The sequence below is a fragment of the Roseateles sp. P5_E8 genome (assembly GCF_054177665.1).
In genome coordinates this window covers 1-52,006 of record NZ_JBGCUM010000040.1, presented here as the reverse complement: position 1 = coordinate 52,006, position 52,006 = coordinate 1, and the positions used below count along the sequence as shown (strand labels likewise).

52 protein-coding genes are annotated in these 52,006 nt (G+C 65.9%); 23 read left to right on the top strand and 29 right to left on the bottom strand.

The features are described 5' to 3' along the window. Window positions 1–298 precede the first annotated feature (298 nt). Window positions 299–631: a hypothetical protein gene (locus tag ACXRVZ_RS20105; RefSeq protein ID WP_457423696.1), complete on the top strand. Its 333-nt coding sequence runs from the start codon at window positions 299–301 to the stop codon at window positions 629–631. Between the two features lie 82 nt (window positions 632–713). Here ACXRVZ_RS20105 and ACXRVZ_RS20100 read toward each other — a convergent pair whose 3' ends face one another. From ACXRVZ_RS20100 to ACXRVZ_RS20080, 5 genes are read right to left on the bottom strand one after another with little or no spacing between them, the layout of a single operon-like run. Further along, window positions 714–1,706: a S49 family peptidase gene (locus ACXRVZ_RS20100; RefSeq protein ID WP_457423694.1), complete on the bottom strand. Its 993-nt coding sequence runs from the start codon at window positions 1,704–1,706 to the stop codon at window positions 714–716. 1 nt (window position 1,707) lies between these two features. Further along, on the bottom strand, window positions 1,708–2,094 hold the full coding sequence (locus ACXRVZ_RS20095; protein ID WP_457423692.1) for a Rieske (2Fe-2S) protein: 387 nt from the start codon (window positions 2,092–2,094) through the stop codon (window positions 1,708–1,710). Beyond that, complete coding sequence (locus ACXRVZ_RS20090) at window positions 2,087–2,752, bottom strand: HAD family hydrolase (protein WP_457423690.1); 666 nt, start codon at window positions 2,750–2,752, stop codon at window positions 2,087–2,089. The genes ACXRVZ_RS20095 and ACXRVZ_RS20090 overlap by 8 nt, the downstream gene beginning before the upstream one ends. Before the next feature lie 37 nt (window positions 2,753–2,789). Then, window positions 2,790–4,046 (bottom strand): hypothetical protein, encoded by a 1,257-nt coding sequence (locus ACXRVZ_RS20085; RefSeq protein ID WP_457423688.1) that lies wholly within the window; start codon window positions 4,044–4,046, stop codon window positions 2,790–2,792. Between the two features lie 35 nt (window positions 4,047–4,081). Then, window positions 4,082–5,074 (bottom strand): RluA family pseudouridine synthase, encoded by a 993-nt coding sequence (locus tag ACXRVZ_RS20080; RefSeq protein WP_457423686.1) that lies wholly within the window; start codon window positions 5,072–5,074, stop codon window positions 4,082–4,084. 602 nt (window positions 5,075–5,676) lie between these two features. Here ACXRVZ_RS20080 and ACXRVZ_RS20075 point away from each other — a divergent pair. The 3 genes from ACXRVZ_RS20075 (at window position 5,677) to ACXRVZ_RS20065 (ending at window position 10,592) form a co-directional block, all read left to right on the top strand. Further along, window positions 5,677–8,634 (top strand): Rne/Rng family ribonuclease, encoded by a 2,958-nt coding sequence (locus ACXRVZ_RS20075; RefSeq protein WP_458232757.1) that lies wholly within the window; start codon window positions 5,677–5,679, stop codon window positions 8,632–8,634. A 92-nt stretch (window positions 8,635–8,726) separates the two neighbouring features. Further along, window positions 8,727–10,280: a POT-type proton-dependent oligopeptide transporter gene (locus ACXRVZ_RS20070; RefSeq protein ID WP_457423682.1), complete on the top strand. Its 1,554-nt coding sequence runs from the start codon at window positions 8,727–8,729 to the stop codon at window positions 10,278–10,280. An 84-nt stretch (window positions 10,281–10,364) separates the two neighbouring features. After that, the gene (locus tag ACXRVZ_RS20065; protein ID WP_457423680.1) at window positions 10,365–10,592 is read left to right on the top strand and encodes a hypothetical protein; all 228 of its coding nucleotides are present in this window, start codon (window positions 10,365–10,367) and stop codon (window positions 10,590–10,592) included. A 103-nt stretch (window positions 10,593–10,695) separates the two neighbouring features. Here ACXRVZ_RS20065 and ACXRVZ_RS20060 read toward each other — a convergent pair whose 3' ends face one another. Beyond that, window positions 10,696–11,421 (bottom strand): PEP-CTERM sorting domain-containing protein, encoded by a 726-nt coding sequence (locus tag ACXRVZ_RS20060; protein ID WP_457423678.1) that lies wholly within the window; start codon window positions 11,419–11,421, stop codon window positions 10,696–10,698. Between the two features lie 141 nt (window positions 11,422–11,562). Between ACXRVZ_RS20060 and ACXRVZ_RS20055 the strand changes: the two genes are divergently transcribed. Next, complete coding sequence (locus tag ACXRVZ_RS20055) at window positions 11,563–13,248, top strand: hypothetical protein (RefSeq protein ID WP_457423676.1); 1,686 nt, start codon at window positions 11,563–11,565, stop codon at window positions 13,246–13,248. Here ACXRVZ_RS20055 and ACXRVZ_RS20050 read toward each other — a convergent pair. From ACXRVZ_RS20050 to ACXRVZ_RS19950, 21 genes are all read right to left on the bottom strand, one after another. Beyond that, window positions 13,245–14,039: a hypothetical protein gene (locus ACXRVZ_RS20050; RefSeq protein ID WP_458232756.1), complete on the bottom strand. Its 795-nt coding sequence runs from the start codon at window positions 14,037–14,039 to the stop codon at window positions 13,245–13,247. The genes ACXRVZ_RS20055 and ACXRVZ_RS20050 overlap by 4 nt on opposite strands. A 119-nt stretch (window positions 14,040–14,158) precedes the next feature. After that, window positions 14,159–14,557 (bottom strand): holo-ACP synthase, encoded by a 399-nt coding sequence (gene acpS / locus ACXRVZ_RS20045; protein ID WP_457423672.1) that lies wholly within the window; start codon window positions 14,555–14,557, stop codon window positions 14,159–14,161. After that, on the bottom strand, window positions 14,554–15,315 hold the full coding sequence (locus tag ACXRVZ_RS20040; RefSeq protein ID WP_458232755.1) for a pyridoxine 5'-phosphate synthase: 762 nt from the start codon (window positions 15,313–15,315) through the stop codon (window positions 14,554–14,556). The genes acpS and ACXRVZ_RS20040 overlap by 4 nt, the downstream gene beginning before the upstream one ends. Then, a complete protein-coding gene (recO, locus tag ACXRVZ_RS20035; protein WP_457423668.1) occupies window positions 15,312–16,073 on the bottom strand; it encodes a DNA repair protein RecO in 762 nt (253 codons plus the stop codon). Before recO ends, ACXRVZ_RS20040 begins: the two co-directional genes overlap by 4 nt. A gap of 4 nt (window positions 16,074–16,077) precedes the next feature. Then, the gene (gene era, locus ACXRVZ_RS20030; RefSeq protein WP_457423666.1) at window positions 16,078–17,004 is read right to left on the bottom strand and encodes a GTPase Era; all 927 of its coding nucleotides are present in this window, start codon (window positions 17,002–17,004) and stop codon (window positions 16,078–16,080) included. Window positions 17,005–17,016: 12 nt separating this feature from the next. Continuing rightward, window positions 17,017–17,709: a ribonuclease III gene (gene rnc / locus ACXRVZ_RS20025; RefSeq protein ID WP_457423664.1), complete on the bottom strand. Its 693-nt coding sequence runs from the start codon at window positions 17,707–17,709 to the stop codon at window positions 17,017–17,019. Window positions 17,710–17,734: 25 nt separating this feature from the next. Beyond that, window positions 17,735–18,118, bottom strand: coding sequence for a DUF4845 domain-containing protein (locus tag ACXRVZ_RS20020; RefSeq protein WP_457423662.1), 384 nt, complete (start codon window positions 18,116–18,118; stop codon window positions 17,735–17,737). 7 nt (window positions 18,119–18,125) lie between these two features. After that, a complete protein-coding gene (gene lepB / locus ACXRVZ_RS20015) occupies window positions 18,126–19,103 on the bottom strand; it encodes a signal peptidase I (protein WP_457423660.1) in 978 nt (325 codons plus the stop codon). Window positions 19,104–19,149: 46 nt separating this feature from the next. Continuing rightward, entirely contained in the window at window positions 19,150–20,958 is a 1,809-nt protein-coding gene (gene lepA / locus ACXRVZ_RS20010) for a translation elongation factor 4 (RefSeq protein WP_457423658.1), read from the bottom strand. 518 nt (window positions 20,959–21,476) lie between these two features. Continuing rightward, window positions 21,477–22,946 carry a Do family serine endopeptidase gene (locus ACXRVZ_RS20005; protein WP_457423656.1) on the bottom strand — a complete coding sequence of 490 codons (1,470 nt, stop codon included), beginning with the start codon at window positions 22,944–22,946 and terminating at the stop codon, window positions 21,477–21,479. A 41-nt stretch (window positions 22,947–22,987) separates the two neighbouring features. Continuing rightward, window positions 22,988–23,527, bottom strand: coding sequence for a sigma-E factor negative regulatory protein (locus tag ACXRVZ_RS20000; RefSeq protein WP_457423654.1), 540 nt, complete (start codon window positions 23,525–23,527; stop codon window positions 22,988–22,990). Continuing rightward, window positions 23,524–24,108, bottom strand: coding sequence for a sigma-70 family RNA polymerase sigma factor (locus ACXRVZ_RS19995; RefSeq protein ID WP_457423652.1), 585 nt, complete (start codon window positions 24,106–24,108; stop codon window positions 23,524–23,526). Before ACXRVZ_RS19995 ends, ACXRVZ_RS20000 begins: the two co-directional genes overlap by 4 nt. Continuing rightward, window positions 24,105–24,518: a hypothetical protein gene (locus ACXRVZ_RS19990; RefSeq protein WP_457423650.1), complete on the bottom strand. Its 414-nt coding sequence runs from the start codon at window positions 24,516–24,518 to the stop codon at window positions 24,105–24,107. The genes ACXRVZ_RS19995 and ACXRVZ_RS19990 overlap by 4 nt, the downstream gene beginning before the upstream one ends. Before the next feature lie 12 nt (window positions 24,519–24,530). Then, complete coding sequence (gene fabF, locus ACXRVZ_RS19985) at window positions 24,531–25,775, bottom strand: beta-ketoacyl-ACP synthase II (RefSeq protein ID WP_457423648.1); 1,245 nt, start codon at window positions 25,773–25,775, stop codon at window positions 24,531–24,533. Window positions 25,776–25,826: 51 nt separating this feature from the next. Then, window positions 25,827–26,066 carry an acyl carrier protein gene (gene acpP / locus ACXRVZ_RS19980; protein WP_056204266.1) on the bottom strand — a complete coding sequence of 80 codons (240 nt, stop codon included), beginning with the start codon at window positions 26,064–26,066 and terminating at the stop codon, window positions 25,827–25,829. Window positions 26,067–26,177: 111 nt separating this feature from the next. Further along, window positions 26,178–26,921: a 3-oxoacyl-ACP reductase FabG gene (fabG, locus tag ACXRVZ_RS19975; protein ID WP_457423646.1), complete on the bottom strand. Its 744-nt coding sequence runs from the start codon at window positions 26,919–26,921 to the stop codon at window positions 26,178–26,180. Between the two features lies 1 nt (window position 26,922). Beyond that, on the bottom strand, window positions 26,923–27,870 hold the full coding sequence (fabD, locus tag ACXRVZ_RS19970; RefSeq protein ID WP_457423644.1) for an ACP S-malonyltransferase: 948 nt from the start codon (window positions 27,868–27,870) through the stop codon (window positions 26,923–26,925). 11 nt (window positions 27,871–27,881) lie between these two features. After that, window positions 27,882–28,880: a beta-ketoacyl-ACP synthase III gene (locus tag ACXRVZ_RS19965; protein ID WP_457423642.1), complete on the bottom strand. Its 999-nt coding sequence runs from the start codon at window positions 28,878–28,880 to the stop codon at window positions 27,882–27,884. Continuing rightward, the gene (gene plsX / locus ACXRVZ_RS19960) at window positions 28,877–29,971 is read right to left on the bottom strand and encodes a phosphate acyltransferase PlsX (RefSeq protein ID WP_457423640.1); all 1,095 of its coding nucleotides are present in this window, start codon (window positions 29,969–29,971) and stop codon (window positions 28,877–28,879) included. The genes ACXRVZ_RS19965 and plsX overlap by 4 nt, the downstream gene beginning before the upstream one ends. Before the next feature lie 131 nt (window positions 29,972–30,102). Beyond that, window positions 30,103–30,288, bottom strand: a complete 186-nt coding sequence (rpmF, locus tag ACXRVZ_RS19955; RefSeq protein WP_056204281.1) for a 50S ribosomal protein L32 — start codon at window positions 30,286–30,288, stop codon at window positions 30,103–30,105. A gap of 170 nt (window positions 30,289–30,458) precedes the next feature. Next, the gene (locus ACXRVZ_RS19950; RefSeq protein ID WP_457423638.1) at window positions 30,459–31,025 is read right to left on the bottom strand and encodes a YceD family protein; all 567 of its coding nucleotides are present in this window, start codon (window positions 31,023–31,025) and stop codon (window positions 30,459–30,461) included. Between the two features lie 31 nt (window positions 31,026–31,056). Between ACXRVZ_RS19950 and ACXRVZ_RS19945 the strand changes: the two genes are divergently transcribed. Beyond that, complete coding sequence (locus ACXRVZ_RS19945) at window positions 31,057–31,632, top strand: Maf family nucleotide pyrophosphatase (protein ID WP_457423636.1); 576 nt, start codon at window positions 31,057–31,059, stop codon at window positions 31,630–31,632. Continuing rightward, on the top strand, window positions 31,629–32,390 hold the full coding sequence (locus ACXRVZ_RS19940) for an SAM-dependent methyltransferase (RefSeq protein WP_457423634.1): 762 nt from the start codon (window positions 31,629–31,631) through the stop codon (window positions 32,388–32,390). Before ACXRVZ_RS19945 ends, ACXRVZ_RS19940 begins: the two co-directional genes overlap by 4 nt. A 9-nt stretch (window positions 32,391–32,399) precedes the next feature. On the opposite strand, the gene ACXRVZ_RS19935 is transcribed toward ACXRVZ_RS19940, so the two are convergent. Further along, window positions 32,400–33,908 carry a DEAD/DEAH box helicase gene (locus ACXRVZ_RS19935; RefSeq protein ID WP_457423632.1) on the bottom strand — a complete coding sequence of 503 codons (1,509 nt, stop codon included), beginning with the start codon at window positions 33,906–33,908 and terminating at the stop codon, window positions 32,400–32,402. Window positions 33,909–33,946: 38 nt separating this feature from the next. Next, a complete protein-coding gene (locus tag ACXRVZ_RS19930) occupies window positions 33,947–35,038 on the bottom strand; it encodes an MraY family glycosyltransferase (RefSeq protein WP_457423630.1) in 1,092 nt (363 codons plus the stop codon). Window positions 35,039–35,141: 103 nt separating this feature from the next. Between ACXRVZ_RS19930 and ACXRVZ_RS19925 the strand changes: the two genes are divergently transcribed. The 16 genes from ACXRVZ_RS19925 to ACXRVZ_RS19850 all read left to right on the top strand — a co-directional run. Continuing rightward, window positions 35,142–37,007 carry an SLBB domain-containing protein gene (locus ACXRVZ_RS19925; RefSeq protein WP_458232754.1) on the top strand — a complete coding sequence of 622 codons (1,866 nt, stop codon included), beginning with the start codon at window positions 35,142–35,144 and terminating at the stop codon, window positions 37,005–37,007. Window positions 37,008–37,010: 3 nt separating this feature from the next. Next, entirely contained in the window at window positions 37,011–38,126 is a 1,116-nt protein-coding gene (locus ACXRVZ_RS19920) for a lipopolysaccharide biosynthesis protein (RefSeq protein WP_457423626.1), read from the top strand. Between the two features lie 11 nt (window positions 38,127–38,137). Beyond that, window positions 38,138–39,148: a UDP-N-acetylglucosamine 4,6-dehydratase (inverting) gene (pseB, locus tag ACXRVZ_RS19915; protein WP_457423624.1), complete on the top strand. Its 1,011-nt coding sequence runs from the start codon at window positions 38,138–38,140 to the stop codon at window positions 39,146–39,148. A gap of 18 nt (window positions 39,149–39,166) precedes the next feature. Next, window positions 39,167–40,339 carry a UDP-4-amino-4,6-dideoxy-N-acetyl-beta-L-altrosamine transaminase gene (gene pseC, locus ACXRVZ_RS19910; RefSeq protein WP_458232753.1) on the top strand — a complete coding sequence of 391 codons (1,173 nt, stop codon included), beginning with the start codon at window positions 39,167–39,169 and terminating at the stop codon, window positions 40,337–40,339. After that, window positions 40,336–41,247, top strand: coding sequence for an aldo/keto reductase (locus ACXRVZ_RS19905; protein WP_457423620.1), 912 nt, complete (start codon window positions 40,336–40,338; stop codon window positions 41,245–41,247). Before pseC ends, ACXRVZ_RS19905 begins: the two co-directional genes overlap by 4 nt. Beyond that, entirely contained in the window at window positions 41,244–42,008 is a 765-nt protein-coding gene (locus tag ACXRVZ_RS19900; RefSeq protein WP_458232752.1) for a cytidylyltransferase domain-containing protein, read from the top strand. Before ACXRVZ_RS19905 ends, ACXRVZ_RS19900 begins: the two co-directional genes overlap by 4 nt. Window positions 42,009–42,039: 31 nt before the next feature. After that, on the top strand, window positions 42,040–43,332 hold the full coding sequence (locus ACXRVZ_RS19895; protein WP_457423616.1) for an aminotransferase class III-fold pyridoxal phosphate-dependent enzyme: 1,293 nt from the start codon (window positions 42,040–42,042) through the stop codon (window positions 43,330–43,332). A 14-nt stretch (window positions 43,333–43,346) separates the two neighbouring features. Beyond that, window positions 43,347–44,819: a UDP-2,4-diacetamido-2,4,6-trideoxy-beta-L-altropyranose hydrolase gene (gene pseG, locus ACXRVZ_RS19890; protein WP_457423614.1), complete on the top strand. Its 1,473-nt coding sequence runs from the start codon at window positions 43,347–43,349 to the stop codon at window positions 44,817–44,819. Window positions 44,820–44,877: 58 nt separating this feature from the next. Further along, window positions 44,878–45,924: a pseudaminic acid synthase gene (gene pseI, locus ACXRVZ_RS19885; protein WP_458232751.1), complete on the top strand. Its 1,047-nt coding sequence runs from the start codon at window positions 44,878–44,880 to the stop codon at window positions 45,922–45,924. Window positions 45,925–45,968: 44 nt separating this feature from the next. Continuing rightward, on the top strand, window positions 45,969–47,180 hold the full coding sequence (locus ACXRVZ_RS19880; protein WP_458232750.1) for a hypothetical protein: 1,212 nt from the start codon (window positions 45,969–45,971) through the stop codon (window positions 47,178–47,180). 59 nt (window positions 47,181–47,239) lie between these two features. Next, window positions 47,240–48,136 carry a phytanoyl-CoA dioxygenase family protein gene (locus tag ACXRVZ_RS19875; RefSeq protein ID WP_458232749.1) on the top strand — a complete coding sequence of 299 codons (897 nt, stop codon included), beginning with the start codon at window positions 47,240–47,242 and terminating at the stop codon, window positions 48,134–48,136. A gap of 6 nt (window positions 48,137–48,142) precedes the next feature. Beyond that, complete coding sequence (locus ACXRVZ_RS19870) at window positions 48,143–48,658, top strand: acyltransferase (protein ID WP_458232748.1); 516 nt, start codon at window positions 48,143–48,145, stop codon at window positions 48,656–48,658. Further along, window positions 48,658–49,401 (top strand): acyltransferase, encoded by a 744-nt coding sequence (locus tag ACXRVZ_RS19865; protein WP_458232747.1) that lies wholly within the window; start codon window positions 48,658–48,660, stop codon window positions 49,399–49,401. The genes ACXRVZ_RS19870 and ACXRVZ_RS19865 overlap by 1 nt, the downstream gene beginning before the upstream one ends. Before the next feature lie 52 nt (window positions 49,402–49,453). Further along, window positions 49,454–50,824 (top strand): hypothetical protein, encoded by a 1,371-nt coding sequence (locus tag ACXRVZ_RS19860; protein WP_458232746.1) that lies wholly within the window; start codon window positions 49,454–49,456, stop codon window positions 50,822–50,824. A gap of 28 nt (window positions 50,825–50,852) precedes the next feature. Further along, a complete protein-coding gene (locus ACXRVZ_RS19855; protein WP_458232745.1) occupies window positions 50,853–51,830 on the top strand; it encodes an acyltransferase family protein in 978 nt (325 codons plus the stop codon). Continuing rightward, on the top strand, window positions 51,827–52,006 hold a 180-nt coding region (locus ACXRVZ_RS19850), incomplete at its 3' end, for a hypothetical protein (protein WP_458232744.1). The genes ACXRVZ_RS19855 and ACXRVZ_RS19850, both read left to right, overlap by 4 nt.

Sequence of the window (52,006 nt, the reverse complement as noted above, 5' to 3'; positions counted from 1 at the left end):
CAATCGCCGCGTCGACGGCATTGCCGCCCTGCCGCAGCATCTGCAGGCCCGCCTGGGCCGCGAGCGGGTGCGAGGTCGAGACGATGTTGCGGGCAAACAGCGGGCTGCGCCGGCTGGGATAGCCGGCGCTCCAGTTGAAGTGGGAGGCGGTATTCATGAGGGCTGATTCTGCGCGGTGTAAGCCTTTGCAACGCCGTCAACGTGCTGCAAAGAGGTGTCGTTGTGGACACAAGCTTTAGCGAAGTCCTTCGAACTTTCGCGAAGCCCAAGCAACCCCAAACACCCTGGAGCACTCAAGATGAACACGCTGAAGACCACCATCGCCACCGCCCTCATCACGCTCGTCTCGGGCGTCGCCATGGCCCAGACCCCCGCTGCCACGCCGGCAGCCACCGCGAAGCCCGTTGTCGCCGCCACCGCTGCCGCGACGACCGCACCTGTGACGGCGGCTGCCACGGTCACAGCTGCAACGCCTGCTGTCAAGCCCGCTCCGGCTGCGACGCCCGCCGTTGCCGCCGCCCCGGCCGAAGCCACCAGCGCCGCCAAGCATGCGCACAAGCACATGAAGAAGCACGCCGAGGCCAAGCCCGCCGCTACCGTGGCCGCCAAGACCGAAACCAAGACGCAGTAAGCGCGCAAGCGCTCCGCGCAGGCCGCAGCCCTCACCGGCTGCGGCTTTTTTTTGAGTGGCGCGCCGCTTCGGGCGGCCGCAATCAGCGCAGCGGCGCCATCTCTTTCATCGCCTTCACGGCGCCCGCGCCGACGGCCGCGCCAAAGCGCTTGGCCAGCCGCTCGGCGACGTTGTCCTTGGGCGTGTAGTCGATGACGTCCTCGGCCTTCACAACCTCGCGGGCCACGTAGTCGAGATTGCCGTAGTGGTCCGCCAAGCCCATGGCCACGGCCTGCTCGCCATTCCAGAACAGGCCAGAGAAGGTCTCCGGCGTTTCCTTCAGCCGCTTGCCGCGGCCCTCGCGCACGACGGCGATGAATTGCTGGTGGATCTGGTCCAGCATGGCCTGGGCATAGGCGCGTTGCTTCGGTTGCAACGGGCTGAACGGGTCCAGCATGCCCTTGTTCTCGCCAGCGGTCAGCAGGCGGCGCTCGATGCCGACCTTGTCCATCAGCCCGGTGAAACCGAAGCCGTCCATCAGCACGCCGATGGAGCCGACGATGGAAGCCTTGTCGACATAGATCTCGTCCGCCGCAGCAGCGATGTAGTAGGCGCCCGAGGCACACATCTCCTCGACGACCGCATAGACCGGCTTGTCGTAGCGCTTTTTCAGCCGCTTGATCTCGTCGTAGACGATGCCCGCCTGCACCGGGCTGCCGCCCGGCGAGTTGATGCGCAGCACGACGGCCTGGGCCGCCTCGTCCTTGAAGGCGTCCCTCAGCGCGGCCAGCAGCAGTTCAGCGCTGGCCTCGGAGTCGGCCGCAATCTCGCCGCGCACCTCGACGAGGGCGGTGTGCGGCGCGGTCGACGGCGTGACATGCCGGCCCTGCTGCCACAGGCTATAGATCAGCAGCGCCGCGAGCAGCAGCCAGAACAGGCGGAACACCGTGCGCCAGCGCCGCTCCAGGCGCCGCTCGCGCAGGAAGTCGCGGGCCAGCTGGGCGAGCAACGTTTCGTTGTGCGGCGTCAGCGCGGGTGGCACGCCCACGGGCTCTTGCATGGGCGGCGGCAGGGTGTCGTCGGAGGTGCTGCTCATATCAATCTTCAAAAGCGGGTTTTGTGTCGCGCGTCGGTTGCCAGTAGACCTCGCCGTCGCGCTCGGTGACTTCGATCTTGGTCAAGCGACCGCGGTTGCAGGGGCCCATCAGGCATTGGCCGGTCAGCGGGTCGTAGACGGCGCCGTGGATGCTGCACATGATGAAACGCTTGTCGCCGTCCAGGAACTCGCCTTCCTGCCAGTCCATCTCGGTGGGCACATGCGCGCAACGGTTGAGGTAGGCGACGGCCCGGCCGTCGAAGCGCAGCGCGAAGGCGCGCACCGGCTCGCGCCACTGGATGACGTCGAAGCTGACCGCCTTGCCGCGCTCTTCCAGCTCGGCGGAGGCACACAGGCGCTGCGGCGGCGCGGCGTCGTGCTCAGGCATTCGCGATCAGCCAGTCATGCAGTTCGCGCGTCGAATGCGCGACGAACAGCGGCTTGAACTCGGCAAAGGTCTCGTGGTCATGCGCGCCAAAGCTGACCGCCACGCAGGGCGCGCCGGCGTTGGCCGCCAGCTGCAGGTCATGCGTCGTGTCGCCGATCATCAGCGTGCGCTCCGGCTCCACGCCGAACTCCTTCATCAGCTCCAGCAACATCTGCGGATGGGGCTTGGAGCGTGTCTGGTCCGCCGTGCGCGTGGCATCGAACAGATGGCCCAGATCGCTGGACGCCAGCACCCGGTCCAGGCCCACGCGGTTCTTGCCGGTGGCGATGGCCAGCCAATGGTGGCGGGCCTTCAGTTCCTCCAGCATGGCCAGCGAGCCTTCGAACAAGGACAGCTCGTGCTCGGAGGCGAGGTAGTGATGGCGGTAGCGCAGGCCCAGCTCGGGGTAGCGCTCCTCGGCCAGGCCGGGCACCGCATGCTCCAGCGCATCGCGCAGGCCCAGGCCAATGACGTAGCGGCAGTTCTCGAACTCCGGCTCGGGCAGACCGATGTCCACGGCCGCGCGCTGGATGCAGCGCGCGATCAGCGCGGTGGAATCGAACAGGGTGCCGTCCCAGTCGAAGGCAATCAGGTCGAAGCGTTGAGGGCGAGTGGTCATGGGTGGATTGTCGGCGCTGCACAACGCAGCCCTGGCTTCAGGGTGACGTGATACGACGAAAGCGCTGGGGTTCGCCAGGCAGGGCCTCAAGCCGGCAATCGCCGTCGGAAGAACGCATCGCGCTGGTCGTCATGTACCTGACCATCTCCGGGTCCAGCTGGAAACCACGCTCCAGCAAGAACTCCAGGATGTCGGCATAGCGTTGCGGGCGCCCAGGGAAGAAATTGGGGCAGTAAGCGCCGAGCAACAACATCTCCGTCATGGATCCGGCCTCGTCCACGAAAACGGGACCGCCCGACGGCAGCAAACGGATCAAGCGCTGGGCATCGGCATCGTTCTCCACCTCGCCGGCCACAAGGATCAGCTCCCAGTGGAAGGCACGCGCCTGCGTTCCCGCCGCCTCGATCAACGTCGGGAGCACGCCGATCTGCTGCCGCTTGGCTGCCGCCTCGACAAGCGCTGCCGCACCCGGATAGCGCCGGTAGCTTCTCCACGCGCCGACGGCGTGCATGACGCCCGGCTCAAGCAAGCGCCGCTCCACGTCCGGCCACGCGAGATCGCTGGAAACCAGTGATGGCAGCTTCCAGGCCCTGGCTTCCGGAGACAACTCCGGGATGCGCAGCCTTTTCTGCCACCTTGCGAACGTCGCATCATCGGCAGCACCCCAGAGCGCCAGCAGCCAGCTCTCACGCGCTTCTCGCGCCTGGTGCCGCCCCACGCGGTCAGCCAGCCAGGCAAAAACCTCGGGATGCATCACACAGGGCGACAGCCAAGGCCCTTCCGGTCGCTGGCAGTAGGCCGCCTCAGCAAGTGTCAGCGCCAGGTCATCTCGTCGCACTGCCGGCGCCATCCGCGACCAGAAGGCAGGCTCACGGGAATGCGTGCGGCTCGCATGCCGAGACACCTCATCCACCCAATGCCGCAGCAACGCCGAATCCGTGCCCCAGCAATACACGTCGCCGTTCGACGCCACAGAAGCCTGGACCATGTCGGGCGCCGCCTTGCCGGCCTTCGATGCCAGGTTGACGTAGATCGCCTCGAACCCCAGCCCAGCAAGGCGCTGGCGAATACGCTTGAAGCGGGCTGCGACCTGCTCGGGCGCCACACCCGGCGCATGGCGCAACTCCACTCGCAGGCGGCCATCGCTGCACTGCGCGCCGCGAACAGCCAGGCGATCCACGGCAGCTTCGCCGGCAGCTGTCAGTTGCTCACGGCCTGCTTCGAACCGGATCGGTAGAGGCTCAGGCGGTGGAATGTAGGAAGCCGATGCCTGATGGGCCGCGAGCAAGGACATGCTCGCCCACACAGAGCCTGCCAGGCCCCGCCAACTCATGCAGCAGGCCTCAAGAGATCTTCACAGGCCCTGGGCAGCGCCGCCTCGCAGACCAGCGCCTCCCCCGTCGCCGGATGCTGCACCTGGAGCCGCCGCGCATGCAGAAACATCCGGTCGAACTTCGCCGGCCCGCGCGCCAGCTCGCGGTTGCGCTCGAAGTCGCCGTACTTGGGGTCACCGACGATTGAATGGCCGGCCTGCTGCAGGTGAACTCGGATCTGGTGGGTGCGGCCGGTCTTGATGGTCACATCGAGCAGGCTGAACTGCGGCGTTCGCTGCACCACTTTCACCAAGCTGATCGACCGCTTGGCCTCCGCCTCCTCCAGTTTGCCCGGCCTCACCCAGCGCTCGCCGTCGCCGCCAACAAACTTCACCAGGGGCACGTCGATGACCTTGAGCTTGGCCGGCCAGTCGCCCCAGACCAGGGCGGCGTAGGTCTTGCCCGTCTCGCGCTCGCGCAGCTGATCCTGCAGCGCCACCAGCGCGCTGCGCTTCTTGGCGATCATGAGCAAGCCGGAGGTTTCCTTGTCCAGCCGGTGAACCAGTTCCAGGAACTTGGCGGTCGGCCTGGCGCGGCGCAGTTGCTCGATGACGCCGAAGCTGACCCCAGAGCCGCCGTGTACGGCCACGCCGGCCGGCTTGTCGATGACCAGCAGGTGCTCATCCTCGAACACGACCGGGAACTCGCGCGCCGGCGCCTCGGGCTGGGCCGCCCGCTCGGGCAGGCGCACGGGCGGGATGCGCACCTCGTCGCCGATCTCCAGGCGCGTGTCGGCGTGGGCGCGCCCCTTGTTGACGCGCACTTCGCCCGCGCGGATGACGCGGTAGACATGGGTCTTGGGCACGCCTTTCAGCTCGCGCAGCAGGAAGTTGTCCAGCCGCTGCCCGGCCGAGCCTTCATCCACCGTGACCCTGCGCACGGCAGGTGCCGTGGCAGGGGTTTGCGTGGTGTCGGGCGGCACTTGGCCTGCCCCTATAATCCTTTTCACCACGTTGCTGCCGTAAGTATTTGATTTGCTTGATTTTAGCGGCGGTAACGTGTGGCTGACGGGCGCAGGCCCGGCGGCCACAGGCGATGCAACGCGAACGGTGGTCGGCAGGTTTCCTCCCTGAGTGAGTGAACGGCCCACTGCCCGACGCGGCAGAGCGATGACACAAGAACCCGCGAGCCCCGCAGCTGACAAGCCCACGGCGCTCGCAGACAACAAGGTTTCCATGGCGACAGAACGCTTAGGCCCTCCGGCCGACGTGAGCTGTCACCAGCGTCCAGCAGCCCACGCGGATGAGCATGCCCCTCCCCCCACACGCACCTCTGCGGCCCCGGCTTGATGCCGGTGTGGCCGCCCTGCCCCAGCCATTGGCTGGGCGGGTGCGCGCGGGAGCCGGCGGCTCGGCTCGCTTGAGTGCTGCTGCGGCGCACGCGCCAACGCCGACTGCACGCTGACCCCCCGGTCAGTCGCGCTTTCGGTCCAGGGCGATTCCTTCCTCGGTTCTTCTCGTCGCCCGTGCATCTTGAGCTGCTCTCGGGCAGCGTGATGAACGTGCGCGTTTTGCGGCGGCCAATGAGCCGCCCGGCGCGCGAGGAGATGACATGAAACGCATGCTGATCAATGCGACGCAGCCGGAAGAGCGGCGCCTCGCAATCGTTGATGGCCAAAAGCTGCTGGACTTCGAGACCGAAATCGAAGGCCGCGAGCAGCGCAAGGGCAACATCTACAAGGCCGTCGTGACGCGGGTCGAGCCTTCGCTCGAAGCCTGCTTCGTCGACTACGGCGAGGACCGCCACGGCTTCCTGCCGTTCAAGGAAATCTCGCGCCAGTTCTTCCGCGAAGGCACCGACGTCAAGAACGCGACCATCAAGGACGCGATCAAGGAAGGCCAGGAACTTCTGGTCCAGGTCGAGAAGGAAGAGCGCGGCAACAAGGGCGCGGCGCTGACCACGTTCGTGAGCCTCGCCGGCCGCTACCTGGTGCTGATGCCCAACAACCCGCGTGGCGGTGGCGTTTCGCGCCGCATCGARGGCGARGACCGYGAGGARCTGAAGGAAAACCTCGACCAGCTCGASTACCCCAAGGGCATGTCCCTGATCGCGCGCACCGCCGGCATCGGCCGCACSGCGCCCGARCTGCAGTGGGACYTGAACTACATGCTCAAGCTSTGGASCGCSATYGAYGRCGCSKCCAAGGSYGGCAAGGGCGCSTWCCTGATCTATCAGGARTCGTCGCTSGTGATCCGCGCGATCCGCGACTACTTCACSKCSGACATCGGCGARATCCTGATCGACACSGACGACCTGTTCGAGCAGGCCCACCAGTTCATGAACCACGTGATGCCCGACCAGGGCCATCGCGTGAAGCGCTACCGTGACGACGCGCCGCTGTTCAGCCGTTTCCAGATCGAGCACCAGATCGAGACGGCCCACAGCCGCACGGTGAACCTGCCCTCGGGCGGCGCCATCGTCATCGACCACACCGAGGCGCTGGTGTCGGTCGACGTCAACTCGGCCCGCTCGACCCGCGGTACCGACATCGAGGAAACCGCGACCCGCACCAACCTCGAAGCGGCCGACGAAATCGCCCGCCAGATGCGCCTGCGCGACCTGGGCGGCCTGATCGTTGTCGACTTCATCGACATGGAGGAGAGCAAGAACCGCCGCGACGTGGAACAGCGCCTGCGCGACGCGCTGCGAAGCGATCGTGCCCGCGTGCAGTTCGCCTCCATCAGCAAGTTCGGCCTGCTTGAAATGAGCCGCCAGCGCCTGCGCCCGGCGCTGAGCGAAGGCAACCACATCACCTGCCCGCGCTGCAACGGCACCGGCCACATCCGCGACACCGAGTCCTCGGCACTGCAGATCCTGCGCATGGTCCAGGAAGAGGCCCTGAAGGACAACACGGCCGCCGTGCATGTCCAGGTGCCGGTGGAAGTGACCTCCTTCCTGCTGAACGAGAAGCGCACCGAGATCACCAAGATCGAGCTGAAGCAGCGCGTCACCGTGCTGATGGTGCCCAACCGGCACCTCGAAACGCCGAACTACAAGCTGGAACGCCTGCGCCACGACGACCCGCGTCTGGAGAACCTGCAGGCCAGCTACACGATGATCGAAGAGCCGACCGACGAGGTCGGCATCACGCGCCGCGGCGACATCGAGAAGAAGAACAGGCAGGAGCCGGTCATCAAGGGCATCCTGCCGGAACCCGCGCCGATGCCCGTCGCAACCCCGGTTGCTGCACCCGTCGTTGCGCCGCCCGCCCAGGTGATCGCACCCCCGCCGCCGGCCCCGGCTGCCGAATCCAAGGGCTTCTTCAGCCGCCTGTTCAGCTTCTTCGGCGGTGGCGACACGCCCGCGCCGGCCAAGGTGGTCGCTCCCCCGCCGCCGGCGCCGGCTGCTCCGACGGACAAGCCTAAGCGCGAAGGCGGCCGTGACGGCCGTGGCCGCGACGGTGGCCGCCGTGGTGAGCGCGGTGACCGTGGCGAGCGTGGTGAAGCACGCGGCAGCCAGGGTGGCCGTCGTGACGGCAAGCCGCAGGAAGCCCGCGCAGACCGTGGCGAGCGCGGCGACCGCAAGCCGCGCGGCGAAGGTGGCGACAAGCCCGAACAGCAGCAAGCGCGCCCCGAGCGCGCGGAACGTGCCGAGCGCGGCGAACGCCCGGATCGCCAGGAACGCGGTGACCGTGGTGAGCGTGGCGAACGCCGCCCGCGTGGCGAGCGTCAGGACAAGGCCCCCGTCGAGGCCGCCCTGCCGCTGGCCGCACCGCTGACCGAGGAACAAGCCGCCATCCACGACGCGCCGCCCGCCTTCGTCGACAGCCAGGCCGAAGCCGGCCTGCCCACGACCGGTGACACGCCGGCCGGCGAAGAGCGCCAGGGCCGTGGCCGCCGCCGCCGCCGTGGTGGCCGCGACCGTGGTGACGAGCAAGGCACGACGGCTGACGGCGAAGCCGCGCCGGAAGGCGCCGCAGAAGCCCCGGCCGAAGCTGCCGCTGATGCCGTGGCCACCGACGCAGCCCCCGCTGCCGAGGGCGACGACGCTGGCGAGGGCCAAGGCCGCGAGCGCAGCCGCCGTGGTGGCCGCAATCGCAACCGCAGCCGCCGCGAGGAAGGCGCCGTCGACGGCCAGGAAGCCGCCGCCGGTGACGAGGCCGCAGTGGCCGCCGAGGCCGCCCCGACCCAGGGCTCGCTGATCGAGAACGCGATGGCCAGCGCTCCGGCGCCAGTCCAGGCGCCCGTGCAGGCCCCCGCACCCGTGGCGTCCGTGACGGTGGTGGCTCCGCCGCCGCCCGCGCCGGCACCGGCACCGGAACAACCGGTCGTCGAAGCCTTCAAGCTGCCGCTGGGCGAACTGCAATCCATCGCCGAAGGCGTGGGCCTGAGTTGGGTCAACTCCGACGCCGACAAGATCGCCGCCGCGCAGGCCGCCATCGCTGCCGAGCCCGCACCGGCCCCGCTGGGCCGCGAGCCGGCAGCCGTCGTGGTCGCCGACGAGGGCCCGCTGGTGCTCGTGGAAACCCGCAAGGACCTGAGCCAGGTGAAGCTGCCTTTCGAGGCATGATCTAGACCGGCTGATCCAACCTCATGGAACGCCGCTCGGCCACAAGCCGGGCGGCGTTCTCACTTTCAGAGCCCAACCACCAGGCCCCCATGATGACCACTGTCACCGCCGTCGCCGCCACCGCGGCCCGCCCTGCGGCCAAGATGCCGCCGCAAGTCCCCTACATCATCGGCAACGAGGGATGCGAGCGCTTCAGCTTCTACGGCATGCGCAACATCCTGACGGTGTTCATGATGACCAGCCTGCTGCTGGCCGTGCCGGAGAGCATGCGCAAGGCCGAGGCCAAGGAGGTGTTCCACACCTTCGTCATCGGCGTCTACTTTTTCCCGCTGCTGGGCGGCTGGCTGGCCGACCGCTTCTTCGGCAAGTACCCCACCATCTTCTGGCTCAGCCTCGTCTACTGCGCGGGCCACGCTTGCCTGGCCATCTTCGAGAACAACATCCGCGGCTTCTATTTCGGCCTGTTCCTGATCTCGCTGGGCTCGGGCGGCATCAAGCCGCTGGTGAGTTCCTTCGTCGGCGACCAGTTCGACAAGAGCAACCGCTCGATGGCGCAGAAGGTCTATGACGCCTTCTACTGGATCATCAACTTCGGCAGCTTCTTCGCGTCGCTGCTGATGCCCATCGTGCTGAAGAGCTACGGCGCCAGCGTCGCCTTCGGCCTGCCGGGCGTGCTGATGGCGCTGGCCACCCTCATCCTGTGGAGCGGCCGCAAGAAGTACATCCACCAGCCGGCACGCGGCGCCAACCCGCACAACTTCCTGAAGGTGGTGTGGACGGCGCTGAAGGGTGGCGAGCTGGGCATGGCGGTTGCGGCGCTGGGCGTCCTCGGCGCGGCCTACAGCCTGAGCCAGATGGCCAGCCTCGGCATCATCGCTGCCGTCTGTCTGGCCCTGGTGCTGGTGATGGGTTTCGGCGGCGTCGGCGCGTGGCTGCAACTGGACCGCGCGCGCGGCATCCATCCCGATGAAGCCGTGGACGGCGTGCGCGCCGTGCTGCGCGTGCTGGTGCTGTTTGCGCTGGTCACGCCGTTCTGGTCGCTGTTCGACCAGAAGGCCTCGACCTGGGTGCTGCAGGCCGACCAGATGGCCAAGCCCGAATGGTTCCAGTCGTCCATGATGCAGGCGCTGAACCCGGCGCTGGTGATGATCCTCATCCCCTTCAACAACCTGGTGCTCTACCCCATGCTCGGTCGCATGGGCCTGAAGGTGACGGCGCTGCGCCGCATGGGCGTGGGCATCGCGCTGGCCGGCGCGGCGTGGATCGTCGCGGGCGTGCTGCAGCTGTGGCTGGACGAGGGTTCGACCGTCAGCATCGTCTGGCAGATCCTCCCCTATGCGCTGCTGACGCTGGGCGAGGTGCTGGTCTCGGCCACGGGGCTGGAGTTCGCCTACAGCCAGGCGCCGCTGGACATGAAGGGCACCATCATGAGCTTCTGGAGCCTGTCGGTGACGGTGGGCAACCTGTGGGTGCTGCTGTCCAACGTCAGCGTCAAGAGCCCGGGCGCGCTGGCCGCCATCAAGTCCAGCGGCTACAGCGAGACGGCCTGCCTGATGTTCTTCTTCGCCGGCTTCGCGCTGGTGGCGGCGGCGCTGTTCGCGCTGGTGGCGCGGCGCTACCCGATGCAGGACAACTACCGGGGCTGAGCTGCCCGCTGATGCTGTCGCGGTGCCCGGTGGCGGAAAAATTCCGTCAGGCGGGCAAATTAGGGGCTCTTTGTGCATTGATTCGTGACGCGTCGGGAAGGCCTCGATGGCATTTGCGGGGACCGGCCTAATTTCATCCATCTGCTGCGCCAGCAAAGCATGTCGGCCATCGAGCGCTTCAATGGCCTCTCCCCACAGCTTCAAGAGCTCCTGAGCAAGGGCTCGTTCGAACGCGTGCGTCGGCACATCGACGAGCTGGAGTTCAGCGATGCCGCCAATGTGCTGGAGACGGGTCTGTGCATTCCGGCCTAGGACGCATGCCGCTCAGCGACCGGGTTGCAGGGCGGTAGGCGCCTCTGGCCCGATCCGGAAGGCGAGCAGGGCGCACCCTGCCGCTGCAGGATGTCGGGCGAACCTAGCTTTGGCGACGCCCGGCAAAGCCCAGCGCCGCCAGCCCCAGCGCCACCAGCAGGACCGTGCCGGGCTCAGGCACCACGCCACCCACGGCGCGGATGAAATCCAGCTGCCCCGAGCCCGCAGTGGTGACCCCGCCGAACAGACCGCCCGGCTCGGGCGTGGGGTCGGCAAGCGTGTAGCGGAAGATCGTCAGATTCGTGGCAATCGCAGCACCGTCGATGAAGTCGCTGAAGGGGATGGTCAGGATCTCCCAACTGCTAGACGCCGCCACGGTCCTCGACAGCGAGGCCGTCCCGGCCAGACCATCGATGGAGATCGACAAGAGCAGTTCGGTGGTCGGCAGGATGGCGATCTCGAAGGCGTTGTTCACGCCCCCCTGGGTGATATCCACCGGCGGGCCCACCGGGCCGGGAATGAGGGCGGTCGGGTCGGCGCCACTGCGCACGGACAGGCCGACATCCGCCTGCAGGCTGCCGAAGTTGAAGGTCATGGTGCCGGCGGCGACGCTGGCATTGACACCCCCGGTCAACTTGTTGGGGCAGGCCCCCGACAGCAGCCGGTTGCCAAAGACCATGTCGCCATTCGTGCCGCTGAAGCCCGGGAAGTTGCAGGCCGAATAGGACTGCGCGGTATTGAACTCGTCGATGACGTAGCCGGCCTGGGCCGTCACAGCCACCAACGAAGCGGCCAGAAACGTCGCCAGCAGGAGGGGTCGGGATGACATGGCTTCGCTCCGTTCAGTGAAAGGCCTGGGCATCGTAGGCAGCGCGTCGGGCGGCGCCATCCCTAGCGCCGGCACGTCCCGACAGTTGCGGTGAATAGCAACCTCGGCCGGCGCCGCATTCGTCAGTAAGCTGCGTCGGCCATGACCGACGCCCGACCGCCCCGCCCCTACGCCGACCCCACGCAGGTCGACCACCACGCGATCGCGGCCGCCGTGCCGGCTGCCGAGCCCGCGGCCTGGCAGCAGGCCTCGCACCGGCCGCGCACCGCGCCGCGCCCGCGTGCACGGGTCACCGCTGCGCCCAGCACGGGTTATTTCAAGGCCCACTGGCGCGGCGAGCAGAGCCTGGTGCGCAGCTACTGGCTGAACAACTTCCTCGTCGCCACGCCGCTCGCGTTCCTGCTGACCGGACTGATGAGCTGGATCAGCGTCAAGGGCGATTCGCTGCAGATCAGCGCCATCGCCACACTCGTCGGCTTCCCGCTGCTGATGGCGCTGGACGCCTGGTGCATCGTCGGCGCCTGGCGCTCGGCCACGGCCTATCTGCGCGACCGCGGCTCGGCGCTGTGGGGCTGGCTGGCCCGCATCACGCTGGTGCTGGGCGCGCTGCAGCTGGTCATTTCAGTGCTGTTCGGCCTGCTGCCCAACCTGGGCGAGTTCTGGCAGATGGCGCGCGGCATCGACCCCATCGGCCAGGCCAAGTTCAGCTTCTCGGCGGATGGCCGCAGCCTGCGGCTGGATGGCGTCATCGGCATGGGCGACGGCGAACGCCTGCGCGCCCTGCTGGGCAGCGAAGCCGCCCGCGACCTCAAGCGCGTGGAGCTGTCATCGCCCGGTGGCCGCGTGCGCGAGGCCGAGCGCATGGCCAGCGCGATGAAGGCACACCGCCACGAGGCCCGCGCCGTGGGCACCTGCGCAAGCGCCTGCACGCTGGTGTTCCTGGCCGGCAACCCGCGCCAGCTGGCGCCGGAGGGGCAACTGGGCTTCCACCGCGCCTCCACCGGCACCTACAACCCGGTCTTCGAGGAACTGGCCAACCAGCACCTGGCCAAGACCTACCGCGAGCTGGGCCTGCCCGAGAGCATGATCGACACGACGCTGCGCACCTCGTCGCGCAGCATGTGGTTCGTGCCGCGCGAGGACTTGCAGGCGCATGCGCTGATCGCGCCGTCGCCGCGCACGCTGGCCATCCCGCTGCCGCCCGCCAACGCCAGCCTGGCCGACTTCGACGACGCGCTGCGCATGCATCCCGTCTGGGAGGCACTGGAGCGGCGCACCGAAGGCACCATCGCCACGGTCGCCCAGCGCATGTTGGCGGCGCGCTCGGCCGGCGCGGCGGACGAGGACGTGCAGGCGGCCGCCCTGGCGCCGCTGGCGCGCCAGATGCCGGCCCTGATCAACGGCACGGACGCCGTGCTGCGGCGGCGTTATGTGCAGATCGTCGGCGAGCAGCTCAAGGCCCTGCGCACGCCGCCCCAGCCCGGCGCGAGGCCCGCCTGCCGGGACCTGCTCGATGGCCGCCTGGTCGCTCGCCAGCAACTGCCGCTGGACGCCCAGGTCCGCGAGGCGCAGTGGCTGCTGGAAGTCGCCAACAGTGCGCCGCCGCGCTGGCTGCCCAAGCCGCCGAGTGCCATCGAGATGGAGGTGCTGGACCGCTCGGTCGGCAACGCTGCGCTGGGCATGCTGGGGCGGCTGTGGGCAGACGCGCCTGCCGGCTCCGGCGCGGCCTCCTGCGAGCCCGTCATCGCCATGCTGGAGCGCCTGCCCGCCCAGCCTCCGGCACGGCGACAGCTGGCGGAGCGGCTGCTGTTCCAGGGCCGGATCTAGCGCCTGCCAGCCCAGAGCCGGGGCAGGAGCTGCTGCCCGGTCAGCGCCAGCACGGTCACCAGCAGCGCCAGCGGCCAGGCCCAGGCCACGGGCAGCGCGGTCAGGCCCGCAGCCAGGCCGACAAGAAAGACGGCCTTGGCCAGCGAGCCCTGCACATAGGCCTTGAGCAGCGCGCCCGTCAGGGCCGAGCCTTCGCGCCTGTGCGTGGCCACGATGGTGCAGATGCCGACGATGGGCACGGCCGCCAGCAGGCCGCAGAGCGTCGGCCCGGCCGCGCCACTCAGAACCCCCGTCAGCAGCGTCAGCGCGCCGGCCACGATCATGACCAGCCAGCGGCTGCGGCGCTCGCGCCGAGGGTCGGGCTCGGCCCGGCGCCGCAGTGCAGTGTCAGCACGCGGCAGGCCGAGCCCGGCCCAGGCCATCGCGGCGAAGGCAAACAGCGAGGAAGCCACCAAACCGCCGGCAAGCTGGGGCTGCACGAGTGCCCCGAGGGTCACGCAGGCCAGCAGGGCCAGCGCCGTGCACGCCGCCGGGCAGCGCCGCACGCAGCCGCGGCCGTAGACGAGGGCGAACACGGCCGTCAGCCCGGTTGAGACAAGGGCAGCCGTGGCAGCCTGGGCCGCCCAGCCGCCACCATGCTCCAGGCTGAGCCAGAAAAGCGCGGGCGCCGACGTGACCGGCACGGCCGCCACCCAGCCACCGAGGCGCGGGCCGCCCCGCTTCATCAGCCATTGCAGGCCGCCCACGACGCCGGCCRTGACCAGTGCCTGCTCAACCAGGTGCGCGTCCATCGCCCTCTCCTTCGCTCGGACCTGGCAGGCCCATGCTGGGAGAAACGCGAAACGGCGGCGGGACCCGTCAGCCGTGTGACACCTAACTCGACTTGTCGCTGGCGGAGGGGGTTCGTCGTCTACGCCGCGCGGCGCTCGACGACGACAAAGGCGACGGCGTAGTCCTGCTCGTCGCTGACGGTCACGTGAGCGCTCAGGCCGCGCTCGGCAAACCAGGCGGCCAGCGCGCCGTGCAGCGCGATCTCCGGCTTGCCGCTGGGCGCCTTGACGACCTCCATGGCGCGCCAAGTCATGGGCATGCGCATCCCCATGCCGATGGCCTTGGAGAAGGCCTCCTTGGCCGCGAAGCGGGTCGCCAGATAGGCCTCACCACGCGCTTGGACCTTGGCGCGGCGCTCGCGGTAGACGGCCAACTCATGCGGGCCGAGCACCTTCTCGGCAAAGCGCTCGCCGCGCCGCGCGAGGGTCTCGCGGATGCGGCGGATGTCGCAGAGGTCGGTGCCTATGCCGTAGATCATGCGACCGCGATCGCGCGCAGATAGGCGCGCACCGCCTCGGCATAGCCCAGTTCCAGCGCATCGGCGATCAGCGCATGGCCGATGGACACCTCCTGCACGCCGGGCACTGCGCTCAAGAAGGCGGTCAGGTTGTCGCGGTTCAAGTCATGGCCAGCGTTGATGCCGAGGCCCACCTTCAGCGCCGCCTGGGCCGTTGCCGTGAAGCCGGCCAGCACCTCGGCCTGTCGCTCGCTGCCGAAGGCGCTGGCGAAGGTCTCTGTGTAGAGCTCGATGCGCTCCGCACCCAGTTCGGCAACAAGAGGCATTGCGGCTGGATTCGGGTCCATGAAGAGGCTGACGCGCACGCCGAGATCCCGGCACTCCTGGATCAGCGGCTTGAGCCGCTCGGCGTCCTGCGGCAGCGTCCAGCCGTGGTCGGAGGTGAACTGCTCTTCCGAGTCCGGCACGAAGGTGACCTGATGCGGCCGGTGGCGGCGCACGAAGTCCATCAGGTTCTGCGTCGGGTTGCCTTCGATATTGAACTCGACGTGCGGCCAGTCCTTCAGGAAGGCCGCGAGGTCGTCGACATCGCCCGGGCGGATGTGGCGCTCATCGGGCCGCGGGTGCACGGTGATGCCCTGGGCGCCGGCCAGCAGGCACTGCTCTGCCGCACGCAGCACGCTGGGGATGCCCAGGTGTCGCGTGTTGCGCAGCAGCGCGACCTTGTTGACGTTGACCGACAGGGCGCTACGCGTTCCAGCGTGGGCAAAGGGGTTCATGAATCGAGCAGTTGTTGCACGTCGACCATCAGCGCGCGGGTGCGCAGCGGCTGGTGGCCAAGATGGTAGTGGAGCAGGCCGCGCAGCGTCGTCTTCAGGCCTTGCGGCTCGGCGGCGCAGGCCTGGCGCAGCGCCGCCATGCTGCCGTGCAGCAGCGCGGCCTGCAGCTGGATCAAGAGCGCGCCGGGCAGGTTGGCGTCGCCGGTGGGCGGGATGACGCCGGACTCGGGCGAGAGCTGGTAGCGGCGCTCTGGCGCTATCGCCGTCTGCGTGGTCGCGACGACGCTGAGGTCGGGCAGCAGGCCGAGCTCCAGCAGCAGCTTCAGCTCGAAGGCGCGAAGCGCAGCGTCGCCCTCGGGCAGCGCGGCCAGCGTGTCGGCGTAGGCGTCGAAGAGCCGCGGGTGCGGGTCGTGGCGGACGAGCAGCTTCATCAGCAACTCGTTCAGGTAGTAGCCGGAGAACAGCGCCGCACCGGCCGGCAGCGTCGCGCCGCCACCCCACTCGGCGGTGCGCAGCGTCTGCACCTCGCCACCCTCGGCAGAAGCGGTTTTCGCCGGCTTGCTGAGGCTGACCGAGATGCGCTGCAGCGGCAGCAGCACGGCGCGCAACTGCGAGTAGGGGCGCTTGGCACCCTTGGCCGCCACCGCCAGGCGGCCGGACTCGCGGGTGAACAGGTCCAGGATGAGGCTGGACTCGCTCCAGTCGTGCTGGTGCAGCACGTAGGCCTGCTGGACCGCCGGTGGGCGCGTCAGCCGCATTGCGTCATTCGTAGCCGTAGGACCGCAGATGCTCTTCCGTGTCCGCCCAGCCCGAGCGCACCTTGACCCACAGCTCCAGGAAGACGCGGCCGTCCATCAGGTGCTCCAGCTCCTGGCGCGACTCGGAGCCGATGCGCTTCAGGCGCTCGCCGCCCTGGCCGATGATCATGCCCTTGTGGGCGTCGCGCTCGACGACGATGCTGGCGCTGATGCGGCGCAGCTCGCCCTCCTCTTCCCACTTGTCGATGATGACGGTGGAGGTGTAGGGCAGCTCGTCGCCAGTCAGGCGGAAGAGCTTCTCGCGGATGATTTCGCTGGCCAGGAACTTCTCGCTGCGGTCGGTCAGCGCGTCCTCGGCGTAGAACCAGCCCTGCTCCGGCAGATAGGGCTTGAGGATCTTGAAGAGGCGCGTGACGTCGGACTCCTTCTTGGCCGACAGCGGCACGAACTCGGTGAAGTTGCGGCGTTCCTGCATGCCCTTGAGCCAGGGCGCCAGCTCGGCACGGCGGTGCACGGCGTCGAGCTTGTTGGCGATCAGCACGACCGGCTTGTCTTCGGGCAGCAGGCCCAGCACCTTGGCGTCGTCCAGTCCGAAGCGGCCGGCCTCGACGACGAAGAGCACCAGGTCCACGTCGGCCAGCACGCCATGCACGGTGCGGTTCAGCGTGCGGTTGAGCGCGGCGTTGTGCTTGGTCTGGAAGCCGGGCGTGTCGACGAAGACGAACTGCGCCTCTTCGACAGTGCGCACGCCGGTGATGCGGTGGCGCGTCGTCTGCGCCTTGTCGGAGGTGATGCTGACCTTCTGGCCGACGAGTGCGTTCAGCAGCGTGGACTTGCCGACGTTGGGGCGACCGACGATGGCGATGAGGCCACAGCGCTGGGCAGGGCCGTCAGCAGGGGCTGCGGCGGGAGGAACGGCGTCGGTGGTCATGGATGGCCTTTGTTAGGCGGTGTGTCTGTCTTGCAGGCGGTCCAGCAGGCGGCGGGCGGCCTCCTGCTCGGCGGTGCGGCGTGATCGGCCTTCGCCCAATTCGGCCACGTCCAGGGCCGGCACGGCGCATTCGACCTCGAAGGTCTGAGCATGCGCCTGGCCGCGCGTGGCGACGATACGGTACCTTGGCACGGCGATGCGGCGTGCCTGCAGCCATTCCTGCAACGCGGTCTTGGCGTCCTTGCCGAAGTCGCCGGAGCCGGCGGCGGTGTCTATGGTCTCGGCGAGCAGGCGGCGGACGATGGACAGCGCCGCGTCGTAGCCGGCGTCGATGTAGGCGGCGCCCAGCACGGCCTCGACGGCGTCGGCCAGGATGGACGGCCGCTGCGCGCCGCCGCCGCGGGCTTCGCCATCGGACATCTTCAGCACGGCCGGCAGGCCCAGGGCCAGGCCGAGCCTGTGCAAGCTGTCCTCGCGCACGAGATGAGCGCGCACACGGGTCAGGTCGCCTTCGTCGGAGCCGGCGTAGCGCTCGTAGAGCAGGCTGGAGACGGCCAGGCTCAACACGGCGTCACCGAGGAATTCAAGGCGCTCGTTGTGGTCGGCGCCATAGCTGCGGTGGGTCAGCGCGCGCGCCAGCAGCTCAGTCCGCTGGAAGCGGTGGCCGAGGCGGTGTTGCAGGGCGTCGAGAGCAGCGGCGTTCATCGTTGGGGCGCCAGCGGCAACACAGTCAACCTGACTTGCCCCGGTACTTGATCAGCAGGTAGACCGGGCCGAAGACGTCGATCTCCTTGTCCCAGCCGAACTCGATGACGACCTTGTCGTTGCTGTCCTTGCTCACCACCAGGTCGCCGCTCTTGATGCTCTGGATGGAATATTCGACCGCCGTGGACCTGTCGAATTCCTGGCGCACCTGGGGCACCGTCGTGGGATTGCTGGCGGCGATGCGGTTGACGACCCGTTTCACCGTGTAGTACTCCAGCACGGTCGGGAAGACCTTCATCCCGACGACGGCCGTGACGGCAGCGATAGCGCCCCAGAACAGCAGCCCGATCAGGGACAGGCCACGCTGGCGGCGGGGGGAAGACGACATCGAACGGCGGAAGCGGCTCATCTGGGCATCAATCGAAGAAAGTACCGATGCGCTTGAGGTTACCGAAATTCATCCAGACCATGAAGGCCCTGCCGACGATGTTCTCGTCCGGCACGAACCCCCAGAACCGTGAGTCACGCGAGTTGTCGCGGTTGTCACCCAGCATGTAGTAGTGGCCAGCGGGCACCTTGCAGGTGACGCCCTCGATGGTGTAGCGGCAGTTTTCCTGGAACGGGAAGGGGCCGTTGGCACGGTCGGGGCGGAAGAAGCGCTGGGCTTCCGGCTGGACAAGGATCTGATGCTCGCGCTCGCCCAGCTTCTCCAGGAAGCGCTGGCGGTAGACGCGGGCATCGTCGTCGTAGAAGTTGCCCTGGGGCTGCACCGGCGCCGCCTGGCCGTTGATGTAGAGCTTCTGGTTGATGTAGTTCACCTCGTCGCCAGGGATGGCGGCAACGCGCTTGATGAAGTCGGTGCTCGGGTCCTCGGGGTAGCGAAACACCATCACGTCGCCACGCTTGACGTCGTTGTTGGCGATGATCTTCTTGTTCAGCACCGGCAGGCGCACGCCGTAGTGGAACTTGTTGACGAGGATGAGGTCGCCGACGAGCAGGGTCGGCACCATGGAGCCCGACGGGATCTTGAAGGGCTCGAACAGGAAGCTGCGCAGCAGGAAGACGACCAGGATCACCGGGAACAGGCCGGCGGTCCAGTCCAGCCACCAGGGCTGCTGCAGAAGCTGCTGGCGGGCGTGCTCGATGTCGCCGTCCACGCGGCTGATGCCCTGTGTGGCCAGGGCCGCGCGGCGCTTGGCGTCACCGTCGATCAGCGTCTGTGCTGCCTTGCCGCGGGCCGGCGCAAAGTAGAAGCGCTCGGCCAGCCAGTACAGCATGGTCACCGAGGTCAGCACGAACAGCAGCAGCGCGAAATTGCCAGTCCAGCGGCCAACGTACCAGCCGCCAAGATAGGCCACCAGGGCGGCGTACAAGATACCGGTCAGAGCGCTCATCGGGGAGGTTTTCAAGGCGGGGGAAGGCTTGGGGAAGGGGAGCAGGTCAGTCGTCGACCTGCAGGATGGCAAGGAAGGCTTCTTGCGGCACTTCGACAGAACCGATCTGCTTCATGCGCTTCTTGCCGGCCTTCTGTTTTTCAAGCAGCTTGCGCTTGCGGCTGATGTCGCCGCCGTAGCATTTTGCCAGCACGTTTTTACGCAGCGCCTTGATGTTCTCGCGCGCGATGATGTTGCCGCCAATCGCCGCCTGGATGGCCACGTCGTACATCTGCCGCGGGATGTGTTCGCGCATCTTGGCTGCCACACCGCGGCCACGGAACTGGCTCTGCACGCGGTGCACGATGATGGACAGCGCGTCGACACGGTCGCCGTTGATCAGGATGTCGACCTTCACCACATCGGACGCGCGGTACTCCTTGAACTCGTAGTCCATCGACGCGTAGCCGCGCGACACGCTCTTGAGCTTGTCGAAGAAGTCCAGCACGATCTCCGCCAGCGGCATCTCGTAGGTCAGCATGACCTGCTTGCCGTGATAGGACATGTTCAGCTGGTTGCCGCGCTTCTGGTTGGCCAGCGTCATGACCGGGCCGACATAGTCCTGCGGCATGTAGAGGTGCACGGTGACGATGGGCTCGCGGATCTCCTGGATCTGGCCGACCTCGGGCATCTTGCTCGGGTTCTCGACCAGGATCACCGAGCCGTCGCCCTGCACCACTTCGTAGACCACGCTGGGGGCGGTGGTGATCAGGTCCTGGTCGAACTCGCGCTCCAGGCGCTCCTGCACGATCTCCATATGCAGCAGGCCGAGGAAGCCGCAGCGAAAGCCGAAGCCCAGCGCCTGCGACACCTCGGGCTCGTAGCGCAATGAGGAGTCGTTGAGCTTGAGCTTCTCCAGCGCGTCGCGCAGCTGGTCGTACTCGCTGGCCTCGGTCGGGTACAGGCCCGCAAACACCTGCGGCTGGATTTCCTTGAAGCCCGGCAGCGCCTCTTCGGCGGGGCCCAGGTTGTTGGGCAGCTTCTTTTCCAGCGTGATGGTGTCGCCGACCTTGGCGGCCTGCAACTCCTTGATGCCCGCGATGATGAAGCCCACCTCACCGGCATTGAGTTCCAGGCGCGGTTCCGACTTGGGCGAGAAAACGCCCAGGTTGTCGGCCGGATAGACAGCGTTGGAGGCCATCATGCGGATGCGCTCTCCCTTCTTGAGCGTGCCGTCGACCACGCGCACCAGCATCACCACGCCGACATAGTTGTCGAACCAGCTGTCGATGATCATCGCCCGCAGCGGCGCCTCGACCACGCCGTTGGGCGGCGGCATGCGGGCGATCACCGCCTCGATGATCTCGTCGATGCCCATGCCGGTCTTGGCGCTGCAGGGGATGGCGTCATCGGCGTCGATGCCGATCACGTCCTCGATCTCCGCGCGCGCGTTTTCCGGGTCTGCGTTCGGCAGGTCCATCTTGTTGAGCACCGGCACCACCGTCACGCCGAGGTCCAGCGCCGTGTAGCAGTTGGCCACCGTCTGCGCTTCCACGCCTTGCGAGGCGTCGACGACGAGCAGCGCGCCTTCGCAGGCCGACAGCGAGCGGCTGACTTCATAAGAGAAGTCCACATGGCCCGGCGTGTCGATCAGGTTCAGGTTGTAGATCTGGCCGTCCTTGGCCTTGTACTGGAGTGCGGCGGTCTGCGCCTTGATCGTGATGCCGCGCTCGCGCTCGATGTCCATCGAGTCCAGCACCTGCGCTTCCATTTCCCGGTCACTCAAGCCCCCGCAGCGTTGAATGATGCGGTCGGCCAACGTGCTCTTGCCGTGGTCGATGTGGGCAATGATGGAGAAGTTGCGGATGTGGTTCATGGAGTCTTGTTCTGCGCTGCTGCAAGCAGGACACAAGGGCGGGAGCCCTTGCAGCGCAAGCTCATATCGCGAAGCGATGTGAAGGCGCAAAGCGCCGTGCTGAAGCTAAAAAAAAGGCACGTCGAAGAGGCGACGTGCCTTCCAACAAAGGTTTGGCAACTGCTTGTTGGGACTTCATTGTAGCCAAAAGGGTCGGCCGACAAGCCGCACCAGCATTGGTTTTCCGCCCGTTGCAGGCCGCCAACAAGGATTTTTAACCACAGGTTATCCACAAGTTCTTGTGGATGGCCTGTGGATCAAATCCAAGCGTTGCCAGCAGCCCACGATTGCATTGCCAGACACCGCTTTCAGGCGGCGTCAACGGCGCATTTTAGCGGCCAGCGCGAACAATCCCGCCTGCCGCGAAAAAGTTAGCCGGCGCCAACTTCCAGAAACGGTGGACAACCTTTGACCGCCAACCGTCTCGCCTTGCCGCATCGCGGAAAGCCCGAGCGGCTGGCGCTGTTATCCACGCCGAATCAGGGGACAGGCTTCAGCAGCACGAAGTTGGTGACGTCGTCACGGCGCACGACGAGGTTCATGGACTTGGCCTTGTCCGCCTTGGCCAGTTGCGCCTGCAAGGCCTTGACCGAGTTCACCTCGACGTTGTCGATCGACAGGATGAAGTCCCCCTCACGCAGGCCGGCACGGGCGGCGGCGCCGGTGGCGCCGTCCACCTTGACACCGGACTTGAGCTTGAGCTCCTTGCGCTGAGCGTCGGTCAGGTCGGACACCTTCAGTCCCAGCGCCGCGCTCGGGCCGGTGGCGGGCGCCGGCTCCTTGCTGGCCTCGGTGCTTTCGCTGCCCGGCTTCTTGCTGCGCTCGTCTTCGCCGATGGTGACGACGATCTCCTTGGTCGCGCCGCGGCGGAACACCGTCAGCGTCGTCTTGGCGCCGGGCTTGACGTTGGCCACCAAGCGACGGAGGTCGGCCGCCTTGTCCACGGTCTTGCCGTCGACCTTGGTGACGACATCGCCGCCTTCGACGCCCGCCTTCTCGGCCGGGCTACCGGCCACGACGGAACGGATCACGGCGCCCTGTGGCTTGCCCAGACCGATGGCCTCGGCGATCTCCTTGGTGATGTCGTCAGGCAGCACGCCCAGGTAGCCGCGCACGACGCGGCCACCGGCGCGCAGCTCGTCGGCCACGCGGACGGCGTCGGCGATGGGAATCGCGAACGAGATGCCCATGTAGCCGCCGTTCTGGCTGTAGATCTGCGAGTTGATGCCGATGACCTCGCCGCGCATGTTGACGAGCGGGCCGCCGGAATTGCCGGGGTTGATGGCCACATCGGTCTGGATCAGCGGCAGCAGGTCGCCGGTATCGCGCTGCTTGGCGCTGATGATGCCGGCCGTGACGGTGTTCTCCAGGCCGAAGGGCGAGCCGATGGCCATGACCCACTCGCCCACCTTGGCCTTGTTGCTGTCGCCAACCTTGACGAACGGCAGGCCGGTGGCCTCGATCTTGACGACGGCGACGTCGGAGCGTTGGTCGGCACCGATGAGCTTGGCCTTGAGTTCGCGCTTGTCGGTCAGCGTGACGATGACCTCGTCGGCACCCTGCACGACGTGGGCGTTGGTCAGCACATAGCCGTCGGCGCTGAGGATGAAGCCGGAGCCGACGCCGCGGCGCATCGGGCCGTCGTCGTCCGGCGTGCCGCCGCCGCGCGGCGCGCCACGGCGCTGGTTGGGCACGGGGATGCCGAAGCGGCGGAAGAACTCTTGCATCTGCTCGTTCATCTCCGCCTGGCCTTCGGGCACCTTGAACTTCTCGGCCGTGCGGATGTTGACGACCGCCGGGCCGACGCGCTCCACCAGTTCGCTGAAGTCCGGCAGCTCGCGGTCCTGGGCCGCGGCCGGCGCTTGGCCAAGGGCGAGCGCAAGGGCCAACGCGGTGCCAGACAGCAGCAGGCGCTTGCGCGCGATGGGGAGGCGGTTCTCAGCGTGCATAGAAAGTTCCAGGTTCAACGGGCAGCGGGTGGTTGAGCGTTTCAGGGTAGAGGACGGGACGCCGCCTGCTCGGGCAGGGCAAGGCCCCAATCGACGATCTCCGGCGGCGCATCGCCGACCGAGCCGGTGTCGCGCACACCGCCCCAGGATGGCAGCGTACGGCCTGCGGCGGTCTGGGCAAAGCTCATGCCCGTAAGCCCCTGCGCGCGCGGTGTTGTGAATGGTGCAGCGGCGACCAGGCCATCCGGCGACGAGGGCGTTCGCAGCGCCCCCAGGCCGATGGCCACGGCGACGAAACCGGCAGCAACGGCGAATGGCGCGAACCAGTCGCGACGGCGCGGGTGCGAAACGACGGGCGCGGGCATGTGCGCATGCAACGCGTCCAGCAGCACCTGGGGTTCACGGTGCAGCGCGGGCAGTTCGGCAGAGCGCAGGCCGTCGCCGGCCGCGTGCCACAGCGCCCAGCGCTCGCGCAGCGCCGGGTCTGCCGCCCAGGCGGCGTTCACGCGCGCCCACTCGGCGGGCGTCGCGCGGCCATCCATCACGGCGGACAACGCCTCGTTCAGTGAATCGACGGTCATCGCCACCCTCCCCCGCTCAGCAGCGGTCGCAGCCGCACTGCCAGCGCCTCCCGGGCTCGGAAGATGCGCGAACGCACCGTGCCCGGCGGGCAGTCCATCAGGTCGGCAATCTCGTCGTAGCTCAAGCCATCCACCTCTCGCAGCAGCAACGCCCGGCGTTGATCCTCGGCCAGGCCTTCGACCGCCTCGTTGAGCCCATGTGCCAACTGGCGGCTGGCGAGCAGGGTTTCGGGGGTCGCATCGTCGGTTGGATGCGCGTCGGTGCCGAAAGTTCCCTCGTCGTCGTCAAGAGACTCGACGGGCCGCTGGCGCGCACGGTGACGCTGTGCAGCGTTGATGGCGATGCGGTAGACCCAGGTGTAGAAGGCGCTGTCGCCGCGAAACGCCGGCAGCGCACGGTAGGCGGCCAGGAAGGTCTCCTGGCAGAGGTCGGCCACATCGGCAGGATCGCGCACGCTGCGCGACAGCAGGCGCTCGACACGACGCTGGTACTTCAGCACCAACATGTCGAAGGCGGCGCGGCTGCCGGCCTGGGCCTCGCGCACCAGCAGCGCGTCGGCGTCGGGGCCCTGGGCGTTCATGGGCGCACCTGCGGCGCCGCGAACAGCGTGGCGCGCAACGCCGTCCAGTGCGGGGCCTGCTGGCTGCGCGCCAGCGGCAGCCAGCGTGGGCCGGGGCTGGCACGCAGCAACAGCCAGGCATCGAGGTCGATCAGCACGGCGAGTTGGACGGCGGTTTCTTCATCGCGATCAGCGTCGGCCAGCCACCAGGCCTGGCCATCCCAGCGCAAGCGGCGCGGCAACACGGCAGCGGCACGCCAGGCGTAGAGAACGGCGAGAGGCACGGCCAGCAATCCCGGCCAGACCGACGAGTGATGGCTGATGGCCCAGGCAGACACGCCGCTCGAAGCCAGCCCGGCAATCAACGCCACGACGGCCTGCACGGCAGGCTGGGGCAGCAACTGCACGACGACGGGCGGCGTGCGGCGCATCTCCGGGCGGGCCTAGACCCGCTTGAAGATCAGCGTGCCGTTGGTGCCGCCGAAGCCGAAGTTGTTCTTCGCGGCGATGTCGATCTTCATGGGCCGCGCCTCGTTGGCGCAGTAGTCCAGGTCGCACTCGGGGTCCTGGTTGAAGATGTTGATCGTCGGCGGGGCGACCTGGTCGCGGATGGACAGCGCGGTAAACACCGACTCGATACCGCCCGCGCCGCCCAGCAGGTGGCCGGTCATGGACTTGGTCGAGCTGATGACCATGTTCTTGGCATGATCACCAAAGGCCAGCTTGATCGCGTTGGTCTCGTTCACGTCGCCGAGCGGCGTGGACGTGCCGTGGGCGTTCATGTACTGGATCTGGTCGGGGTTCAGCCCGGCGTTGCGCAGCGCCGCGCGCATGGAGCGCTTGGGGCCGTCAACGTTGGGTGCGGTCATGTGGTACGCGTCCGCGCCCATGCCGAAGCCGACCAGCTCGCAATAGATCTTGGCGCCGCGCTTCTTGGCGTGTTCGTACTCTTCGAGGACCAGCACGCCAGCCCCCTCGCCCAGCACGAAACCGTCACGGTCCTTGTCCCAGGGGCGGGACGCGGTCGCGGGATCGTCGTTGCGGGTCGAGAGGGCTCTTGCGGCCGCGAAGCCGCCGATGCCCAGCGGCGACACCGCACCTTCGGCACCGCCCGCAATCATCACGTCAGCATCGCCGTACTCGATGAGGCGGCCGGCTTCACCGATCGCGTGCAGGCCCGTCGTGCAGGCCGTCACGATCGCCAGGTTGGGTCCCTGGAAGCCGAAGTTGATGGAGACGTGGCCCGAGATCATGTTGATGATCGAGGCCGGGATGAAGAACGGCGAGATGCGGCGCGGGCCGCGGTTCATCAGCTCGGTCTTGGTTTCCTCGATCAGCGGCAGGCCGCCGATGCCGGAACCCACGAGCACGCCGATGCGCTCGGCCTGCTCTTCGGTGAGCTGATCTCCGGTGGGAATGCCGGAGTCGCGGACCGCCTGGAAGGCCGCCGCCAGCCCGTAGTGGATGAAGCCATCCATGTGCCGGGCTTCCTTGGCGGGGATGTACTCCTCGATGTTGAAGCCCTTGACCTCACCCGCGAAGTGACATGCCAGGTTGCTGGCATCAAAACGGGTGACGGTGGCTATACCGGAACGCCCGGCGAGGATATTGGCCCAGCCCTCGGCAACAGAGTTGCCGACAGGACTGATCAAGCCAAGACCGGTGACGACAACACGGCGACGGCTCATGCGGTACGGATCAGAGAGTTGCGAGAGAAGGGACTGAGGCCGAAAAGGCGCTCAGGCCTTCTGGTGCTTGACGGCGTAGTCGATCGCCAGCTGCACGGTGGTGATCTTCTCGGCTTCTTCGTCGGGGATTTCGATGCCGAACTCGTCTTCGAGGGCCATCACCAGTTCCACGGTGTCCAGAGAATCGGCGCCCAGGTCGGCAACGAAAGCCTTCTCGTTGGTGACGTCGGCTTCCGCCACGCCGAGTTGCTCGGCGATGATTTTCTTGACTCGTGCTTCGATATCGCTCATGACACTCCTCCAGGAGGGGTTTGCAGAAAACAGCCCAGCATTCTAAGGGCTCTAGAGTTGCACCCCTAAGTCGGGGGGCAGGCAGAAATTTGCGGCAGCTTATGCAGGCCCTCAGGCCATGTACATGCCGCCGTTGACGTGCAGCTCGGACCCGGTGATGTAAGCACCCCCAGGTGACGCCAGGAAGACGACCGCTGCGGCGATTTCCTCGGGCGCGCCGAGGCGGCCCAGCGGGATCTGGGACAGCAGCGCGGCCTTCTGGACCTCGGGCAGCACCTCGGTCATGTCGGTGGCGATGAAGCCCGGCGCGACACAGTTGACGGTGATGCCGCGGCTGCCGAGTTCGCGGGCCAGCGAGCGGGTCAGGCCCGCCACGCCGGCCTTGGCCGCCGCGTAGTTGGCTTGGCCGGCATTGCCGGAGGCGCCGACGACTGAGGTGATGTTGATGATGCGGCCGGAGCGCTGCTTCATCATCGGCTTGGTCACCGCGCGGGCGAGGCGAAAGACGGCCTTGAGATTCGTGTCCAGCACGGCGTCCCAGTCGTCATCCTTCATGCGCATGGACAGCGTGTCACGCGTGATGCCGGCGTTGTTGACGAGGACGTGCAGGCCGCCTTCCCTGGCGACGATGTCGTCGACGGCGGCCTGGCTGGCGGCGGCGTCGGTCACGTTCAACGCGATGCCACGGCCGCCGTGGGGGCCAAGAGCCTCGGTGATGCCGGCCGCGCCGGACTCGGTCGTCGCGGTGCCGATGACGCGCCAGCCTTCGTTGGCGAGCGCAAGCGCAATCGCACGGCCGATGCCGCGGCTAGCGCCGGTAACGAGGGCGACGCCCTTGGATGCGGATTCAGTCATCTCAGCCCCCTCCCAGCAGCGAACGGGCCTCGGCCAGCGAGGCGGGGTCGAAGACGCAGGCGGCCTGCAACTCGGCGTCGATGCGCTTGGCCATGCCGCTCAGCACCTTGCCGGGACCGGCTTCGATGAGGTGGTTCACACCGCGGGCCTTCAGTGCCTGCACGACCTCTACCCAGCGCACAGGCCCAAAGGCCTGGCGGTAGAGGGCGTCGCGCAGCGCGTCGACGTTGGCGGTGATGGCCACGTCGATGTTGTTGATGACGGGGAAGGCGGCCGGCAGGAACTGCACCGTTGCCAGCTTCTCCTTCAGCCGCTCGGCGGCCGGCTTCATCAGGCTGGAGTGGAAAGGCGCCGAAACCGGCAGCGGCAGCGCGCGCTTGGCGCCTGCGGCCTTCAGGATGTCGGCGGCCTTCTCGGCGCCGGCCTTGCTGCCAGCGATCACGGTCTGCTTGGGATCGTTGAAGTTGACGGCCTCGATGGCCTCGCCCGTCTCGGCGGCGGCCTGCGCGCAACCCGCGCGCACCGCCTCGCCTTCCAGGCCCAGGATGGCGTACATCGCACCGACACCCACGGGCACCGCTTCCTGCATGGCCTGGGCGCGAAAGCGCACCAGCGGCAGCGCATCGGCCAGGCTCAGTGCGCCAGCGGCGACCAGGGCCGTGTACTCGCCCAGCGAATGGCCAGCGGCGGCCACGGGCACCGCACCGGTTTCAGCGACGAAGGCGCGCCAGCAGGCGATGCCGGCCGTCAGCATGACGGGCTGGGTGTTGGTGGTCAGGTCCAGTTGGTCCTTGGGACCGGCGTGGATCAGCGCGGCGATGTCCTCGCCGAGGGCGGCGGAGGCTTCTTCGAGCGTCAGTCGGACTTCAGGATGGTCGCCCCAGGCGTCGAGCATGCCGACGGCCTGCGAACCCTGGCCGGGGAAAACAACTGCAAAAGGTGCGGTCATTGATATTGGGATCAGTATTTCAAAAGGGCGGCGCCCCAGGTGAAGCCACCGCCAACGCCTTCCAGCATCACGGTGTCGCCACGCTGGATGCGGCCGCTGCGCACCGCGACATCCAGCGCCAGCGGCACGGAGGCGGCCGACGTGTTGCCATGCTCGTCGACGGTGACGATGAGCTTGTCCATCGACATGCGAAGCTTCTTGGCCGTGCCCTGCATGATGCGGATGTTGGCTTGGTGGGGGATCAGCCAGTCGATGTCTGCATCCGTCATGCCGGCCTTGTCGAGCACCGAACGGGCCACCTTCTCCAGCAAGCCGACGGCGAGCTTGAAGACGGCCTGGCCATCCATCCTCAGCAAGGGCGAGCCCATCACCTGGCCGCCGGAGACGGTGCCAGGCGTGCAGAGGATGTCGGAATGGCGCGCGTCGGCATGCAGTTCGGTGGCGAGGATGCCCGGCTCGTCGCTGGCACCCAGCACGACGGCACCGGCGCCGTCGCCGAACAGCACGCAGGTCGTGCGGTCCTTGAAGTCGAGGATGCGCGAGAACACCTCGGCGCCGACGACGAGGGCCTTGGTTGCACCGCCGCTCTTGATCATCGAGTCGGCCACGCTGAGCGCGTAGATGAAGCCCGAGCAAACGGCTTGCACGTCGAAGGCCGCGCAGCCGAACACGCCGAGCTTCTTCTGCAGCAGGCACGCGCTGGACGGGAAGACCATGTCGGGCGTGGACGTCGCAACGATGATGAGGTCCAACTCCTCGGCTTTGATGCCGGCGGCTTCCAGCGCGCCCAGTGCAGCGGGGAAAGCCAGGTCGCTGGCGCCCTGGTCGGCTTTCGCAAAGTGGCGGGCGCGGATGCCGGTGCGCTCAACGATCCAGTCGTCCGAGGTCTCGACACCGTCCGCGGCGAGGCGCTCGGCCAGGGCCTGGTTGGTGACCCGGTCAGCAGGCAGATAACTGCCGGTGCCGAGGATGCGCGAATAGCGGGGTGAGGTGTGTCCAGATGGGCTCATGCGGCCTGGGCGGCAGGCGCCGCCTTGTCTCCAGCATCTGTCGCCTTCGCCTGCAGCGTGGCGACGATGCGGTCGTGTACCCGGTCCAGCAGCCGGTTGCGGGCGGCATCATAAGCGCGCGCCAAAGCCTGCTCGAAGGCGAAGGCATCGGCCGAGCCATGGCTTTTAAAGACCAGGCCGCGCAGGCCCAGCAGCGCTGCGCCGTTGAAGCGGCGATGGTCGACGCGGGCCTTGAAGGCCTTCAGGATGGGCAGCGCCAGCAGCGCGACCAGCTTGGTCAGCAGGTTGCGGCTGAACTCTTCCTTGATGAAGGCGCCGATCATGGTGGCCAGGCCCTCGGAGGTCTTGAGCATGACGTTGCCGACGAAGCCGTCGCAGACCACGAGGTCCGTCGTGCCCTTGTAGATGTCGTTGCCCTCGACATTGCCGAAGAAGTTCAGCTGGCCGGCCGCACCGGCTGCGCGCAGCAGTTCGCCGGCCTGCTTGATGGTCTCGCTGCCCTTGATGGCTTCCTCGCCGATGTTGAGCAGGCCGACGCTGGGCTCCTCGATGCCTTCGACAGCCGACACCAACGCGCTACCCATGACGGCGAACTGCAGCAGGTGCTCGGCCGTGCAGTCGACATTGGCGCCGAGGTCCAACACCGTCGTGAAGCGGCCGCGCTGATTGGGCACGACGGTGGCAATCGCGGGGCGGTCGATGCCGTCCAGCGTCTTCAGCAGGTAGCGGGCCACGGCCATCAGCGCGCCGGTGTTGCCCGCGGACACGCAGGCGTGGGCCTGGGCCGGGTGGCCGTCACGGTCGGCCTTGAGCTGCTGGATGGCGATGCGCATGGACGAATCGCGCTTGCGGCGCAAAGCCACCTCGACCGGATCGTCCATCGTGATGACTTCGCTGGCCGCCACGATTTGGCAGCGTGGCCAGGCGGCGGCAGCGGTCAGTTCCTCGGGTTTGCCGACGAGGATGAGCTCCGCGCCGGGATGCTTATCGAGGAAGGCGCGGCAGGCCGGCAGCGTGACCGAAGGGCCGTGGTCGCCGCCCATGCAATCGACGGCAAGGCGAACGGGATCAGGCAGGGTCGCGTGGGTCATCGAGGCAAATGCAGTTCAGAAAAGACCAAACCCGGCGCTGCGCGTGGCGCAGGCCGGGTCGGCAGATTCAGTGGTGTGCACCGCAACTGGGGCGGCGCGGGACCGCAGGCCTCTGGGAGGCCTGTTCAAGCTCAGGCCGCGTCGGCCTTGCTCTTCAGCACCTTGCGACCACGGTAGAAACCGGTGGGGCTGATGTGGTGACGCAGGTGCACTTCGCCCGTCGTCGGCTCGATGCCCGTGCCCGGCGTGACCAGGGCATTGTGCGAACGGTGCATGCCGCGCTTGGAAGGCGACTTCTTGTTTTGCTGAACAGCCATGAAATTCTCCGAAATCTGCGGGGTTTGGGTTTGCGACCCCTGGAAAAGTCTCAAGCGGGAACACAGCTCGAGCCCCAGGCCGCAGAAAAGCCCACGAGTGTAGCAGCGAATGCGTTGCTCGCCAAGCCAGGCTGGTTAAAACGTCCGGCAGGGCGAGCCGGCTCATGGCCTCAGGCGCTGCCGCCGCGCTTGAGCGCCGCGAGTGCGGCGAAGGGATTGGGGCGCTCGCCCTCCCCGTCTTCGGCGGCCGGCTCGTCGGCGTCATCCACGTGGGTCAGCGGCTCGGGGCAGACCTCGTGGCGCGGCACCAGCGGCAGGGCCAGCAACACTTCGTCCTCGATGAGCTCGCGGGCGTCCAGGTGGCGCGGCAAGGCCAGCACGTCGTCGTCGCTGTCGGCGTCCAGCGCCGCGGCTTCAGCTTCAGTGTCGACGAAGCGGATCCAGCGGTCGATATCGACATGCTCCTCAACGGGCTTCAGGCAGCGCTGGCAGGTCAGCGCGACCTTGACCTGTGCCGTCACCCGCAGCCAGCTCTGGACCTTGCCGCCCTTGGCCTGGCGGGTCTCGCCCAGCAGACGCCAGTGCAGTGCCGGCCAGCCCTGCGCGGGCGCGTCAGGCGCGGCGGAATCGGCCAGGCGCTCCAGCGAAGCGGCCGGCCAGTCGCCCTGCAGGCTCGCGCCATCGTGGATGAAGGCAGCGAGGTCGAGCTTCTCGGGAACAAAGGCGCGCGGTTTCATGGTCCGAAGTTTAGGCGGGCGAGAATGATCCATGCCTCAGCTGATCCTTGCTTCGACGTCACGCTACCGCCAGGAATTGCTTTCCCGCCTGCGCCTGCCCTTCGAGGCCGTGGCGCCGGAGGTCGACGAGACTGCCTTGCCCGGCGAAGCCCCCGCCGCGCTGGCCGAGCGACTGGCGCTGGCCAAGGCGCGCGTCGTGGCCGCGCGCTTCCCCGGCGCTATCGTCATCGGTTCTGACCAGGTGGCCGACCTGGCCGGCGACGCCATCGGCAAGCCGGGCACGCACGAGGCCGCAGTCGCCCAGCTGCGCCGCATGAGCGGCCGCGAGGTCGTCTTCCAGACCGCCGTGGCCATCGTCGCGCCGGGCCTGGCCGCCATCGAGCGCGCCGAGGTCCGCGTGCGTGTGCGCGAGCTGAGCGACGCCGCCATCGAGGCCTATCTGCGCGCCGACCAACCCTATGACTGCGCCGGCAGCGCCAAGGTCGAGAGCCTGGGCATTGCGCTGCTGGACGCTGTCGAATCCGACGACCCGACCGCACTGATCGGCCTGCCCTTGATTCGCACCTGCGCCCTGCTGCGCCGCGCCGGCCTGGAGCCTCTCGCATGACCCTTGGAAAACTGATCCTGATGCCCAACACGCTGGACTTCGGCGTGGACGATTCGCTTGACCTGCGCGAGGTGCTGCCGCAGCGCGTCATCGAGACGGCGGCGCGACTGACGCACTGGGCGGCCGAGAACGCGAAGACGACGCGCTCGCTGCTCAAGCGTGTCGACGCCGTCGCCCCGCTGGTGCAGCCGCTGCAGGCCATGCAGATCACCGAACTGCCGCGCCCACCCAAGGGTGGCCGGGGCGGCGGCGACGACGCGGCAGCCTGGCTTGCGCTGCTGGACCCAATCCAAGCCGGGCATAACCTCGGCCTGATCTCCGAGGCGGGCCTGCCGGCCGTGGCCGATCCCGGCGCGCGCCTGGTGGCCCTGGCCCACGAGGCGGGCATCGAGGTGGTGGCGCTGGCGGGGCCCAGCTCCCTGCTGCTGGCGCTCGCGGCCAGCGGCCTGAACGGCCAGAGCTTCGCCTTCGTCGGCTATCTGCCGGTGGACGCCAACGCGCGCACGGCACGCATCCGTGAACTGGAGGCGCTGTCGGCCAAGGCGCAGCAGACGCAATTGCTGATCGAGACGCCCTACCGCAACGAGACGCTGAACCAGGCCTTGCTGGCCGCGCTGAAACCCGCCACGCGGCTGTCGATCAGCGTCGGCCTGACGCTGCCCGGCGGCTGGACACAGACCGCCACGGTGGCCGACTGGCGCATCAATCGCACGAAGCTGTCCGACCGCATCCCTGCGGTCTTCTCGCTGCTGGCTTGATGCAGGGGCTTAAGACTCCGCCGGCTCCGGCTTCTTGGCGCCGAACAGCGCCGCCACCTGCTTCTTGGGCTTGATGTAGCTGGACAAGCCCTTGACCGGTGAAGCGCCCTTGGCCTTCTCCCAGGCCGGCGGCTCGTCGCGCGAACTCGACTCGTAGGGCTTGTTGAAGAAGGGGTCGGCCGACGGCGCCGGCGTGCGCAGGGCCGGGCTGGTCGTGCGAGCGGGGCGATCCGGACGCTCAGCACGCTCGGCTCGTTCAGGGCGCTCCACACGCTCCGGCAAATCCTCGCGCGGGCGACGCTCGAAGCGCGGCTTTTCACCTTCGAGCTCGAAGGGGTCGAGCTCGATCTTGCGCTTGATCAGCTTCTCGATGTCCGCCACCAGGCGGGCATCCGACTTGGTCACCAGCGTCACGGCGAGACCCGATGCCCCGGCGCGGCCCGTGCGGCCGATGCGGTGCACGTAATCCTCGGCGTTGAAAGGCACGTCGAAGTTGAAGACGGCCGGCAGGTCGGCAATGTCCAGACCACGCGCGGCCACGTCGGTCGCCACCAGCAGATCGACATCACCGCGCTTGAAGGCGTCGAGCGACTTCAGCCGCTCGTCCTGCGACTTATCGCCGTGCAAAGCCGATGTGCGCAGGCCGTCGCGCTCAAACGTGCGGGCGAGGCGGGCCGCACCCAGCTTGGAGTTCACGAAAATGATGGCCTGCGAGAGCGAGCGATCCTTCAGGATCTGCTTCACCACCGCCCGCTTGTCGTCGTCCGTGACGGCGATAAAGCGCTGCTCGACGTTGGTCGCGGTCTGGTTGGGCCGGGCCGTCTCGACGAGGATGGGGTCCTGCAGATAGCTCTGCGCCAGGCGCTTGATCTCGGGCGAGAACGTCGCCGAGAACAGCAGCGTCTGGCGCGTCTTGGGCAGGTAGCTGAGGATGCGCTGCAGGTCCGGCAGGAAGCCAATGTCCAGCATGCGGTCGGCCTCGTCGAGCACGACGTACTCGACCTGGTTCAGCACGCAGTTCTTGGCTTCGATGTGATCGAGCAGGCGGCCGGGCGTGGCGATCAGCACCTCGACACCCGCTTTCAGTGCAGCCGTCTGCGGCTTCATGTCGATGCCACCGAAGACGACGACCGAGCGCAGATTGGTGTGCTTGGCGTACTTCTTGACGTTCTCGGCGACCTGGTCCGCCAGCTCTCGCGTGGGCGCAAGCACCAGGGCACGAACCGGGTGGCGGGCCGGCGACACGCTCGGGTTCTCGTGCTTGAGCATGCGCTGCAGCAGCGGGATGGAGAAGGCAGCGGTCTTGCCGGTGCCGGTCTGCGCGGCACCCATGACGTCCTTGCCGGCCAACACGATGGGAATCGCCTTGGCCTGGATGGGCGTCATCGTCAGATAGCCGGAATCGGCGACAGCGCGAAGAAGCTTGGGGTCGAGGGGGAGGGTGTCGAAACGGGCCGGTGGGGCGGTTTCGATGTCCGGAGAAGCATGCGACTCGGGCAGAGGGACGTTTTCGCTCATAGCCGCCGATTATCGCCGGCAAGCCTCTTTTGCGTGTTTCAGCGGTTCACAACCAGCCATTTGGGGGTCTTGAAGCGGACGATGCGGCGGTAGAGAGCGACATAAGTGACGCCGAAAAGCAGCATGCAGGCGGCGATCAGCGGGGTGGAATCCCAGAACATGAGCGCGGGCACCAGGGAACTCACGCAGAGCATCCATAGGTAGGGTGCGGTCATGGAGTTTCGACGCGTCATGGCACGGGCGTCGCGGGCGCCGATGGCCCAGCGCATCAGGCGGCGGTAGATCAGCGAATGCAGATGGATGCCGTCGGGCAGCCCCGTCGGCACGGCGCGGATGACCTTGCGGCGATACATCGAGAACAGCGTCTCGAACACGGGGTAGATGCAGACCATCAGAGGGAACAGCGGCGAGACCTCGACGTTGCGTGCGGTCAGCAGGATTCCGATCTCGGCGAGATAAAAGCCCAGGAAGTAGGCGCCGCCGTCGCCGAGGAAGATCAGCCCGGAAGGGAAGTTCCAGACAAAAAAGCCCAGGGCTGCGCCCACGCCGGCCAAGGCCCACAGCGCCAATGGGATGTCGCCGACTTGGTATGCCACGTAGGCGAAAACGAGCAGCATCAGGCTGACACACATGGACGACAAGCCGTTAAAGCCGTCAATGATGTTGACGGAGTTGGCCACCCCGGCGACCGTAAGAATGGTGGTGATCCATGCGCCCAGGGCGAAGGACACCATCCAGTCAAGACCAGGGATGTCGGTCCTCGTTATGGCGGCGCTCAAGAGCCATATGCCAAGGGCTGCGGATACGGTCGTTGCCAGCAGCCGCTTGGCCGGCGAGACGCGTTTGGTCAGATCCTCGATCAGGCCAGCCAAGAACGCCGGCAAGCCGCAGAGCAAGAGCAAGGCGCCGAGCTGCCAATCCGCGTGTTTGGCGAAAGCGGCGACACCCACACAGCACATCAGGCCGGTGAACATTCCCATGCCACCGATGCGCGGAACGGGCGCGGCGTGGAACTTCTGCGGGCCGGAGAGGTCGGTATCAGCCGACAGATGCGCATGGCTGCGGGACGAGTGGACGACCAGCAAGGTCACGGCTGCCGCCACGAAGAATGAGACCAGGAGATAAAGCATTGAGGCGAAGTGTAATGAGGGGTCTCTGGTGATCGCCCCGTTTTGAGGCCTCTAGAATCCGCGACCACTTCAGCAGGTATCGCGTCGATTCGGACGCCTTTCAATGATCAACTCGTCGAGGACTTTTTTGCGCCTGCCGTCTCTCCCAGGCTCGCTGACCGTGCTGGTTGTCTGTTTGTCAACAACGGTCGCCACCGCCCAGACGACTGAGGCCGACAACCAAAACGCCACCGTCCAGGGGCCGCTCAGGCTAGGCACGAGCCGCCCGAGGATCAGCACCGTCGCCGACGAACCGGTCGTGGACGAGCCTGCGACGCCAGCTGCCAGGCCCGCCCTACCCAGTGAGTTCGAGACCTACGCCAGCGCCCTTGCCGGGACGCCCGTGCAGCGCCTGGGCAGTGACCTGATGCTGCCCAATCGCGGTCTCACAGCGATTGATGCAAACCGGCAGGTGCCACCTGACTACGTGGTGGGCTTGGGTGATGAAGTGCAGCTCACGCTGTGGGGCTCGCTTGATGCCGACCTGCGGCTGACCGTCGACCGCTCTGGCCGCATCGTCATTCCTCGCGTCGGACCCGTCGTCGTGGCTGGCGTTCGCAGTGCGGACCTTAACGCCCTGCTGACGCAGCGCGTTGGGCAGGTGTTCAAGAACTTCCAGCTCAGCGCGACGCTGGGCCGGTTGCGGAGCATTCGCTACTACGTGACCGGCTTCGTCGCGCGGCCGGGCGCTTACAGCGTCAGCAGCCTGTCCACCGTCATGACCGGGCTGGTGCAGTCGGGCGGACCGTCGGCGGCAGGCAGCTTCCGCCAGATCGAGCTGCGCCGGAACGGCCAAGTCGTTGGACGCTTCGACCTCTACGACCTGCTCGTTCGCGGCGACAAGAAGGGCGACCTGCCGCTGCAAGCAGACGACGTGCTTTACGTTGCGCCGATCGGCCCGCAAGTTGCGCTGATCGGCAGCATGAATCGGCCGGCGGTCATCGAGCTCAAGGGCGGCGAGAGCGTCAATGACGCGATCGGCTACGCAGGTGGGTTGTCGACTGTGGCTGACACCAGCCGTATTGCGATTGAGCGCCTCAGCGAACGCAATGACCGACGCGTGGTGCAACTTGCATTGCCACAGGACAGCGGCCTGCTCGTCGGCAACGGCGACGTACTAAGGGCGTTCAACAGCGTCTCCTCCGTCCTGCCTCAGGCGAAGCAATACAAGCGCATCCGCGTGGAGGGCGAGGTCGCAAGGCCGGGCGATTACGTTCTTCCGCCCTCGAGCACGCTTAGCGAAGCAGTGCAGGCGGCCGGCGGTTTGACGCGCGACGCCTACTTGTTCGGCGCCGACCTATCTCGGGAGAGCGTTCGGAAAGTGCAGGACGTCCAATATGACCGCGCGCTGAGAGATCTGGAAACCGACTTCACCCGCGCCACAACGACACAAAAGGTCAGCAATGCCGACGATGCAGCGGCAGCCGTCCAAAAACAGGTTGGTACAACGCGGCTCATAGAGCGACTGCGCGCGGTTCGGCCAACCGGACGTGTCGTACTGGATCTGACCGATGCGTCCCGTGAAATGCCCACCCTACTCGTCGAAGACGGCGACCGGCTCTATATCCCGGCGCGCCCGAATACTGTGGGCGTATTCGGCAGCGTCTTCAACGGCGGTAGTTATCTGCTCAAGCCGGGCAGTTCAATCGAAGACATCGTGCGCCTGGCCGGTGGCCCAACGCGCGGCGCGGATGTGGGCAGCATATTTGTGCTGCGCGCCAACGGCAGCGTGGTCAGCGCTCGTCAGTCGAGCAGCGGCTGGCTAGGCAGTAGCACCGGCATATCCGCGATCACCGCACTATCAGGTGACACGGTTTTTGTGCCAGAGGAAATAAACAAGACAACTTTCATCCAAGAAGCAAAGGATTGGACTCAAATCCTTTATCAGTTTGGTATCGGTGCGGCGGCCTTGAAAACTATCAAGAACTGACAAATGAGTACCACGCCTCTTGACCGGTCGAACGGCGGCCCTGCGCCTCGCGCCGGCCTCTTCGATCGCCTCCCTCCGGAACTACGCGCGGTGGTGTCCCGTTCGCACATGGTGCTCGCTACTGGGATTGCAACTGGCCTGCTGGGCTTCGTAGTTGCCTCCCTGATTCCGCCGACTTTCACTGCCCGGGCCAGTTTCATCGTTCCGCAATCGCAACAAAGTAGCGCAGCATCGGCGCTGGCGTCTCTTGGCACGCTTGGTGCCCTGGCAGGCGCCGGCGTCAAGAGTAATGCCGACCAGTACGTCGCGCTCATGCAGAGCCTGAACTTGAACAATCGCCTTATCGCGCAGTTCAAGTTGAGCGACGTGTATGGGACGAAATATGCCATTGATGCATACACGCGCCTACAGCAGAAAACCAGGATCAACGCAGGCAAGAAGGATGGCCTGATTACCATCGAGGTCGATGACGGCGATGCGGCGCGTGCGGCGGCGCTAGCCAACGCCTACATAGCTGAGTTGAAATTCCTAACTGACAATCTCGCACTTACCGAAGCCAAGGGCCGCCGGATATTCTTCGAGCAGCAGTTGAAGTCAGTTGGCTCGCAACTAGTGCTAGCGCAGGCACGGGTTGAGGGCAGCGGTGTGTCCGTGAATCAGCTGAAGATGGAGCCCAAAGCCGCCGGTGAACTACTGTCCCGCCTCAGCGCAGAACTGACCAGCGCCGAAGTCAAGTTGGAGGCCATTCGGGGGACGATGACGAACGGCGCTACTGAAGTCATACGGCAGCAGGCACTCGTGACGGAACTGCGTAATCAGATCAGGAAGCGTGAGACCAATTCCCCTGCCGCGAGTTCTGTCAATACTGGCTATATAGCCACCTATCGTGACTTCAAGTACCTGGAAACCCTGTTCGAAATTCTTTCAAGGCAATTTGAAATCGCCAAGCTCGATGAGGCGAAAGAAGGTGCGCCAATTCAGATTATCGATAGCGCGACGCCGCCTGAGCGCAGGTCGAAACCTAAGCGCTCCATAATTTGCCTGATCTTCTTTGCCGCGGGCGCCGCCATCGCCGCGTTCGTCCTCTGGCGCAAGCAAGTCGCCGTTCACCAAAAGTAAGTTCCAGTACCATGCTCAATAACAAATCGATCCTAATTACGGGCGGCACCGGCTCGTTCGGAAAAGCTTTTGTCCGCACTGTTCTCGAGCGCTTCCCCGACGTGAAACGTCTGGTCATCTTTTCGCGGGATGAACTCAAGCAGTTCGAAATGTCTCAGATCTTCGGAGAGAAGGACTACCCGGCGATCCGCTACTTCATCGGCGATGTACGGGACGAGGCGCGCCTGCGTCGTGCGCTCGAAGGCATCGACATCGTCGTGCATGCGGCCGCGCTCAAGCAGGTGCCGGCTGCGGAATACAACCCCTTCGAGTGCATCAAGACCAACGTACTAGGCGCTCAGAACCTGATCGAAGCCTGCATGGACAGCGACGTCCAGCGATTGGTCGCACTGTCCACGGACAAGGCCGCAGCACCGGTCAACCTCTACGGCGCAACCAAGCTGTGTTCCGACAAGTTGTTCGTGGCTGCCAACAACATCAAGGGCCACAGGGACATTCGCTACAGCGTGGTCCGCTACGGCAACGTGATGGGCAGCCGTGGTTCGGTGATCCCCTTCTTCATGGAACGCAGCAAGTCGGGAGAACTTCCGATCACCGATCCCACGATGACGCGGTTCAACATCTCGCTGCAGGAAGGCGTCGAGATGGTGCTTTGGTCCATTGAGCACGCATGGGGCGGCGAAATCCTGGTGCCCAAGATTCCGTCCTACCGCATCACGGACGTTGCTACCGCCGTTGCGCCCGAATGCCAGCAGCGCATCGTCGGCATCCGCCCCGGTGAAAAGATCCACGAGGAAATGATCACCGCCAGTGACAGTTTCAACACGGTGGACCTCGGCAGGTATTACGCAATCCTGCCCGCAGCGCCAAACTACTCCGTAGATGAGTACTGTGCGAAGGCAGGCGGCCAGCGCGTCCCGGTCGGCTTCAGTTACGACAGCGGCTCGAATCCCGATTTCTTGACGATTGATCAGCTGCGCAGCCTGATTGCCGAGCACGTGACCGGCAAGGTCATCGATTGAACGTTTCGCGAGAGTCGCATGTCCACCGAATTCATTCCCTACAGCTGCCAGGACATCACCGATGAGGACGTCCGCGCCGTCACGGACACCCTGCGCTCAAGTTTCCTGACGCAGGGTCCGGCGATCACGGCCTTCGAGCAGGCCTTCGCACTGCGTCACCAGGTCAAGCACGCGGTAGCCGTATCGAACGCAACTGCCGGCCTGCACATCGCCTGCCTTGCACTGGGGGTCGGCCCGGGGGACACGGTCTGGACCAGCCCGAACAGCTTCCTTGCATCGGCCAATTGTGCGCTTTATTGCGGTGCGGCGATCGACTTCGTCGACATCGATCCCGTCACTCGCAACATGTCGGTGTCCGCCCTGTCGGAGAAGCTCGCACGCGCCCAGGCGGCCGGCCGCCTGCCCAAAGTCGTCATTCCGGTCGATTTTTCCGGCCTGCCATGCGATCTGAAGGAGATGCGGGCTCTCGCCGACCAATACGGTTTCAAGATCGTCGAGGACGCGTCTCATGCCACGGGCGCGGCATATCAGGACAAGCCGGTAGGTGGTCAATACGCTGACCTGACGGTCTTCAGCTTTCATGCCGTCAAGATCGTGACCACCGCCGAAGGCGGTCTGGTCACCGCCCAATCGGACGAGTTGGCCCACCGACTCAAGCTGCTGCGCTCACATGGCATGACGCGGGAACCGGCCGACATGGAACGGACTTCGGAAGGGCCGTGGTACTACGAGCAGGTCGACCTTGGATTCAACCATCGAATGACCGATGTGCAGGCTGCGTTGGGCTTGTCCCAGATGGCACGCCTTGAGCACATGGCAGCGGCCCGACAGGCGCGTGCCGACCGCTACGACGAACTGCTCGCCGACCTTCCTGTGAAGCGGCCGGCGCGCGTGCCGGACCGCTCCTCCGCATGGCACCTGTACGCCATCGAGGTGGATGCGTCACGGACCGATGCCACGAGGCTCGATGTATTTGCGGCGCTGCGCGAGGCGAACATTGGCGTCAATGTTCACTACATCCCGATCCACACACAGCCCTATTACCGGCGTTTTGGCTTCAAGCTGGGTGACTTCCCGGCCGCTGAAGCCTACTACGCGCAGGCCATTTCCCTGCCCTTGTTTCCGGCCATGACCGACGAGCAACAGGATCGCGTGGTGCAAGTGTTGCGTCGCGCCCTGCTAGGTCAATGAACAGTGTCGCCGCTCAGCCAGGCGAGCGTTCGCAACGACTTGTCCTGGGAACCGTTCAGTTCGGCCTGGCTTACGGCATTGCCGGACGCAGCACTCCCGTGCCCGAAACGGAGGTGCTGGACATCCTGGACCATGCCGTTAACGCTGGCGTACGCACGCTGGATACAGCCGCCGCGTACGGCGACATCGAGGAGCGGCTGGGACGGCTGATCGGCACGCGGCCCTTGGATGTCGTCAGCAAGATACCGGCGCTGGCAACGGACCTGGCCCCCCAGGACGCCGCCACGCACGCCTTGCGACACGCGCAACAGTCCCTCCGGCGGCTTGGGGATAGGCTGTCCGGCCTGCTGTTTCATGCCGCTTCCGATCTGGACGGAACGCGCGGCCAAGCGATTCTCGAAGTGCTTGCTCCATGGGCGACTCAACACGGGATCCGGCTCGGCGTCTCCGGCTATGACCCCGCCGATGCGACGCGCGCGCGGGCCTCGCACGGCAGTCTCATTGCCATCACGCAGCTGCCTGGCAACGCGCTCGATCAACGTGTCGATACGACTGAAGCGCGCGCCGGGCTGGCCGCCGTGGAAGTCCATCTACGTTCGGCCTTCCTGCAGGGTCTGCTGCTGATGCCCGCCGATGCCGCGATTCGAAGGCTCCCCGGTGCTGCCGCCCCCATGAGCAGATGGCATCGCTTCTGCGAAGAGCGGACTTTGTCGCCCGTGGAGGCTGCCCTGGGCGTGGTCAAGTCCTTTGCGGCGGTCGATGCGCTGGTACTTGGCGTCGACTCACTCAGCCAATGGCGCGACATCACCACGGCCTGGCACGCGTGCCGGGCGACTCGCGCGCCTGAATTGGCCAGCGCGCCGGATGCGGCCCTGATCGACCCCCGCCAATGGAAGAGCCTCGGATGACCCCCCCACGACGCGTTGCCATCATTCAGGCGCGCATGTCCAGCAGCCGTTTTCCAGGCAAGGTGCTTGCCGAGCTGGCGGGATTGCCGATGATCGTATTCATGGCTCTCCGCGTCGGCCGCGCCCGCCTGGTCGACGACCTGATCGTCGCAACCAGCACCGAGTCTTCCGATGATGCGTTGGCTGATGCACTGGCGGCGCATGGCATCGCCTGCTTCCGCGGCAACCTGAACGACGTTTTAGACCGCTTCGTCCAAGCCGCACGCCAGGCACGCGCCGACCACGTGGTGCGGCTGACCGGTGATTGCCCGCTGATGGACCCGGATCTGATCGACCGTGGCCTGTCGGAGCTGGCCATGCGGGGTGACGACTACGTGGCCAACGTGTTGCCCCCGTCTTACCCGGACGGCCTGGACGTCGAATGCATGACGATGCAGGCTCTGGAGACGGCTTGGCGTCAGGCCAGCAAGCCGTCCGAGCGCGAGCACGTGACGCCATTCATTCGCGCGAGCCAGGCCGGCCTCAAGGCGTCAGGCTGGCAGGCACCCGTGGACTTGTCCTCTCTGCGATGGACGGTCGACCATCCAGACGACCTCAACCATGTGGCCGCGCTGATCAGGGGTGCCGAGTCGCTGGGCCAATCGCCTCAAGTCATCGACCGTTTCGACCTATTGCGCGTTATCGAGCGCGGCCTTGCGATCCGCCAGGCTGCCCATGAGCGCAATGAAGGCTATGCCAAATCGCTCGCCGCCGATGCATGAGCACTTGTCAACCCGTTCACTACCTGATTCCATGACGCGTTCATTCAAGAAGTCCCAAGAGTTCCTGGCTCGCGCTGAGCGCGTGATTCCCCTGGGCAGCCAGACGTTCAGCAAGAGCCGCACTCAGTACCCCTACGGGGCGTCGCCATACTTCATCACGCGAGGCGAAGGTTCGCGCGTTTGGGACCTGGACGGCAACGAGTACATCGACTTCGTCAACAGCCTGGCATCCATCACACTGGGATACCAGGACCCCGACGTCACACAGGCCGTGCGCCGTCAGCTCGACGAGTCCGGTGTGATCTTTTCGCTTCCGCACACGCTGGAGACCGAGGTCGCCGAGCTGATCTGCGAGCTCGTGCCCTGCGCCGAGAAGGTGCGCTTTGGCAAGAACGGCTCGGACGCGACCTCCGGCGCCATTCGCATCTCGCGCGCCCACACCGGGCGCGACCGCGTTGCCGTGTGCGGCTACCACGGCTGGCAGGACTGGTACATCGGTTCCACAGCACGCAGTCGCGGCGTCCCGCAAGCCACGCGCGACCTGACGCATAGCTTCGTCTACAACGACCTGTCCTCCTTGAAGGCGCTGTTCGACGCTCATCCCGGCGAGTTTGCAGCCGTCATTCTCGAGCCAATGAATGTCGTCCGCCCCCAGCCGGGCTTCCTCGAGGGCTTGAAGGAGATGGCCCACGCGCACGGCGCTCTGCTGGTGTTCGATGAGACTATTACGGGCTTCCGCTACAGCAACGGTGGCGCCCAGCAGCTGTTTGGCGTGACGCCAGACTTGGCCACCTTCGGCAAGGGGCTCGCAAACGGCTACCCGGTTTCCGCCATCGCGGGACGCTCCGACGTCATGAAGGAGATGGAGGAGGTCTTCTTCTCGTTCACGTTCGGCGGCGAAGCCTTGTCGCTCGCGGCAGCAAAGGCCACGCTCGAGAAGCTCAAGCGCGAGCCCGTATCCGCTCAGCTGACCGAGCGCGGCCAGCGGCTGATCGACGGCACAACTGACATCGTCTCGCGCCATGGTCTGGACGATGTTTTCAGTCTGGCGGGGCATCCGAGCTGGTCCTTCCTGACCATCAAGGACGCACGTAAGCACACCGCGTTTCAGATCAAGACGCTGTGGATGCAGGAAATCATGGAGCGCGGCATCCTCTCGGTCGGAACGCACAACATGAGCTATGCCCACAGCGAGGCGGACATCGACAGGCTGCTCGCCGTCTACGAAGAGGTCTTGCCCTTCATCGGGCGCACGCTCGACGCCGGCGGACTGGAAGCAGCGCTGCGGTGCAAGCCGCTCGTGCCGCTGTTCAAATTGCGTTGACTCGTCGATCGGCCGTGCTTGTCGCCTTCCGCACTGATGCGTCCGCCCGTTCCGGGCTGGGCCATCTGCGCCGGTGCGTGTCGGTCGCCCAGGGACTCGCCCGCGTCGGTGCCTCCGCGGTGTTCCTGTGCCGCAAGGGCGATGTCGATGTCGCCGCTGTCATCAATGCCGCAGGTTTCGCGCTGCGTTGGGTGGAAGGCGACGCCGACCAGGAGGCGGATGCGCACGCCAGCGTTGCGGCGCTCCATGGCTTGGCGCCCGACTGGATCGTCGCGGACGACTACGGCAAGGATGCCCGTTGGCATCGGCGCGTCTGCGACTTACTGGACTGCAGGCTCGCGGCCATCGACGATCTGGCGGACCGGCCGCTGGACGTCGAGCTGCTGATCGACCACAACCTGGCCTTGGCCGCCGAGCAGTCAAAGCGCTATGCGCGCCAGCTAGTGCGGAGCAGGACTCGCCAGTTGTTCGGGCCGCGCTTTGCCATGCTCGGCCCTGCGTTCCACGACCTGCCGCCCTTCGAGATCCACGCCGTGGTGAACCGCATCGGCATCTTCCTGGGCGGAACGGATCCAACGCTGCACAGTGCGATCGCAGTGCGCGGCTGCCGTGAGTCTGGGTTTGAGGGCGCCATCGAAGTCGTCACCACCAGCGGCAATCCCGCCCTCGAGTCGTTGCGGCGGGCAGTTGCCGCCGACTCCAATGCGAAGCTGCTCGTCGATCTGCCAGACCTGCGTGACTTCAATGCCCGATGCGACATCGTCATCGGCGCGGGCGGAGGAGCGGCTTGGGAACGTTGTGCGATCGGTGTGCCGACGCTGACGCTGTGCCTGGTGGACAACCAGCGCGCCGTCGTGCCCGCGTTGGTCGAGCAGGGCGCGACGCGCTCCACCGAAGACAACAGCGCTAGCGGGATTGGTGCGGCATTACTGCCACTGCTCGGCGACGTGCAAACACGGGCGTCCCTCTCACGTCGCAGCCGGGAACTGGTGGATGGCCATGGCACCGAGCGCATCGCCATCGTCATGACGGCCGCTTGCGGGCTGCGGCTGATTCCGGCCACGCTCGATCATGCGCGCCTGACGTGGCCCTGGCGAAATCATCCAGCCACGCGCGCAGTGTCGCGCCAGTCTGAAGAGATCACGCTCGACGACCACCTGGCCTGGATGACGCGTGCGCTGTCAATGCCGGAACGCCACTTGTGGATCGCCACGGCAGAATCGCGACCCGTGGGCGTGATCCGGTTCGATGAGCTACCGGCAACGGGTCATGTCGAGGTCTCGCTCTACCTGGACCCACAACTTCAGGGTCTCGGGCTCGGTGGACGGCTGCTGGCGGCTGGCGAGTCGCAATTGCGTCGATTGAGACCAGTTCTTGCCATCGATGCCGAAGTGCTGCCAGGCAACGACGCTTCGCACGCTCTGTTCGTCTCCGCCGGCTACCAGCGAATCGACCTCACGCGCTACGTCAAATCGTTCCCTGGCTAGGCTAGCGCGACGCTCGCCCCGCGCCTGCCAGCACATTCCCACCTTCTGGATCCAAATCATGTTCAAGATTGCTGACCGCTCCATTGGCCCTGGCCATCGGCCTTACCTGATCGCCGAGATGTCCGGCAACCACAACCAGTCGCTTGATCGCGCACTGGCCATCGTGGACGCCGCTGCCGATTCCGGCGCCGACGCGGTGAAGCTGCAGACCTACACCGCGGACACGATGACATTGAATGTGCGCAGCGCCGGGTTCGTCATCGAGGACAAGAACAGCCTGTGGGCAGGGCGTCAGCTCTATGACCTCTACAAGGAGGCATACACGCCGTGGGAATGGCACGGCCCCATCATGGAGCGCGCTGCCAGCCACGGCATGCACTGCTTCAGCTCGCCGTTCGACGAAAGCGCAGTCGATTTTCTGGAGTCGTTGAACGTGCCGGCCTACAAGATCGCTTCCTTCGAGTGCACCGACCTGCCGCTGATCCGCAAGGTCGCTTCGACCGGAAAGCCCATGATCATCTCCACCGGCATGGCCAGCCTTGGTGAGGTCGACGAAGCGGTTCGCACCGCCCGCGCATCGGGTGCCAAGGACATCATCCTGCTCAAGTGCACGAGCACTTATCCAGCGACGCCGGAAAACACGAACATCTCCACGATCCCGCACATGCGAGACGCGTTCGGCACCCTGGTCGGTCTGTCGGACCACACGATGGGCGTGGGCGTATCCGTCGCCTCAGTGGCGCTGGGCGCCTGCCTGATCGAAAAGCACTTCACGCTTGCACGCGCGGACGGTGGTGTGGATTCCTCGTTCTCGCTGGAACCCGCCGAATTTCGCCAATTGCGGACCGAGACCGAGCGCGCCTGGCAGGGCGTCGGTACCGTCACCTATGGCGGCACTGTTGCGGAAGAGAAGTCCCGCATGTTCCGTCGCTCGCTGTACATCGCCCAGGATCTCAAGGCGGGAGACGTGCTGACGAAAGACAACCTGCGCGTGGTAAGGCCCGGCTTTGGGCTGCCGCCGAAGTTCTATGAGGTCGCCCTGGGCCACCGCGTGGGCCGCGACATGCCGGCCGGCACGCCACTTCAATGGGCTGACCTCGGCTGAGAACACGGCTGGCGCGCGCTCAAATGGCAACTCGGACTCCGGCTATGTGGACGACGGCGGCGATCACGTACGCCGATCGTCTTCTGGCGTTCGTGGTGCCCATCTTCGTGCTCAAGGGTCTGCACGACGCGACCGCTTACACCGCCATCGAATACATCATCGGCCTGAGCGTGATGGTTGCGACCTTTGGCGACATGGGCGTGCGCAACTACATCCTGTACCAGTACCGACAATCGGGCGACAGGGCGACCACAGCGCGCCTGACCCTCGCTGGCTACAGCTGCGTATTGATGTTGCAGTTGCTTGCGATCGCAGCACTTGCACTGGTGCTCAGTCTTGCCGGCGACATGTCCTCGCCCGCAGGCAGCGGCCCTCTGGTTGTCGCGGCACTGCTGCGGGCCGGTGCGCTGGGCACCACTGCCATGGCATATCAGCTGGCGGTGCTGCACGACCGACCCGCCCTCGCCTCGCTGCCCTCCCTCTGCCAATGGTTGGCCGTGCTCTTCGCACTGCTGGCCTGGCCCGCGGACGCATCCGCTTCACTGGGCCTGGCCGTGGTCGTGCCGTGTCTTCCTTTGATGCTGGCAGGCCTGTTGTTCGCAGTGCGCGCGCTGCGTGCCGTCGGTTTTGCCGCAGCTGTGCGCCAGGTCGTCACGGCGGCTCATTGGGGTTGGCCGCTGCTGGCGTCCGCCGGGTTGTCCATCGGCATAGCCAACGTTTCACGCGTGTACGGTTTCAGCCACCTGCCCCAACAGGACCTGATCGCCCTGAACTTCTGGCTGCGCGTGCTGTCAGTGGTGCAGCTCACACACGCGACGGCCATGACCGCGCTCGCGCTGGAAATCTATGATCATCACGAGCCCGGCATCCTGCGCGGCAATCTCCAGCGCTACCTGAAGACGTTGGCCTGGTCGCTTGGCGTTGTTGCCGCTCTGTTCGCAGCTTCATCCAAGTGGCCGCAAGCGGCCCCGCCGATCGGCACGCCAGCGTTCATGGCCATCAGTGCCTACACGCTCGCCTGGTGCCTGGGGGCATACGTCGAAACCTATATCACCCGAGATGGCAGGCCGGGATTGGTGCTCAGGATGGCGGCCATATCGGCGAGCCTCTATGTGCTGCTGCTTGTCGGAGTGCGACCCGCGAGCGTGGGTTCGCTGTCACTGATCATGGCGGCGGCGGCGGGCTTGAACCTGCTGCTGCTGACGCGCGCTGCCAGGGGTGAGGGACTGAGTGCCGCCGCGGGCCGCACCACCTGACTGAAGATATCCCAGCACGGGACAAACACAGACCTACACGACGAAAAACGGGGAAGAAGATGGCTGGACGAATCGATGATCTGATTGGCATGGTGCGCAGCCCGGGAGACTTCGGGTATCACTTCCAGCGACTCATCCAAAACGTCGCAATGCGGCAACGGATCGCACGCCTGGTCGCACGCCGGTTGCCCGCCACCGAGCGTAACGGCGAAGACACCCTTGCCCGCACCGCCGCCGCACGCCTTGCGAGCGACGGCATTGCATTCATGCCCGAACTGCTTGATGCAGGTCAGGTCGCCGACATTCGCAACTATGCGGTGTCCCACCCTTGTCATGACCGCACAAGACCGGAAAACGGCGAATTCCTGATCGACCAACCCCATCCGCTGTGCCACACGGCGGTCTATTCGGACGAGGTGACGCTCAACTGCCCACACGTCATGGACACCGTCAACCATCCGACCGTGCTGGCTGCGGTGGGCGAGCATTTTGGATGCAAGCCGACCATGTCGAACGTCTCGATGTGGTGGTCCTTGCCAGGACATGCCAAGGCCGAGCATGCGGAACTCTTTCACAGGGACGTCGATGATTGGCTATTCATCAAGCTCTTCATCTATGTGACGGATGTCGAGGAGGAATCCGGCCCCCATGTGTTTGTGCGAGGGTCTCATCGCAGCGCCAAGCTCGCCAAGATCGCCAGATACACCGACGAGGAGGTCGCGCAGACCTTCGGAAGTGACAACGTGCTGTGCCTGACCGCAAAGGCAGGTACCTCGTTCCTTGAGAACACGTACGGCATGCACAAGGGCCAGCTCCCCAAGTCACGCCGCCGGCTGCTGCTCCAGGCCCAGTATTCGCTAGGCCCGATCAGCATCCTGGAGTACAGCCCACGCAAGCTGACGCTGCAACCCGGCATCCGCATCGATCCGTACATCAATCGCCTGTACGTCAGCTGAGCCGCCATGTCCAAGGGAATCATCGACAAGGCATTGCGCCTGGGTCCGCTGCGTTGGGCAATCATCGCCATCGACCGCATCGGGGTCGCCCTCATGGGGATCTGGAGCAGCTTGAGACTGAAGGCACTGGTTCGCGGCGCGAGCGGCCCGAACTTCTGCCACTGGACGACCGAGATCAAGTACCCTGAAAACATCCAGCTCGGACACCATGTGGCCATCGGTCCCAACTGCACGCTGGGCGCCATGAGCTCGATTCGCATTGGCGATCACGTGCGCATATCCAAGGGCGCAGTGATCGAAACGGCCGGACTTGACCTCTCGACCGGGCGTCCTTACAAGCATCATGCCAAGCCCATCATCATTGAAGATGGCGCCTGGATCGGCTCCAACGCGATCGTGCTGGGTGGCGTCACCATTGGTGAAAATGCCATCATCGGCGCCGGCGCCGTGGTGACAAAGGACGTGCCTCGCGACACGGTTCTTGTCGGCGCCCCGACGCGGCTTCTGCCCCGAAGCTCGTGATGTTCAGAAAGCTCGCCACGGTTGGCGTCACGCTGCTGATGCCGCTGCGCTTCAAACCGTTCCTTCTCAACTTGCTGGGACATCACGTGTCCCGGACGGCCCGGATTGGCCCGTCCGTGGTGGCAGTGGAGCGGCTGTGGATGCAAGACCACGCGGCCATCCACCTGGGAAACGTCGTCAGATGCAGGCGTCTCATCATGAGACGGCAGTCCTATCTGGACCGGTTCAATCGGATCTCTGGCCCGCTGACGGTGGCGCTGGCGCAGACAGCCGCTATAGGCCGCGCCAACGTCATCTACCGGGCGCCGCATCCGACGACGATCGGGCCCGCGATGCTGCGCCTGGGGCAACTTAGCAAGATCACCTCGAGCCATCTGGTCGATTGCACCTGCACGATCTCCATCGGTGACTACTCGACCATTGCAGGCGCGGGCAGTCAACTTTGGACCCACGGCTACAAACACGCGAGCCGCGGGCCGGGTCGCTATCGGATCGACGGGCGGATAGACATCGGCAACAACGTCTATATTGGATCGGCATCCGTGCTGAATGCTGGGCTGAGCATCGCCAGCGGTATCACCGTGGGCAGCCATTCGTCCGTCTCAAGGAACCTGTTACTTCCCGGGGTCTACGTCTCTCAGCAGCTGCGGCACCTGGAACCCCATGGGGATGAACCGCCAGCCCATCTGACCTATGTCGGAACTGATCCGAACGGCGAGATCGTCTACCGCAAACCATCCTGAGCCAGCTGCCAGGCCTCGCCTGAGGCGAGCCAACTTCGCCACCACGTCCAAGATGTCCCTGACCTACTGCTTCATCGCCAATTACTACCTTACCCCGCTGCAGTCGGTCGTGGCTCGCCGACTCGCAGACCGCGGCGCGCGGATCGGCTGGATAGTGGTCAACACCCAGCTGGCACAGCGGCTGAAGGAAGACGGCTGGCCAGAAGCCCACACCCTGCATCTGCGGCTGGACGCGCCCGATCCCGGCAGTGCCTTCACCGCCGTGCCGCTGAAATTCCATGATCTGCTTCACGCCGATCGTGCGCTTCGACATCGACCCAACGTCGGTTTGCAGTACCTCAATGCCGCTGCACACGCCATCCACGCGTTCCTGGAGTCAGAGCAACCCGACTTCGTGTTCGGCGAGAACACCTGGGCACACGAGCGTCTTGCCGCCGCCTTCTGCGCAGCAAGTGGCGGCGCCCGCCAATACCTGTCTCCGCACACCGTCCGCTTCCCCTCGGGCCGTTGGGGCTTCTTCGCGGGTGAGGACCAGGCGCAACTGGTTGGCGGCTCTTGCTGCCTGCAAGATGCGCACGCAACTGCCGCGCAGCCCTCAACTTCCGACATCACTCCTCCGTCCTACGTCGCCCGCAACAACGAGCTGATCGCCAACGCCAGGACGCTAAGGGCTCGACTGGCCCGAGTGAGGCGCTTCATCACCCGCGAGAACATCGATCCAACGGACCCTACCCATATCCAGGGCAGGCTCGATTCATTGCGGGTCATGGGTCGGGAAGAGTTGAATCGCGTCCTCTACCGGTTCGTCAAACGCACGCCCATCCATTCGGCGACGCTGCAGCGTCCATTCGTGCTGTACGCCATGCACAAGCAGCCCGAGTCTTCCATCGACGTGCTTGGCCGCTACTACGAAGATCAGTTCAAGCTCATCCATGCGATCTGGCGCAGCCTGCCCCCGAATTGGTCGATCTACGTCAAGGAGCACACCAACGCCATTGGTGACCGCGGTCCGTCTTTCTACGCGCAGATCAACCGCCTTCCAAACGCATACGTGATCGACGAGACAGCGTCGGCCCCGCAATTGATCAAGGCCGCGCAAGCAGTGTTCACAGTCACCGGAACCATTGCCTACGAGGCTGCGCTGATGGGCAAGGTCGCGTTCACGTTCGCGCCGCTCTTCTTTAACGACAACAAATGGTGTACCTATATCAAGCTAGACGACCTGCGTGACTGCTCCAATCTGCACGAACTGATTCAGCGCAGCCGCACGCGCGCGGAGGGCAAGGTGATGGACATCATGTCGCAATCCTTCGAGGGACGGTTCACCGACGTCTACACGGATCCGTCGGTTCTGCACGAATCGAACCTTCGGCATCTGGAGTCGGCGTTTCTTTCCCTGACCAATGGGGCATCCGTCGAATGAGCAACGCGCCAGCGACACGCGAGGGGCCATGCTGAATAACATTCAGATCCTTCGTGCCTTCGCCGCGCTGAATGTCGTCCTGTTCCACGTGATTACCGCTGGCGCGGCATATCAGGTTCCGCCCGCCGCCCTGGGTTTCCTGAGTCGCTGGGGAGAGAACGGCGTCGACGTCTTCTTCGTCATCTCCGGCTTCGTCATGGTGCACGCACATGCAACCAAGAAAGTGTCGCCTTGGGAGTTCATGAAGCTGAGAATCGAGCGGATCGCACCGATGTACTGGCTGCTGACGCTGGTACTGGCCGCGACGATTCTGATCATCCCTTCGCTGAGCAAGACACAGCGCATGTCTTGGAATCATGCGGGCGCCTCTCTGCTCTTCTCAAGCGAGTTTTTCCTTGACAGGGCGCCGGCAATCTACGTCGACTGGTCGCTAGAGTATGAAATGCTGTTCTATCTGCTTCTCGGCTCGGGGCTGCTGGCCAGACACGAATTCATGCGACTTGCAGTTCCTGCATTCGGCGTCATCGCACTGACCCAGATCGGAACCAATGCCATCATCCTCGAGTTTCTGTTCGGCGTGATCGTCGGCGGCCTCTACTCGCACGGGCATTTGCGGGCGCACGTCGGCTGGATATTGGCGCTTGGTATCGCGCTGCTGTGTAAAGGAATTCCATTTTCGCCCGCCAATAACCGCGTGATCGTCTGGGGGTTGCCGTCCGCCTTGATCGTGCTGGGTGCTGCATTGACGACACAGTCGAAATCCAGCTTCCTGGGACTTCTCGGCGCCGCGTCGTACAGCACCTACCTGGTGCAAGTCCTGACCATTCCGGCGTTCTACAAGCTGACGACACCCCTGTTGAAATCCTGGCCCAGCGACGCGCTCGCTCTGGCAGCCGTTGCATTCACCGGCGGCGTCGGCTGTGCTGTCTACAAGTTCGTTGAGAAGCCGATCGCCACTTGGCTGAAGGGCGCCCGCATGCCTCAAGACAAGAAGGTCTGCGCATGATGGGCGTCGCACTGCTGTTCACGTTGGCGGCGACTGACGTGCTGATCGGCATCGCATCATTAGGCATTTTCTGGCCCGTATTTGCTCTGGCGGTCCTTGGCGACGGCCTTGCCGGCAGGCTGAGGATGCGTTTGACGAGTGACAGCCGATTGCTGGTATTGGCCATGCTGCTGATG

Excerpts from the sequence above, each read along its gene's own strand:
- ACXRVZ_RS20105 (WP_457423696.1), top strand. The coding sequence starts at position 299 with ATGAACACGCTGAAGACCACCATCGCCACCGCCCTCATCACGCTCGTC.
- ACXRVZ_RS20100 (WP_457423694.1), bottom strand. The coding sequence starts at position 1,706 with ATGAGCAGCACCTCCGACGACACCCTGCCGCCGCCCATGCAAGAGCCC.
- ACXRVZ_RS20095 (WP_457423692.1), bottom strand. The coding sequence starts at position 2,094 with ATGCCTGAGCACGACGCCGCGCCGCCGCAGCGCCTGTGTGCCTCCGCC.
- ACXRVZ_RS20090 (WP_457423690.1), bottom strand. The coding sequence starts at position 2,752 with ATGACCACTCGCCCTCAACGCTTCGACCTGATTGCCTTCGACTGGGAC.
- ACXRVZ_RS20085 (WP_457423688.1), bottom strand. The coding sequence starts at position 4,046 with ATGTCCTTGCTCGCGGCCCATCAGGCATCGGCTTCCTACATTCCACCG.
- ACXRVZ_RS20070 (WP_457423682.1), top strand. The coding sequence starts at position 8,727 with ATGACCACTGTCACCGCCGTCGCCGCCACCGCGGCCCGCCCTGCGGCC.
- ACXRVZ_RS20060 (WP_457423678.1), bottom strand. The coding sequence starts at position 11,421 with ATGTCATCCCGACCCCTCCTGCTGGCGACGTTTCTGGCCGCTTCGTTG.
- ACXRVZ_RS20055 (WP_457423676.1), top strand. The coding sequence starts at position 11,563 with ATGACCGACGCCCGACCGCCCCGCCCCTACGCCGACCCCACGCAGGTC.
- acpS (WP_457423672.1), bottom strand. The coding sequence starts at position 14,557 with ATGATCTACGGCATAGGCACCGACCTCTGCGACATCCGCCGCATCCGC.
- ACXRVZ_RS20040 (WP_458232755.1), bottom strand. The coding sequence starts at position 15,315 with ATGAACCCCTTTGCCCACGCTGGAACGCGTAGCGCCCTGTCGGTCAAC.
- recO (WP_457423668.1), bottom strand. The coding sequence starts at position 16,073 with ATGCGGCTGACGCGCCCACCGGCGGTCCAGCAGGCCTACGTGCTGCAC.
- era (WP_457423666.1), bottom strand. The coding sequence starts at position 17,004 with ATGACCACCGACGCCGTTCCTCCCGCCGCAGCCCCTGCTGACGGCCCT.
- rnc (WP_457423664.1), bottom strand. The coding sequence starts at position 17,709 with ATGAACGCCGCTGCTCTCGACGCCCTGCAACACCGCCTCGGCCACCGC.
- ACXRVZ_RS20020 (WP_457423662.1), bottom strand. The coding sequence starts at position 18,118 with ATGAGCCGCTTCCGCCGTTCGATGTCGTCTTCCCCCCGCCGCCAGCGT.
- lepB (WP_457423660.1), bottom strand. The coding sequence starts at position 19,103 with ATGAGCGCTCTGACCGGTATCTTGTACGCCGCCCTGGTGGCCTATCTT.
- lepA (WP_457423658.1), bottom strand. The coding sequence starts at position 20,958 with ATGAACCACATCCGCAACTTCTCCATCATTGCCCACATCGACCACGGC.
- ACXRVZ_RS20005 (WP_457423656.1), bottom strand. The coding sequence starts at position 22,946 with ATGCACGCTGAGAACCGCCTCCCCATCGCGCGCAAGCGCCTGCTGCTG.
- ACXRVZ_RS20000 (WP_457423654.1), bottom strand. The coding sequence starts at position 23,527 with ATGACCGTCGATTCACTGAACGAGGCGTTGTCCGCCGTGATGGATGGC.
- ACXRVZ_RS19995 (WP_457423652.1), bottom strand. The coding sequence starts at position 24,108 with ATGAACGCCCAGGGCCCCGACGCCGACGCGCTGCTGGTGCGCGAGGCC.
- ACXRVZ_RS19990 (WP_457423650.1), bottom strand. The coding sequence starts at position 24,518 with ATGCGCCGCACGCCGCCCGTCGTCGTGCAGTTGCTGCCCCAGCCTGCC.
- fabF (WP_457423648.1), bottom strand. The coding sequence starts at position 25,775 with ATGAGCCGTCGCCGTGTTGTCGTCACCGGTCTTGGCTTGATCAGTCCT.
- acpP (WP_056204266.1), bottom strand. The coding sequence starts at position 26,066 with ATGAGCGATATCGAAGCACGAGTCAAGAAAATCATCGCCGAGCAACTC.
- fabG (WP_457423646.1), bottom strand. The coding sequence starts at position 26,921 with ATGACTGAATCCGCATCCAAGGGCGTCGCCCTCGTTACCGGCGCTAGC.
- fabD (WP_457423644.1), bottom strand. The coding sequence starts at position 27,870 with ATGACCGCACCTTTTGCAGTTGTTTTCCCCGGCCAGGGTTCGCAGGCC.
- ACXRVZ_RS19965 (WP_457423642.1), bottom strand. The coding sequence starts at position 28,880 with ATGAGCCCATCTGGACACACCTCACCCCGCTATTCGCGCATCCTCGGC.
- plsX (WP_457423640.1), bottom strand. The coding sequence starts at position 29,971 with ATGACCCACGCGACCCTGCCTGATCCCGTTCGCCTTGCCGTCGATTGC.
- rpmF (WP_056204281.1), bottom strand. The coding sequence starts at position 30,288 with ATGGCTGTTCAGCAAAACAAGAAGTCGCCTTCCAAGCGCGGCATGCAC.
- ACXRVZ_RS19950 (WP_457423638.1), bottom strand. The coding sequence starts at position 31,025 with ATGAAACCGCGCGCCTTTGTTCCCGAGAAGCTCGACCTCGCTGCCTTC.
- ACXRVZ_RS19945 (WP_457423636.1), top strand. The coding sequence starts at position 31,057 with ATGCCTCAGCTGATCCTTGCTTCGACGTCACGCTACCGCCAGGAATTG.
- ACXRVZ_RS19940 (WP_457423634.1), top strand. The coding sequence starts at position 31,629 with ATGACCCTTGGAAAACTGATCCTGATGCCCAACACGCTGGACTTCGGC.
- ACXRVZ_RS19935 (WP_457423632.1), bottom strand. The coding sequence starts at position 33,908 with ATGAGCGAAAACGTCCCTCTGCCCGAGTCGCATGCTTCTCCGGACATC.
- ACXRVZ_RS19930 (WP_457423630.1), bottom strand. The coding sequence starts at position 35,038 with ATGCTTTATCTCCTGGTCTCATTCTTCGTGGCGGCAGCCGTGACCTTG.
- ACXRVZ_RS19925 (WP_458232754.1), top strand. The coding sequence starts at position 35,142 with ATGATCAACTCGTCGAGGACTTTTTTGCGCCTGCCGTCTCTCCCAGGC.
- ACXRVZ_RS19920 (WP_457423626.1), top strand. The coding sequence starts at position 37,011 with ATGAGTACCACGCCTCTTGACCGGTCGAACGGCGGCCCTGCGCCTCGC.
- pseB (WP_457423624.1), top strand. The coding sequence starts at position 38,138 with ATGCTCAATAACAAATCGATCCTAATTACGGGCGGCACCGGCTCGTTC.
- pseC (WP_458232753.1), top strand. The coding sequence starts at position 39,167 with ATGTCCACCGAATTCATTCCCTACAGCTGCCAGGACATCACCGATGAG.
- ACXRVZ_RS19905 (WP_457423620.1), top strand. The coding sequence starts at position 40,336 with ATGAACAGTGTCGCCGCTCAGCCAGGCGAGCGTTCGCAACGACTTGTC.
- ACXRVZ_RS19900 (WP_458232752.1), top strand. The coding sequence starts at position 41,244 with ATGACCCCCCCACGACGCGTTGCCATCATTCAGGCGCGCATGTCCAGC.
- ACXRVZ_RS19895 (WP_457423616.1), top strand. The coding sequence starts at position 42,040 with ATGACGCGTTCATTCAAGAAGTCCCAAGAGTTCCTGGCTCGCGCTGAG.
- pseI (WP_458232751.1), top strand. The coding sequence starts at position 44,878 with ATGTTCAAGATTGCTGACCGCTCCATTGGCCCTGGCCATCGGCCTTAC.
- ACXRVZ_RS19880 (WP_458232750.1), top strand. The coding sequence starts at position 45,969 with ATGTGGACGACGGCGGCGATCACGTACGCCGATCGTCTTCTGGCGTTC.
- ACXRVZ_RS19875 (WP_458232749.1), top strand. The coding sequence starts at position 47,240 with ATGGCTGGACGAATCGATGATCTGATTGGCATGGTGCGCAGCCCGGGA.
- ACXRVZ_RS19870 (WP_458232748.1), top strand. The coding sequence starts at position 48,143 with ATGTCCAAGGGAATCATCGACAAGGCATTGCGCCTGGGTCCGCTGCGT.
- ACXRVZ_RS19865 (WP_458232747.1), top strand. The coding sequence starts at position 48,658 with ATGTTCAGAAAGCTCGCCACGGTTGGCGTCACGCTGCTGATGCCGCTG.
- ACXRVZ_RS19860 (WP_458232746.1), top strand. The coding sequence starts at position 49,454 with ATGTCCCTGACCTACTGCTTCATCGCCAATTACTACCTTACCCCGCTG.
- ACXRVZ_RS19855 (WP_458232745.1), top strand. The coding sequence starts at position 50,853 with ATGCTGAATAACATTCAGATCCTTCGTGCCTTCGCCGCGCTGAATGTC.